Annotated in this window: 62 protein-coding genes (1 of these 62 cut by a window edge); 31 read left to right on the top strand and 31 right to left on the bottom strand. The window is 65.5% G+C overall.

Features of this window, described 5'->3' with window-relative positions:
- From tgt to E5K04_RS10750, 8 genes are all read left to right on the top strand, one after another.
- Positions 1 to 499, top strand: partial view of a tRNA guanosine(34) transglycosylase Tgt gene (gene tgt, locus E5K04_RS10785; RefSeq protein ID WP_136553902.1) — the final stretch only. 614 nt of this gene lie to the left of the window's left edge; only the last 499 of its 1,113 coding nucleotides appear in the window; the start codon falls outside the window, past its left edge; the stop codon is at positions 497 to 499.
- 131 nt (positions 500 to 630) lie between these two features.
- Complete coding sequence (gene yajC / locus E5K04_RS10780; protein ID WP_136553900.1) at positions 631 to 951, top strand: preprotein translocase subunit YajC; 321 nt, start codon at positions 631 to 633, stop codon at positions 949 to 951.
- A 54-nt stretch (positions 952 to 1,005) separates the two neighbouring features.
- Positions 1,006 to 2,856, top strand: coding sequence for a protein translocase subunit SecD (gene secD, locus E5K04_RS10775; protein WP_136553897.1), 1,851 nt, complete (start codon positions 1,006 to 1,008; stop codon positions 2,854 to 2,856).
- 9 nt (positions 2,857 to 2,865) lie between these two features.
- A complete protein-coding gene (gene secF / locus E5K04_RS10770) occupies positions 2,866 to 3,801 on the top strand; it encodes a protein translocase subunit SecF (protein WP_136553896.1) in 936 nt (311 codons plus the stop codon).
- Between the two features lie 114 nt (positions 3,802 to 3,915).
- The gene (locus tag E5K04_RS10765) at positions 3,916 to 4,569 is read left to right on the top strand and encodes a DedA family protein (protein ID WP_136553894.1); all 654 of its coding nucleotides are present in this window, start codon (positions 3,916 to 3,918) and stop codon (positions 4,567 to 4,569) included.
- Positions 4,566 to 6,446 carry a DNA mismatch repair endonuclease MutL gene (gene mutL / locus E5K04_RS10760; protein ID WP_136553892.1) on the top strand — a complete coding sequence of 627 codons (1,881 nt, stop codon included), beginning with the start codon at positions 4,566 to 4,568 and terminating at the stop codon, positions 6,444 to 6,446. Before E5K04_RS10765 ends, mutL begins: the two co-directional genes overlap by 4 nt.
- A gap of 7 nt (positions 6,447 to 6,453) precedes the next feature.
- The gene (gene trmB, locus E5K04_RS10755; RefSeq protein ID WP_136553890.1) at positions 6,454 to 7,119 is read left to right on the top strand and encodes a tRNA (guanine(46)-N(7))-methyltransferase TrmB; all 666 of its coding nucleotides are present in this window, start codon (positions 6,454 to 6,456) and stop codon (positions 7,117 to 7,119) included.
- A gap of 65 nt (positions 7,120 to 7,184) precedes the next feature.
- Positions 7,185 to 8,246, top strand: a complete 1,062-nt coding sequence (locus E5K04_RS10750; RefSeq protein WP_136553888.1) for a mechanosensitive ion channel family protein — start codon at positions 7,185 to 7,187, stop codon at positions 8,244 to 8,246.
- Between the two features lie 53 nt (positions 8,247 to 8,299).
- On the opposite strand, the gene E5K04_RS10745 is transcribed toward E5K04_RS10750, so the two are convergent.
- Both E5K04_RS10745 and dcd read right to left on the bottom strand, forming a co-directional pair.
- Positions 8,300 to 8,590 carry a glycine zipper domain-containing protein gene (locus E5K04_RS10745; RefSeq protein ID WP_136553886.1) on the bottom strand — a complete coding sequence of 97 codons (291 nt, stop codon included), beginning with the start codon at positions 8,588 to 8,590 and terminating at the stop codon, positions 8,300 to 8,302.
- 136 nt (positions 8,591 to 8,726) lie between these two features.
- Entirely contained in the window at positions 8,727 to 9,302 is a 576-nt protein-coding gene (gene dcd / locus E5K04_RS10740) for a dCTP deaminase (RefSeq protein WP_136553884.1), read from the bottom strand.
- A 161-nt stretch (positions 9,303 to 9,463) separates the two neighbouring features.
- Here dcd and E5K04_RS10735 point away from each other — a divergent pair, with 161 nt between their 5' ends.
- The 3 genes from E5K04_RS10735 to rpoS all read left to right on the top strand — a co-directional run bounded on the left by E5K04_RS10735 (position 9,464) and on the right by rpoS (position 12,567).
- Entirely contained in the window at positions 9,464 to 9,691 is a 228-nt protein-coding gene (locus E5K04_RS10735) for a FeoA family protein (protein ID WP_136553882.1), read from the top strand.
- Positions 9,688 to 11,454, top strand: coding sequence for a ferrous iron transport protein B (feoB, locus tag E5K04_RS10730; RefSeq protein WP_136553880.1), 1,767 nt, complete (start codon positions 9,688 to 9,690; stop codon positions 11,452 to 11,454). Before E5K04_RS10735 ends, feoB begins: the two co-directional genes overlap by 4 nt.
- Positions 11,455 to 11,622: 168 nt before the next feature.
- On the top strand, positions 11,623 to 12,567 hold the full coding sequence (gene rpoS, locus E5K04_RS10725) for an RNA polymerase sigma factor RpoS (protein WP_136553878.1): 945 nt from the start codon (positions 11,623 to 11,625) through the stop codon (positions 12,565 to 12,567).
- A gap of 3 nt (positions 12,568 to 12,570) precedes the next feature.
- Here the strand turns inward: rpoS and E5K04_RS10720 are convergent, their stop codons facing one another.
- Together E5K04_RS10720 and E5K04_RS10715 are read right to left on the bottom strand one after the other, a co-directional pair.
- A complete protein-coding gene (locus E5K04_RS10720) occupies positions 12,571 to 13,230 on the bottom strand; it encodes a TIGR01621 family pseudouridine synthase (RefSeq protein ID WP_136553876.1) in 660 nt (219 codons plus the stop codon).
- Complete coding sequence (locus E5K04_RS10715; RefSeq protein WP_136553874.1) at positions 13,227 to 13,712, bottom strand: acyl-CoA thioesterase; 486 nt, start codon at positions 13,710 to 13,712, stop codon at positions 13,227 to 13,229. The genes E5K04_RS10720 and E5K04_RS10715 overlap by 4 nt, the downstream gene beginning before the upstream one ends.
- 170 nt (positions 13,713 to 13,882) lie before the next feature.
- Here E5K04_RS10715 and E5K04_RS10710 point away from each other — a divergent pair, with 170 nt between their 5' ends.
- A complete protein-coding gene (locus tag E5K04_RS10710) occupies positions 13,883 to 14,539 on the top strand; it encodes an OmpA family protein (protein WP_136553872.1) in 657 nt (218 codons plus the stop codon).
- 69 nt (positions 14,540 to 14,608) lie between these two features.
- Here the strand turns inward: E5K04_RS10710 and E5K04_RS10705 are convergent, their stop codons facing one another.
- Together E5K04_RS10705 and E5K04_RS10700 are read right to left on the bottom strand one after the other, a co-directional pair.
- A complete protein-coding gene (locus tag E5K04_RS10705; protein WP_136553869.1) occupies positions 14,609 to 15,292 on the bottom strand; it encodes an LrgB family protein in 684 nt (227 codons plus the stop codon).
- A 1-nt stretch (position 15,293) separates the two neighbouring features.
- A complete protein-coding gene (locus E5K04_RS10700; RefSeq protein WP_136553867.1) occupies positions 15,294 to 15,713 on the bottom strand; it encodes a CidA/LrgA family protein in 420 nt (139 codons plus the stop codon).
- 87 nt (positions 15,714 to 15,800) lie between these two features.
- Here E5K04_RS10700 and E5K04_RS10695 point away from each other — a divergent pair, with 87 nt between their 5' ends.
- A complete protein-coding gene (locus E5K04_RS10695; RefSeq protein ID WP_235844343.1) occupies positions 15,801 to 16,721 on the top strand; it encodes a LysR family transcriptional regulator in 921 nt (306 codons plus the stop codon).
- Positions 16,722 to 16,724: 3 nt separating this feature from the next.
- Positions 16,725 to 17,171: an LEA type 2 family protein gene (locus tag E5K04_RS10690; protein ID WP_136553865.1), complete on the top strand. Its 447-nt coding sequence runs from the start codon at positions 16,725 to 16,727 to the stop codon at positions 17,169 to 17,171.
- 50 nt (positions 17,172 to 17,221) lie between these two features.
- Here E5K04_RS10690 and E5K04_RS10685 read toward each other — a convergent pair whose 3' ends face one another.
- Positions 17,222 to 17,599, bottom strand: coding sequence for a nuclear transport factor 2 family protein (locus tag E5K04_RS10685; protein WP_168929210.1), 378 nt, complete (start codon positions 17,597 to 17,599; stop codon positions 17,222 to 17,224).
- Between the two features lie 34 nt (positions 17,600 to 17,633).
- Positions 17,634 to 18,233, bottom strand: coding sequence for a short chain dehydrogenase (locus E5K04_RS10680; protein ID WP_136553861.1), 600 nt, complete (start codon positions 18,231 to 18,233; stop codon positions 17,634 to 17,636).
- 182 nt (positions 18,234 to 18,415) lie between these two features.
- Between E5K04_RS10680 and E5K04_RS10675 the strand changes: the two genes are divergently transcribed.
- Genes E5K04_RS10675 through E5K04_RS10665 form a run of 3 tightly spaced genes read left to right on the top strand, consistent with a single transcriptional unit; the run spans position 18,416 to position 20,479 of the window.
- Positions 18,416 to 19,312: an alpha/beta hydrolase gene (locus E5K04_RS10675; RefSeq protein ID WP_136553859.1), complete on the top strand. Its 897-nt coding sequence runs from the start codon at positions 18,416 to 18,418 to the stop codon at positions 19,310 to 19,312.
- Between the two features lie 9 nt (positions 19,313 to 19,321).
- Positions 19,322 to 19,762: a nuclear transport factor 2 family protein gene (locus tag E5K04_RS10670; RefSeq protein ID WP_136553856.1), complete on the top strand. Its 441-nt coding sequence runs from the start codon at positions 19,322 to 19,324 to the stop codon at positions 19,760 to 19,762.
- Between the two features lie 48 nt (positions 19,763 to 19,810).
- Entirely contained in the window at positions 19,811 to 20,479 is a 669-nt protein-coding gene (locus E5K04_RS10665; RefSeq protein WP_136553853.1) for an NAD(P)H-dependent oxidoreductase, read from the top strand.
- Positions 20,480 to 20,497: 18 nt separating this feature from the next.
- Here E5K04_RS10665 and E5K04_RS10660 read toward each other — a convergent pair whose 3' ends face one another.
- Positions 20,498 to 22,270 carry a monovalent cation:proton antiporter-2 (CPA2) family protein gene (locus E5K04_RS10660; protein ID WP_136553851.1) on the bottom strand — a complete coding sequence of 591 codons (1,773 nt, stop codon included), beginning with the start codon at positions 22,268 to 22,270 and terminating at the stop codon, positions 20,498 to 20,500.
- A gap of 135 nt (positions 22,271 to 22,405) precedes the next feature.
- On the bottom strand, positions 22,406 to 23,302 hold the full coding sequence (locus E5K04_RS10655; protein ID WP_136553849.1) for a LysR family transcriptional regulator ArgP: 897 nt from the start codon (positions 23,300 to 23,302) through the stop codon (positions 22,406 to 22,408).
- 100 nt (positions 23,303 to 23,402) lie between these two features.
- On the opposite strand from E5K04_RS10655, the gene E5K04_RS10650 reads away from it, so the two are divergent.
- From E5K04_RS10650 to E5K04_RS10635, 4 genes are all read left to right on the top strand, one after another.
- Positions 23,403 to 24,029: a LysE/ArgO family amino acid transporter gene (locus tag E5K04_RS10650; RefSeq protein WP_136553847.1), complete on the top strand. Its 627-nt coding sequence runs from the start codon at positions 23,403 to 23,405 to the stop codon at positions 24,027 to 24,029.
- Positions 24,030 to 24,043: 14 nt separating this feature from the next.
- Complete coding sequence (locus E5K04_RS10645) at positions 24,044 to 24,547, top strand: YbaK/EbsC family protein (RefSeq protein ID WP_136553845.1); 504 nt, start codon at positions 24,044 to 24,046, stop codon at positions 24,545 to 24,547.
- 110 nt (positions 24,548 to 24,657) lie between these two features.
- Positions 24,658 to 25,374, top strand: coding sequence for a pirin family protein (locus E5K04_RS10640; protein WP_136553843.1), 717 nt, complete (start codon positions 24,658 to 24,660; stop codon positions 25,372 to 25,374).
- Between the two features lie 24 nt (positions 25,375 to 25,398).
- Positions 25,399 to 26,154, top strand: coding sequence for a CDGSH iron-sulfur domain-containing protein (locus E5K04_RS10635; protein ID WP_136553841.1), 756 nt, complete (start codon positions 25,399 to 25,401; stop codon positions 26,152 to 26,154).
- A 36-nt stretch (positions 26,155 to 26,190) separates the two neighbouring features.
- Here the strand turns inward: E5K04_RS10635 and E5K04_RS10630 are convergent, their stop codons facing one another.
- The gene (locus tag E5K04_RS10630) at positions 26,191 to 26,601 is read right to left on the bottom strand and encodes a hypothetical protein (protein ID WP_136553839.1); all 411 of its coding nucleotides are present in this window, start codon (positions 26,599 to 26,601) and stop codon (positions 26,191 to 26,193) included.
- Between the two features lie 139 nt (positions 26,602 to 26,740).
- Here E5K04_RS10630 and E5K04_RS10625 point away from each other — a divergent pair, with 139 nt between their 5' ends.
- From E5K04_RS10625 to E5K04_RS10615, 3 genes are read left to right on the top strand one after another with little or no spacing between them, the layout of a single operon-like run.
- Positions 26,741 to 27,007: a hypothetical protein gene (locus tag E5K04_RS10625; protein ID WP_136553837.1), complete on the top strand. Its 267-nt coding sequence runs from the start codon at positions 26,741 to 26,743 to the stop codon at positions 27,005 to 27,007.
- Between the two features lies 1 nt (position 27,008).
- Positions 27,009 to 27,689 (top strand): response regulator transcription factor, encoded by a 681-nt coding sequence (locus E5K04_RS10620; RefSeq protein WP_136553835.1) that lies wholly within the window; start codon positions 27,009 to 27,011, stop codon positions 27,687 to 27,689.
- A gap of 4 nt (positions 27,690 to 27,693) precedes the next feature.
- Positions 27,694 to 29,064, top strand: coding sequence for a sensor histidine kinase (locus E5K04_RS10615; RefSeq protein WP_136553833.1), 1,371 nt, complete (start codon positions 27,694 to 27,696; stop codon positions 29,062 to 29,064).
- A gap of 21 nt (positions 29,065 to 29,085) precedes the next feature.
- Here the strand turns inward: E5K04_RS10615 and E5K04_RS10610 are convergent, their stop codons facing one another.
- Both E5K04_RS10610 and E5K04_RS10605 read right to left on the bottom strand, forming a co-directional pair.
- Positions 29,086 to 29,628 carry a lipocalin family protein gene (locus tag E5K04_RS10610; protein ID WP_136553831.1) on the bottom strand — a complete coding sequence of 181 codons (543 nt, stop codon included), beginning with the start codon at positions 29,626 to 29,628 and terminating at the stop codon, positions 29,086 to 29,088.
- Between the two features lie 69 nt (positions 29,629 to 29,697).
- Complete coding sequence (locus E5K04_RS10605; protein ID WP_205700347.1) at positions 29,698 to 30,747, bottom strand: MBL fold metallo-hydrolase; 1,050 nt, start codon at positions 30,745 to 30,747, stop codon at positions 29,698 to 29,700.
- A 232-nt stretch (positions 30,748 to 30,979) separates the two neighbouring features.
- Between E5K04_RS10605 and E5K04_RS10600 the strand changes: the two genes are divergently transcribed.
- From E5K04_RS10600 to E5K04_RS10585, 4 genes are all read left to right on the top strand, one after another.
- Positions 30,980 to 31,477 (top strand): lactoylglutathione lyase family protein, encoded by a 498-nt coding sequence (locus E5K04_RS10600; RefSeq protein ID WP_136553827.1) that lies wholly within the window; start codon positions 30,980 to 30,982, stop codon positions 31,475 to 31,477.
- A 133-nt stretch (positions 31,478 to 31,610) separates the two neighbouring features.
- Positions 31,611 to 32,108: a lactoylglutathione lyase family protein gene (locus E5K04_RS10595; RefSeq protein ID WP_136553825.1), complete on the top strand. Its 498-nt coding sequence runs from the start codon at positions 31,611 to 31,613 to the stop codon at positions 32,106 to 32,108.
- A 98-nt stretch (positions 32,109 to 32,206) separates the two neighbouring features.
- Positions 32,207 to 33,013 (top strand): 2,5-didehydrogluconate reductase DkgB, encoded by an 807-nt coding sequence (gene dkgB, locus E5K04_RS10590; RefSeq protein WP_136553823.1) that lies wholly within the window; start codon positions 32,207 to 32,209, stop codon positions 33,011 to 33,013.
- Between the two features lie 13 nt (positions 33,014 to 33,026).
- Entirely contained in the window at positions 33,027 to 34,037 is a 1,011-nt protein-coding gene (locus E5K04_RS10585) for a zinc-binding dehydrogenase (RefSeq protein WP_168929209.1), read from the top strand.
- A gap of 86 nt (positions 34,038 to 34,123) precedes the next feature.
- On the opposite strand, the gene E5K04_RS10580 is transcribed toward E5K04_RS10585, so the two are convergent.
- Entirely contained in the window at positions 34,124 to 34,447 is a 324-nt protein-coding gene (locus E5K04_RS10580; protein ID WP_456236620.1) for a DMT family transporter, read from the bottom strand.
- 105 nt (positions 34,448 to 34,552) lie between these two features.
- Between E5K04_RS10580 and E5K04_RS10575 the strand changes: the two genes are divergently transcribed.
- Complete coding sequence (locus E5K04_RS10575) at positions 34,553 to 35,047, top strand: hypothetical protein (protein WP_205700346.1); 495 nt, start codon at positions 34,553 to 34,555, stop codon at positions 35,045 to 35,047.
- 65 nt (positions 35,048 to 35,112) lie between these two features.
- Here E5K04_RS10575 and E5K04_RS10570 read toward each other — a convergent pair whose 3' ends face one another.
- The 6 genes from E5K04_RS10570 to E5K04_RS10545 all read right to left on the bottom strand — a co-directional run bounded on the left by E5K04_RS10570 (position 35,113) and on the right by E5K04_RS10545 (position 40,628).
- The gene (locus E5K04_RS10570; RefSeq protein WP_205700345.1) at positions 35,113 to 36,000 is read right to left on the bottom strand and encodes a LysR family transcriptional regulator; all 888 of its coding nucleotides are present in this window, start codon (positions 35,998 to 36,000) and stop codon (positions 35,113 to 35,115) included.
- Positions 36,001 to 36,031: 31 nt separating this feature from the next.
- Positions 36,032 to 36,493: a hypothetical protein gene (locus tag E5K04_RS10565; RefSeq protein ID WP_136553817.1), complete on the bottom strand. Its 462-nt coding sequence runs from the start codon at positions 36,491 to 36,493 to the stop codon at positions 36,032 to 36,034.
- Between the two features lie 196 nt (positions 36,494 to 36,689).
- Positions 36,690 to 37,223 carry a chromate transporter gene (locus tag E5K04_RS10560; RefSeq protein ID WP_136553815.1) on the bottom strand — a complete coding sequence of 178 codons (534 nt, stop codon included), beginning with the start codon at positions 37,221 to 37,223 and terminating at the stop codon, positions 36,690 to 36,692.
- Positions 37,216 to 37,758, bottom strand: a complete 543-nt coding sequence (locus E5K04_RS10555) for a chromate transporter (protein WP_136553813.1) — start codon at positions 37,756 to 37,758, stop codon at positions 37,216 to 37,218. The genes E5K04_RS10560 and E5K04_RS10555 overlap by 8 nt, the downstream gene beginning before the upstream one ends.
- 494 nt (positions 37,759 to 38,252) lie before the next feature.
- Positions 38,253 to 39,230, bottom strand: a complete 978-nt coding sequence (locus E5K04_RS10550; protein ID WP_136553811.1) for a zinc-binding dehydrogenase — start codon at positions 39,228 to 39,230, stop codon at positions 38,253 to 38,255.
- A gap of 192 nt (positions 39,231 to 39,422) precedes the next feature.
- Entirely contained in the window at positions 39,423 to 40,628 is a 1,206-nt protein-coding gene (locus E5K04_RS10545) for an MFS transporter (RefSeq protein ID WP_136553809.1), read from the bottom strand.
- A 114-nt stretch (positions 40,629 to 40,742) separates the two neighbouring features.
- Between E5K04_RS10545 and E5K04_RS10540 the strand changes: the two genes are divergently transcribed.
- Positions 40,743 to 41,651, top strand: coding sequence for a LysR family transcriptional regulator (locus E5K04_RS10540; RefSeq protein ID WP_136553806.1), 909 nt, complete (start codon positions 40,743 to 40,745; stop codon positions 41,649 to 41,651).
- Between the two features lie 73 nt (positions 41,652 to 41,724).
- Here E5K04_RS10540 and E5K04_RS10535 read toward each other — a convergent pair whose 3' ends face one another.
- The 11 genes from E5K04_RS10535 to E5K04_RS10490 form a co-directional block, all read right to left on the bottom strand.
- Positions 41,725 to 42,258, bottom strand: a complete 534-nt coding sequence (locus tag E5K04_RS10535) for a chromate transporter (protein WP_136553804.1) — start codon at positions 42,256 to 42,258, stop codon at positions 41,725 to 41,727.
- Positions 42,251 to 42,772 carry a chromate transporter gene (locus E5K04_RS10530; protein ID WP_205700344.1) on the bottom strand — a complete coding sequence of 174 codons (522 nt, stop codon included), beginning with the start codon at positions 42,770 to 42,772 and terminating at the stop codon, positions 42,251 to 42,253. Before E5K04_RS10530 ends, E5K04_RS10535 begins: the two co-directional genes overlap by 8 nt.
- Positions 42,773 to 42,904: 132 nt before the next feature.
- A complete protein-coding gene (locus tag E5K04_RS10525) occupies positions 42,905 to 43,996 on the bottom strand; it encodes a porin (RefSeq protein ID WP_136553800.1) in 1,092 nt (363 codons plus the stop codon).
- Positions 43,997 to 44,022: 26 nt separating this feature from the next.
- The gene (locus E5K04_RS10520; protein ID WP_136553798.1) at positions 44,023 to 44,955 is read right to left on the bottom strand and encodes a hypothetical protein; all 933 of its coding nucleotides are present in this window, start codon (positions 44,953 to 44,955) and stop codon (positions 44,023 to 44,025) included.
- Between the two features lie 164 nt (positions 44,956 to 45,119).
- A complete protein-coding gene (locus E5K04_RS10515) occupies positions 45,120 to 45,587 on the bottom strand; it encodes a CYTH domain-containing protein (protein ID WP_136553795.1) in 468 nt (155 codons plus the stop codon).
- A 62-nt stretch (positions 45,588 to 45,649) separates the two neighbouring features.
- Positions 45,650 to 46,294, bottom strand: coding sequence for a hypothetical protein (locus E5K04_RS10510; protein WP_136553793.1), 645 nt, complete (start codon positions 46,292 to 46,294; stop codon positions 45,650 to 45,652).
- 228 nt (positions 46,295 to 46,522) lie between these two features.
- Positions 46,523 to 48,007 (bottom strand): inorganic phosphate transporter, encoded by a 1,485-nt coding sequence (locus E5K04_RS10505; protein WP_136553791.1) that lies wholly within the window; start codon positions 48,005 to 48,007, stop codon positions 46,523 to 46,525.
- 8 nt (positions 48,008 to 48,015) lie between these two features.
- Positions 48,016 to 48,687, bottom strand: a complete 672-nt coding sequence (locus tag E5K04_RS10500) for a DUF47 domain-containing protein (protein ID WP_136553789.1) — start codon at positions 48,685 to 48,687, stop codon at positions 48,016 to 48,018.
- A complete protein-coding gene (locus E5K04_RS10495; RefSeq protein ID WP_136553787.1) occupies positions 48,684 to 50,078 on the bottom strand; it encodes a hypothetical protein in 1,395 nt (464 codons plus the stop codon). The genes E5K04_RS10500 and E5K04_RS10495 overlap by 4 nt, the downstream gene beginning before the upstream one ends.
- Complete coding sequence (locus E5K04_RS16655; protein ID WP_168929208.1) at positions 50,078 to 50,251, bottom strand: hypothetical protein; 174 nt, start codon at positions 50,249 to 50,251, stop codon at positions 50,078 to 50,080. The genes E5K04_RS10495 and E5K04_RS16655 overlap by 1 nt, the downstream gene beginning before the upstream one ends.
- A gap of 93 nt (positions 50,252 to 50,344) precedes the next feature.
- A complete protein-coding gene (locus E5K04_RS10490) occupies positions 50,345 to 51,823 on the bottom strand; it encodes an SLC13 family permease (protein ID WP_205700343.1) in 1,479 nt (492 codons plus the stop codon).
- A gap of 301 nt (positions 51,824 to 52,124) precedes the next feature.
- Between E5K04_RS10490 and E5K04_RS10485 the strand changes: the two genes are divergently transcribed.
- The gene (locus tag E5K04_RS10485; RefSeq protein ID WP_136553785.1) at positions 52,125 to 53,090 is read left to right on the top strand and encodes a LysR family transcriptional regulator; all 966 of its coding nucleotides are present in this window, start codon (positions 52,125 to 52,127) and stop codon (positions 53,088 to 53,090) included.
- Positions 53,091 to 53,698 lie beyond the last annotated feature (608 nt).

Here is a 53,698-nt window from a genome sequence, read left to right as displayed (position 1 = left end):
GATCGGTTTTGACGGCATTGCCATCGGCGGCCTGTCGGTGGGCGAACCCAAGCCCGAGATGTACCGCATGCTCGAAGAGATGCGCGACATGCTGCCGGCGGACAAGCCGCACTACCTGATGGGGGTGGGCACGCCGGAAGACCTGGTGCAGGGCGTCGCCAACGGCGTCGACATGTTCGACTGCGTGATGCCGACCCGCAACGCGCGCAACGGCTGGATCTTCACCCGCTACGGCGACATCAAGATCAAGAACGCCTTCCACAAGATGGACCACCGCCCGCTCGACGAGGAATGCGCGTGCTACGCGTGCCGCAACTTCAGCCGCGCCTACCTGCACCACCTGCACCGCACCGGCGAGATCCTCGGCGCACGCCTCAATACCATCCACAACCTGCACTACTACCAGGAACTGATGGCAGAGATGCGCGAGGCGATCGAACAGGACCGTTTCGCCGACTGGCGCGCCAGCTTCCACGAAAAACGCGCGCGCGGCGCCTGACACGGGGAACCCCGTCCGCGCCATGCGGTCGGACGGGTTCCACGGCGGGCATGGTTGGAAAAGCCACCCGCCGTCGCTACAATCACCGGTTCACCCTACCGGCCCCATTCCACCCTTAGAGGGAGTTAACGATGTTTATTGCCCCCGCCCACGCAGCAGGTACTGCTGTAGCCGGCTTCGATTTCATGCAGTTCCTGCCGATGATCGTGATCTTCGTGCTGTTCTGGTTCCTGCTGGTCCGCCCGCAACAAAAGCGCATGAAGGAACACCAGAAGATGCTGTCGGAAGTCCAGAAGGGCGACGAAGTGGCCACCCAGGGCGGCATCGTCGGCCGCGTGACCAAGGTGTCCGAGCAGTACCTGAACATCGAGATCGCCGACAAGGTCGAGATCACCATCCAGCGCTCCGCCGTCGCCGGCAAGCTGGAAAAAGGCACGCTCAAGTCCCTGTAACCCCCCAAGGACAAGCCGCCACCGGGCGGCTTGTCCTCTTTCCTGCCCATTCCCATGAACCGCTACCCGCTCTGGAAATACCTCGTCATCGTGGTGGCGCTGATCGTCTCGGCGCTGTACACGCTGCCCAACTTCTACGGCGAGACCCCGGCGGTGCAGATCTCGAGCACTCGCCAGTCGATGCCGGTCGACACCACCGTGATGGAACGCGTCGAAGGCGCGCTCAAGGCGCACCAGATCACGCCGGACGGCGTCTACCTTGACGGCGGCAGCCTCAAGGTGCGCTTCAAGGACACCGACGTGCAGATCAAGGCACGCGACGTGATCGAACAGGCGCTGGGCGACAACTACATCATCGCGCTCAACCTGCTCTCCGCGTCGCCGCAGTGGCTGGCCAAGATCCACGCCAACCCGATGTTCCTCGGCCTCGACTTGCGAGGCGGCGTGCACTTCCTGCTCGAAGTCGACATGAAGGCCGCGCTCGACAAGACGATGGAACGCTACGCCGGCGACATCCGCCGCGAGCTCAAGGACAAGAAGATCCGTTACGGCACCCTCCGCCGTGACGGCGACACGCTGACCGTACAACTGCGCGACCAGGAGACGCTCGCGGCCGCCGAGAAGGCGATCGTGCGCACCCTGCCCGGCCTCACGCTGAAGGCCGACGACGCGAACTACACGCTCAAGCTCGCGCTCAAGCCCGAAGAGATCACCCGCATCGAGTCGGACGCGGTCAAGCAGAACATCACCACGCTGCACAACCGCGTCAACGAGTTGGGCGTCGCCGAGCCGGTGATCCAGCAGGCCGGCCCGAACCGCATCGTCGTGCAGTTGCCGGGCGTGCAGGACACCGCCAAGGCCAAAGACATCCTCGGCCGCACCGCGACCTTGCAGGTACGCATGGTCGAAGACGACCCGGGCAAGGTCAACGACGCAATCGCCGGCAACGTGCCTATGGGCTACGAGCTGCTCGACGAGCTGACCCCGCGCGGCCCGTCCAAGATCCTGGTCAAGAAGGACGTCGAGCTGACCGGCGACAACATCAACGACGCGCAGCCGACCTTCGACGAGAACGGCGCACCGGCAGTCAGCATCAACCTTGACTCCACCGGCGCCGGCATCTTCCGCCAGGTCACCGCCGAGAACATCGGCCGCCGCATGGCAATGATCCTGGTGGAAAAAGGCAAGACCGAGGTGGTGACCGCGCCGGTGATCCGCTCCGAGATCGGCGGCGGCCGCGTGCAGATTTCCGGTTCGATGAACTCGGCCGAGGCCAACGACACCGCGCTGTTGCTGCGCGCAGGCTCGCTGGCCGCGCCGATGCAGATCATCGAGGAACGCACCGTCGGCCCGAGCCTGGGCAAGGAGAACATCGAGAAGGGCTTCCATTCGACGCTGTGGGGCTTTGCCGCGATCGCCGTGTTCATGGTGATCTACTACCGCGTGTTCGGCCTGATCTCGGTGCTTTCGCTCGGCGTGAACGTGCTGATGCTAGTCGCGCTGTTGTCGATGCTGCAGGCGACGCTGACGCTGCCGGGCATCGCGGCAATCGCGCTGACGCTGGGCATGGCGATCGACGCCAACGTACTGATCAACGAACGGGTCCGCGAGGAGCTGCGAAACGGCATGCCGCCGCAGTCGGCGATCCAGGCCGGTTACAGCCACGCCTGGGCGACCATTCTCGACTCGAACGTGACGACGATGATCGCCGGCCTCGCGCTGTTGATCTTCGGCTCGGGCCCGGTCCGCGGCTTCGCCGTCGTGCACTGCCTGGGCATCCTCACCTCGATGTTCTCGGCGGTGCTGGTTTCGCGCGGCTTCGTCAACCTGTGGTACGGCCGCCGCCGTCGCCTGAGCTCGATTTCGGTCGGCCAGGTGTGGAAACCGGAACAAGAGGCCAAGTAAGGGGACACCATGGAGCTTTTCCGCATCAAACGGGACATCCCGTTCATGAGCTACGGCAAGCTCACCACGACCATCTCGCTGGTGACCTTCATCCTTGCCGTGTTCTTCCTGTTCAGCAAGGGCCTGAACCTGAGCGTCGAATTCACCGGCGGCACGGTGATGGAAGTGCAGTACGCGCAGTCCGCCAACCTCGCCGACGTGCGGGGGCGGGTCGACAGACTCAAGCTAGGCGAGGCGCAGGTGCAGAGCCTGGGCACCAGTCGCGACGTGCTGATCCGCCTGCCGGTGAAGAAGGACGTCAGCGCCGCCCAGCTCTCCAACCAGGTGCTCACCGCGCTCAAGGCCGGCAACACCCAGGTCGACCTGCGCAAGGTCGAGTTCGTCGGCCCGTCGGTCGGCGCCGAACTGGTCGAGAACGGCCTGATCGCGCTGACCGTGGTGTGCCTGGGGATCATCGCCTACCTCGCGCTGCGCTTCGAATGGCGCTTCGCGGTGTCGGCGATCATCGCCAACATGCACGACGTGGTGATCATCCTGGGCTGCTTCGCGCTGTTCCAGTGGGAATTCTCGCTGACCGTGCTCGCCGGCGTGCTCGCCGTTCTCGGCTACTCGGTCAACGAGTCGGTGGTGGTGTTCGACCGGATCCGCGAGAACTTCCGCAAGCCCGGCATGAAGCACATGACCACGGCACAGGTGATCGACCACGCGATCACCTCGACGATCAGCCGCACCATGATCACTCACGGCTCGACCGAGGCGATGGTGCTGTCGATGCTGCTGTTCGGCGGTGCCGCGTTGCACGGCTTCGCGATGGCGCTGACCATCGGCATCGTGTTCGGCATCTACTCGTCGGTGCTGGTGGCAAGCCCCTTGGCGCTGGCGCTGGGCATCAAGCGCGAGCACATGATCAAGCCGCCCAAGCAGAAACAGGAAGCGGTGGTCTGACCGACCCCGTCAGTAGCAAGGGCCGGCACCGCCGGCCCTTTTTCACCTATCCACCCTGCTTGCCCGAGCCCCTGCCCCGCGCCGGGGGCTCGGGCAAGCACCGAGGACCCTGATATGGAATACCTGCAGTTCATCATCGACTTCATCCTGCACATCGACGTGCATCTGGCGGAACTGGCCGCCGCGTACGGGCCGTGGATCTACGCGATCCTGTTCCTGATCGTGTTCTGCGAGACCGGGCTAGTGGTCACCCCCTTCCTGCCGGGCGACTCGCTGCTGTTCGTCGCAGGCACCCTGGCCGCGCTGGGCGAGATGAACATCCACGCGATGGTCGCGCTGTTGATCGCCGCCGCCGTGATCGGTGATGGCGTCAACTACGCGATCGGTCGCTATTTCGGCGAGAAGCTGGCGGCCCGCTTCCCCAAGCTGATCCGCCCCGAGTACCTGGAGAAGACGCACGCCTTCTACGAGAAGCACGGCGGCAAGACCATCATCCTCGCCCGCTTCGTGCCCATCGTGCGCACCTTCGCGCCGTTTGTCGCCGGCGTCGGCAAGATGGGCTACCGCCACTTCGCCTTTTACAACGTCAGCGGCGCCGTGCTGTGGGTAGCGAGCTTCGGCTACGCCGGCTATTTCTTCGGCAACATGCCCATCGTCAAGCAGAACCTGACGCTGTTGATCCTTGGCATCATCTTCGTGTCCATCCTGCCTGGCATCATCGAATTCTGGCGCCACAAGCGCGCCGCAGCCCGGGCCGGCGCGCGATGAAACGCATCCGCAAGCTGCCCGACCACCTGGTCAACCAGATCGCCGCCGGCGAGGTGGTCGAGCGGCCGGCCTCCGCCCTCAAGGAAATGCTGGAGAACAGCCTGGATGCCGGCGCGCGGCGCATCACCGTCGATATCGCGCAAGGCGGCATCAAGCTGATCCGCGTCAACGACGACGGCAGCGGCATCGCCGCGGACGACTTGCCGCTGGCGCTCGACCGCCACGCGACCAGCAAGATCGGCTCGCTGGACGAACTGGAGCGGGTGGCGACGCTGGGCTTTCGCGGCGAGGGTCTCGCCAGCGTCGCCTCGGTGTCGCGGCTGACGCTTACGAGCCGCCCGCAGGGCGAGGCGCACGCGCACCAGATCATCGCCATCGACGGCACCCTGCACCCGGTCGAGCCGGCCGCGCACCCGGAAGGCACCACGGTCGAAATGGTCGACCTCTACTTCAACACGCCGGCGCGCCGCAAATTCCTCAAGAGCGAGGCGACCGAGTACGCGCACTGCGCAGCGGCGTTCGAGCGCGTCGCGCTGGCCCACCCCGGCGTCGAGATGATCCTGCGCCACAACGGCAAGGTCACCGCCCGTTTGCCGGTGCAAAGCCTGGCCGACCGCGTCGGCGCCATCCTCGGCCGCGACTTCGTCGACGCGTCGCTGATCGTCGACAGCGAGGCAGGCCACCTCACCCTGCGCGGCCTCGTCGCGTCGCCCACCTTCTCCAAGGCGAGCCGCGACGCGCAGTTCTTCTACGTCAACGGCCGCTTCGTGCGCGACAAGACCGCGCAGCACGCGCTGCGCCAGGCCTACCGCGACGTGCTGCACCACGAGCGCCACCCGGCGTACGCCCTGTTCCTGACCATGGACGCGGCCGGTGTCGACGTCAACGTCCACCCGACCAAGGTCGAGGTGCGCTTTCGCGAGAGCCAGGCCATCCACCAGTTCCTGTTCCACTCGGTGCACAAGGTGCTCGCGGCGGGTGCCGCCGACAGCCGCCCCGCCGTCGACGCCCAGCTCGCCGTGCCCGACGCCCAGCCTGCGGCGCCGCCCACAACCGCACCGCTGTTTGCCGCCGCTGCGGACACGGCAGCGCCCCGCGCGGGCACGCCCGGGCGCACGCCGCTGCCGCAACGCTTCGAGCAGCAGCGCATCCCGCTTGCCGTCGCCCGCGAGGCGGTCGGCGTGTACGACGCGATGTTCTCGACCATCCGCGCCGAGGAGCGCGCGTCGGACGCGGCGCCGGCCGCATCTGCGCAACTGCCCGCGCCCATGCCCGCCGCCGACGCGGACGGCGTGCCGCCGCTGGGCTTCGCGCTCGCGCAACTGCACGGCGTGTACATCCTCGCGCAGGCGGCCGACGGACTGATCCTGGTCGACATGCACGCCGCGCACGAGCGCATCGTGTACGAGCGGATGAAGCGCGCGCTCGAGACCGACGACCTGCCCCTGCAACCCCTGCTGCTTCCGGTGTCGTTCGGCGCCGACCGTTTCGAGGTCGCCACCGCCGACGAGCACGGCGACGCGCTGAAGACGCTGGGGCTGGAACTCGCGCCGCTGTCGCCGACCCAGCTGGCGGTGCGCGCGGTGCCGCTGTGGCTGGCCGACGCCGACCCGGTCGAGCTCGCGCGCGCGGTGCTCGCCGACGTGCGCGCGCACGGCGTCAGCGCCGCGCTGACCGAGCGGCGCAACGAATTGCTGGCGACCATGGCCTGCCACGGCGCGGTACGCGCCAACCGCGCGCTCAACCTCGCCGAGATGAACGCGCTGTTGCGCGACATGGAGGCGACCGAACGCTCAGGACAATGCAACCACGGCCGCCCGACCTGGACGCGGCTGACCATGAAGGACCTGGACCGCCTGTTCATGCGCGGCCAGTGAAGGACCCATGCAGGACAATTCGCGCAAGGTCGAGAGCGCGCAGGCGGGCATCCACGAGCGCCTGCCCGACGTGCTCGGGCGCCATGCCGCCCATCCCTACCGCAAACCGTACGCGGCGTTCAACGTCGACGCCTGGCAAAGCGTACGCGCGGCGTGGGGCGGCGCCTCCCCGCTGATCCTCGACACCGGCTGCGGCGTCGGCGTCTCCACGCTCAGGCTGGCCCGCGAGCACCCCGACCATTTCGTGGTCGGCGTCGACCAGTCGGCCGACCGCCTCGGCCGCGGCAAGGCCGGGCCCGTCCCCGACAATGCGCTGTTCGTGCGCGCCGACCTGGTCGACCTGTGGCGGCTGATGGCCGGGGATGGCGTGCGCCTCGCCCAGCACTGGATGCTCTACCCCAACCCCTGGCCCAAGCCGCAGCACCTGCAAAGGCGCTGGCACGGACACCCAGTGTTCCCGTTATTGCTGCGTCTGGGCGGCGTGCTGGAGTTGCGCAGCAACTGGCAGGTCTACGCCGACGAGCACGCGTACGCGCTACAGGCGCTTACCGGTGCGGCGGTACGGGCCGAGCCGTGGCTGCCTAGCGACCCGCTGACCGCGTTCGAGCGCAAATACCTGGGCTCGGGCCACCGCCTGTGGCGGGTACGCCACGACCTTGGCTGCCCGGCCTGACGCCGCTGGCGGCAAAACCCTAGTCCACCATCTTCAATGAAGGCTAACCCAATTTTCGCCACGCCATGACCGAACCGCTCTCCGCTCCCGCTTTCACGCCGCGCACCCTGTGGGAAGTCGGCCTGATCCTCTTCTTCACGCTGCTCGCCCTCGGTGGCTGGTATCTGCTGCTGCGCCGCCTCGCGCGCGGCGAAGCCTCCTTGCGCCGCGGCCTGCTCAAGGCGTTCTGGCAGCAGGCCTCGCCGGTCGCGCTCGCGGTGATCGGCATCGTCAGCGCCAGCCTGCTGCTCGACGTCGCCGCGCGCCGCCTGCTGCCCGAACTACTGGCGTGGATCGCGCCCTTGCGCGCCTGCGCGCTCGCGCTCGCCGTGCTGTGGGGCGCGTTCCGCTACATCGACGCGTCCGAGCGCATCCATGTCGAGGCCGGCCACGACGCGACCTCGGCCAACGCGGTCGCCAAGCTCACCAAGGCCAGCGTGCTGCTGGTGGTCTTCCTCGGCGTCGGCCAGCAGTTCGGCCTCAGCCTGTCCGGCCTGCTCGCCTTCGGCGGTGCCGGCGGCCTGATCATCGGCCTCGCCGGCAAGGACATCCTCAGCAACTTCTTCGGCGGGCTGATGATCTTCCTCGACCGCCCCTTCAAGGTCGGCGACTGGATCAGCTCGCCCGACCGCAATATCGAGGGCACGGTCGAACATATCGGCTGGCGGCTGACCCGCATCTTCACCTTCCAGAACCGCCCGCTGTACGTGCCCAACTCAGTGTTCTCGACCATCGCCGTCGAGAACCCGCAGCGCATGAGCAACCGGCGGATCACCACCACCGTCGGCCTGCGCTACGAGGACAGCGCGCGCGTCGCGCCGGTGGTCGCCGACATCCACGCGATGCTCGCCGCCCACCCCGAGATCGACCAGACGCAAGCGCTTCTGGTCAACTTCAACGCCTTCGGCGAGTCGTCGCTGAACATCATGGTGTACTGCTACACGCGCACCACCGACTGGGCCAAGTGGCTATCGGTGCAGCAGGAGGTGCTGCTCGCGATGGTCGACATCGTGCACCGCCACGGCGCCGACTTCGCCTTCCCCAGCCGCACGCTGTTCATTGAAACGGACGCCGCGCCCCGCGCCTGAAAACAAGACGCCCAGGCCGAGGCCTGGGCGTCTTCATGGGGCCGCTACGCAGCTCAGTCGTCGTCGTAGTGCCGCCACTTGCGGTACTTCTTCTTGTGCTTGTGGCCATGGTAATGCGGGTAGTAGGCGGATTTGCTGCGCTTGTTGACGGCGGCGACGCCGACGCCGGCGCCCAGCGCCCCGCCGATCACCGCGCCGTCGCGGCCGCCGACCGCATCGCCGATCACCGCGCCGGCCGCGCCGCCCAGCGCGCCGCCGACGATCAGTTCGGACGTGGACGCCGCGTGCGCGGCAACGGAAGAGAAGCCCAACAGGGCGATGGGCAACAACTGGCGCAACTTCATGTTCGTGTCACTCGGCTCAAAGGATGTCAGCCTACATTCTCGCCAGCGTTGCCGGCGCGGTCGAGCAGCAAACTGTTGGCAAATGTAAATGCGAACGGGCGCCTGCAGCGCCCGTTGCTGTCCAGCCCGCAGACTGTCAGGTGCGCGGCAGCGTGACGCCGACTTGGCCCTGGTACTTGCCGCCGCGGTCCTTGTACGAGACGTCGCAGACTTCGTCCGACTCGAAGAACAGCACCTGCGCGACGCCCTCGTTGGCGTAGATCTTGGCCGGCAGCGGCGTGGTGTTGGAGAACTCCAGCGTCACGTAGCCTTCCCATTCCGGCTCGAACGGGGTGACGTTGACGATGATGCCGCAGCGCGCGTAGGTCGACTTGCCCAGGCACACGGTCAGCACCGAGCGCGGGATGCGGAAGTATTCGACGGTACGCGCCAGCGCGAAGCTATTCGGCGGGATGATGCAGTAACCCTTGCCCGACACCTCGACGAAGGAATCCGGGTCGAAACTCTTCGGGTCGACGATGGTGCTGTTGATGTTGGTGAACACCTTGAACTCGTCCGCGCAGCGGATATCGTAGCCGTAGCTCGACGTGCCGTAGGAGATCACCTTCTGGCCGTCGACGTAACGCACCTGGTCGGCCTCGAACGGCGCGATCATCGGGTTCTCGGCCACTTCGCACTGCTGGCGGATCCACTTGTCGGACTTGATGCTCATCTTGCTGACCCCTTCATTTGAATCGCGCGATTTTACTGCCTGCGCCGGCCGCTGGCCAGTTTGGGACGAGCGTCCCGTCCCCGCTTGATGTAGATCATTGACACCCTGTTTGCCACAGGCATAGATTGGGAATCGTTCCCAATCAAACAGACGGCTTTTGCATGACGCTCGACAGGCTACGCGCGGGGACGCGCGGCATCGTGACCCGGCTTGACCTGGACGACGACACTCTGCGCCGGGTCGCCGCCTTCGGCCTACGCCCGGGCCAGACCGTCCACCTCGCGCGCCGCGCCGCCTTCGGCGGCCCGCTGATGCTGGAAGTCGGCACCACCCAGTTCCTGCTGCGCGGCAGCCTCGCCCGCCGTATCGAAGTCGACCAGCGCGCATGAGGCAGTTCGCGCTGGTCGGCCTGCCCAACACCGGCAAGTCCTCGCTGTTCAACCGGCTCACCGGCCTCTCCCAGCGCGTCGGCAACTGGCCCGGTCTGACCGTCGAGCTCGCCCACGCGCGCCTGCTGCTGGGCAACCAGATGGTCGAGCTGACCGACCTGCCCGGCATCCACGACCTCTCCGGCTACACCGACGACGAAGCGGTGGTGCGCGACGTGCTTGGCGCGCGCGACTTCGACGCGCTGGTGCTGGTGCTCAACGCCGCCCAACTGGACCGCCAGCTGCCGCTCGCCGTCCAGCTGAGGGCCACCGGCCTGCCCTGCCTGATCGTGCTCAACATGGCCGACGAGGCCACGCTGCTGGGCATCGACATCGACTGCGCGGCGCTCTCCGAGCGCCTGGCCGCCCCGCTCGTGCTGGTGAGCACGTCGAGCGGCCAGGGCTGGGCCGCGCTGCAAGACGCGCTCGCCACGCTCGCCCGCCAGGCCGCCACGCCGCGACGCGCGCGCCTGGCCGGGCTGCCCGACACCCACCAGGCCATCGAGCAGGCAGAGGCGCTGCTCGCGGGCGCCTGGCACTTGCCGCCGACGCTGCCCACCAGGCTGAGCCACCAGCTCGACCGGGTGCTGATGCACCCCTGGCTGGGACTTGCCGCGTTCGCGGCGATCATGGCCGCGCTCTTTAACGGCACCTACCTGATCGGCGGCCCGCTGCAGGCCATGCTGGGCAACGCGCTTGAAGGCATGCACGAGGCGTGGCTCGCGCCGCTGGCCGCAAGGCTGCCTGACTGGCTGGCCAGCCTGCTGCTGGACGGGCTGTGGCAGGGCGTGAGCACGGTCGCCACCTTCGCGCCTATCATCTTCGTGTTTTTCGTGCTGATGGCGCTGATCGAGGACAGCGGCTACCTCGCGCGCGCCGCCTACCTGACCGACGCGCTGATGGCTAGGCTGGGGCTGGACGGCCGCGGCTTCGTGCTGCAGCTGATGGGCTTCGGCTGCAACGTGCCGGCGGTGATGGGCACCCGCGTGCTGCGCGAACGCAGGCAGCGGCTGCTCGCGATGCTGATCATCCCGTTCTCCCTGTGTTCGGCGCGGCTGCAGGTGGTGCTGTTCTTCAGCGCGGCGCTGTTCTCGCCCGCGCACGCGCCCTGGGTGCTCGCCGCCTTCTACGCGGTGAGCCTCGCCGCGGCCATGCTCACCGCTGCGCTCTTCAAGCGCCGGCTGTGCGCGTCCGAAGCGTATTTGCTCGAAGTGCCGCCCTACCGGCTGCCTTCAGTGCGCCACGTGTTCACCCGCGCCTGGGGCGAGGTGGCCGCCTTCCTGCGCCTGGCGTCGACCTTCATCGTCGCCGGCGTCGTCCTCGTCTGGCTGCTGACCCGCCTGCCGGCCGGCGGCTACGGCAGCGTGGCCGACGCGATCGGCCACGCGCTCTCGCCGCTGCTGGACCCGATCGGCATCCCAGAGCCGCTGGCAGTCGTGCTGCTGTTCGGCTTCGTCGCCAAGGAAATCCTGCTGGGCTCGCTTGCCGTCGTCTACGGCGTCAGCGACGGCCAGCTGGCCACCGCGCTCGCCGCCCAGCTTGACTGGGTGTCGGCGATGAGCTTTTTGCTGTTCACGCTGATCTACGTGCCCTGCCTGTCGACCGTCGCCGCGATCCGCCGCGAATCGAAGAGCGCGCGTTTCACCCTGCTGTCGGTCGGCTGGTCCTTGCTATTGGCCTGGCTGGTCAGCTTCGTCTTCTATCAGCTCGCCAGCCGCCTGTAGGACAGCCAAGCCGCGCGTTAGCAGCCCTTCCCGGCGCATGCAAAAAAACCATTTGCGCTTCGCCAAAAACAGACTTAGCATATCAACAAATCCTAATTTAGGATTTGTTGATATGGCAGCACTTGTCTGCTGCCACGCCAATAAAAGCCCTACCCAAAGGAACATGGCATGCTTGCAAACCTGTACGTCGCGGAGAGCGCCAACAGCGCTGAAGAAGAAGAGAACGAACTGAGGGCGGACGACGCGTCGGATGAAATCTCCAGCGCCGACGCCCAGAACGACGAAACCTTCGACATCGCCCAGATCTACCTCAACGACATCGGCCGCCGCCCGCTGTTGAGCGCCGAAGAAGAACGCCAGCTCGCCCTCCGGATCAAGGAAGGTGATTTCAAAGCCCGCCAGGAAATGATCGAACGCAACCTGCGTCTGGTCATTTCGGTCGCCAAGCGCTACACGGGTCGCGGGGTCAGCTTCCTTGATCTGGTGGAAGAAGGCAACCTCGGCTTGATGCACGCGCTGGACAAGTTCGACCCGTCCCGCGGCTTCCGCTTCTCGACCTACGCGATCTGGTGGATCCGCCAGAACGTCGAGCGCGCGATCATGAACCTGTCGCGCACGGTGCGCCTGCCGGTGCACGTGGTCAAGGAACTGAACGGCTACCTGCGCACCGCGCGCGCGCTGGAGAACGCCAACGGCCACGCTCCCAGCGAAGACGAGATCGCCGCCCAGATGGACGTGCCCGCCGCACAGGTCCGCCAGATGCTGCTGCTGAACGAGCGCACCTGCTCGCTCGACGCGCCGCTGGACGACGATCCGATGCTGACGCTGGGCGACGCCATCTGCGACGAGGAGCAGGAAGCGCCCGAGCTGCAACTGCACCACGGCCGGGTCGACGCCTACGTGCAGGACTGCCTCGCCCAGCTCTCCGAGCGCCAGCGCTACGTGATCGAGCGCCGCTTCGGGCTCAACCGGCACGACACGCAGACGCTGGAATCGCTGGCTAGCGAGCTCGGCCTCAGCCGCGAGCGGGTGCGCCAGACGCAGATCGAGGCGCTCGACCACCTCAAGCGCATCCTGCGCCAGCAGGGCATCGACGCCGCGCTGCTGCTGTAAGCGTCAGCCCGCCCTCTCGCGGGCGAGCACGTCCGCCAGCGCGGGCGTGTCGAACAGCCCGCCCGAGGGCGGGCTGGTGAAGGCGAACGCCTCGCCGTCCAGCCGGAACGCCAGACGGTAGGCGTGCAGGTAGACGCGGTCGGCGGGGCTGCCGCCGTACAGCGCGTCGCCGAGGATGGGCGCGGATACGCTCTTGAGCGCGACGCGCAGCTGGTGGGTGCGCCCGGTCTGCGGGTAGAGCATGAAGAGCCGCACGCCGGGCGCGAGCGACGCGCTGTCAAAACGGGTGACGGCCGGCGCCTCCAGCGTATGCGTGAGCCGCCACGCGCCGCCGCGCGCCTTCACCATGTCGCCGCGGATCCAGCCCTGCTTCTTCTTCGGCTTGCGGTCCGACAGCGCAAGATAGGTCTTCTCCACCTCGTGCGCGGCAAACGCCGCGCCAAGCGCCGCGGCGACCGCGGCCGAGCGCGCGACGACGATCAGCCCGGAGGTGACCAGGTCCAGCCTGTGCACCGGCCACAGGGCCGTATCGGCCAGCCCCTCGCGCAGGTGGTCCATCAGCCCCGGCGTGTCGCCCTCGCGGTGGAAGCCAATGCCGGCAGCCTTGGCGACCACGTAGAAGCGCGGGTCGGCGTGCACCAGCGTGAAGGGCGGCGTGCTCATGCCTCGCCCCCCACCTCGCGCCGCATCCGCTCGGCGGCCTCGACGCGCATCTTCTTGCGGATCGCCGCCTCGCGAAAACGCTTGTGCTGGACCTCGTCGCGCAAGTCCAGCGGCGGCACCGCCGCCGGCTGGCCGTCCTCCATCGCGACCATCGTGAAGTAACAACTGTTGGTGTGGCGCACGGTGCGCGCGCGGATGTCCTCGGCGACCACCTTGATGCCGACCTCCATCGAGGTACGGCCGACATGGTTGACCGCGGCGAGGAAGGTCACCAGCTCGCCGACATGGATGGGCTGCTTGAACAGCACCTGGTCGACCGACAGCGTGACCACGTAGTGGCCGGCGTAACGGCTCGCGCACGCGTACGCGACCTGGTCAAGCAGCTTGAGCAGCACGCCGCCGTGCACGTTGCCGGAGAAATTCGCCATATCGGGCGTCATCAGTACCGACATCGTCAATTCATGCGGGTTGATCGCGTCCATCGCTATCCTTCAAAACGGGTCATGTCCGAAACACGCCATCCGGCATGAGCTGCCCGACATGGGCTGCCGGCGTTGGCAATGCAGGATGGTACTATCTAAGATTGGTTTTGCAACTTCGCACGCCTGCCCGCGGCAGGCCGTGCCTCACCCACCCCGAGGGAGCACAAGACATGCTGAACAAAAAGCAGGTACTGATCGCCGCCATCGTCGCCGGCGCGCTCGCCGTCACCGGTTGTACCACCAACCCGCTGACCGGCCAGCAGGAAATGAACAAGGCCGCAACCTACGGCTTGGGCGCCGCCGCCGCCTGCGGCATCGCCGGCGCGCTGATTTCCGGCGGCAAGGGCGCGCGCAATGCCGCGCTCGCCTGCGGCGCGATCGGTGCCGGCGTCGGCGTCTATATGGATAACCAGGAAAAAGAACTGCGCGAAAAGCTCGCCAACACCCAGGTCCAGGTCAACCGCGTCGGCGACCAGATCAAGCTGGTGATGCCGGAGAGCATCACCTTCGCGCTGAACAGCTACGCGGTCAGCGGCGCGGCGCAAGGTGCGCTGGGCAACGTCGCCAACGTGCTCAACCAGTATCCGGAGACCACCATCACCGTCAACGGCTACACCGACAGCAGCGGCGCCCTCGCCTACAACATGAAGCTGTCGCAGCAGCGCGCACAGGCCGTCGCCAACGTGCTGCGCGCCGACGGCGTCGCCGGCAGCCGCATCAGCACCCGCGGCTACGGCCCGGAAAGCCCGGTGGCCTCCAACGCGACCGCCGACGGCCGCGCCAAGAACCGCCGCGTCGAGATCCTGATCAACCCGAAACCGCAGTAACACGCAGGCAAGGGCTGACAAAAAGGCGGCGCCCCATCGGGGCGCCGCCTTTTTGTTGAGACGCAAGGTCTACAGCAAGTGGGCAAGCATAGGTGCGAGGAGCACGGTGACCACCCCGCACAGCATCATGGTCAGGCTGGCGACTACGCCCTCTTCCTGGCCGATTTCGCTGGCCTTGGCCGTGCCGGCGCCGTGCGCGGCTGCCCCGAACAGCGCGCCGCGCGCGACGCTGCCGCGCACCCGCACCAGCGCCAGCAGCGCCTCGCCAAGCACCATGCCGACCACGCCGGTAATCACCACGAAGATCGCGACCAGCTGGCCGTCGCCACCGAACGAGGGCGCGGCTGCCAGCGCGAACGGCGTGCTGATCGAGCGCGGCGCGAGCGCGTGCTGCAGCGCCGGCGGCAAATCCAGCAGGCGGGCCAGGCCGACCGAGCTGCCGACGCCAACCAGCACCCCGACCGTCACGCCGGCGGCCAGTTGCAGCCACTGGCGGGCGATCAGCGCGCGGTGGCGCCAGATCGGCAGCGCGAAGGCGACCGTCGCCGGCCCGAGTAGCCAGCTCAGCCAGTGCGTGGTCTGCCAGTACGCCGCGTACGGGATGCGGCAGGCAAGCAAGAGCAGCACCAAGAGCACCGGCACCAGAAAGATCGGCGCCGACCACCAGCGGTGTAGGCGCGCGTGCATGCGCTTGGCGCCGAAATAGGCGAGCAGGGTCACCGCGAAACTGAATACCCCGAGCATGGACACCATCTCACACCTCCAGTGCGGCCAGGCGCATGCGGCGGCGGTGCAGCCTGATAAGCCGCCCCGTCCACTCGACCGCGAACGCGGTGGACAGCATCACCAGCGCGGTCGAGAGCACGATCACCAGCACGATGCGCGCGCCGGCGTCGGCAAACAGCGCGCCGAAATTCACGATGGCGATCACCGCCGGGATGAAGAACAGCAAGAGCTCGGCGAGCAGCCAGCCCGCGCCGCGCTCGAACCAGGTAGGCGACACCTTGCCGCTGGCGAACAGGGTCAGCAGCGCGAGCATGCCCAGCACACCGCCGGGCAGTTGCGGCAGGTAGTGTACGGAGACGTATTGCGCCGCCATCCAGATCAGGGACAGCAAGGCGACCTGCCCCACGGTGAGCAGGATGGAAGAAATGCGTGAATGAGCTTCGGACATGATGGCGATGGAGAAACAACCGGGACGGCCTATCGGGACACTCGCAGTATAAGATGCGCCATTTGATGCAAAAAATGAATTAAAGTAATGGAAACGATTCCACAAAGGAATGCAATGGACCTGCGCGCGCTGCGTTACTTTACCGAGGTGGTCCGCCAGCAAAGCTTCACGCGGGCGGCCGACACCCTGTGCGTCACCCAACCGACCATCAGCAAGATGGTGCGCCAGCTCGAGGACGAACTGGGCCAGACCCTGCTCGAGCGCGACCGCCGCCAAGTGCGACCGACCGACGCCGGCCGCGTGGTGTTCGACGAGGGCGAGGCGCTGCTCGCCGGCGCGCGCCGCCTCGCCGCCCGGCTGGCCGACCTCTCCTCGCTCGCGCAGGGCGAGCTGGTGCTCGGCCTGCCGCCGATGGTCGGCGCCGCACGCTTCGCGCCCATCGTCGGCGCCTACCGCGCGCGCTACCCGAAGGTGGCGCTCAAGCTGGTCGAGGACGGTGCACGCGCGATCGAGCAGCGGGTGAAGGCGGGCGAACTGGAGATCGGCGTCGCCGTGCTGCCGGTCGACACCGGCGTGTTCGACACGCTGGAGGTGGTGTGCGACCCGCTGTGCCTGATCTCCCCCGCCGGCAGCCGCTGGCGGGGGATGGCCTCGGTGACGCTGACCATGATCGCCGCCGAGCGCTTCATCCTCTACCCGGAAGACTTCACGCTGTCGCACCGCATCGCCGCAGCGTTCGCCGCGCTGGGGCAGACGCTGGACATCGCCGGGCGCAGCGCGCACTGGGACTTCATCAGCGAGCTGGTCAGCGCCGGCCTCGGCGTCGCCCTGTTGCCGCGCTCGGTCGCGCGGCGCCTGCCGCCTGACGCGTTCGAGATCACGACGCTGGCCGAGGACACGTTAAACTGGCACCTTGCGCTGATCTGGCGGCGCGACGGCTACCTCACGCACGCCGCCCGCGCATGGCTGGACACCACGCGGGCCACCCTGGATCAGACGAAAGGATAAATAATGTTCAAGCGACTGTTCGCCGCACTGCTCGTCGTCACGCTCGCCGCGTGCTCGACCCTTGGCCTGAAAAAACCCGAAGTCAGCCTCAGCGACATCAAGCCCGCCGGCAAGTCCACCCTGTTCGAGCAGAACTTCGACGTGGCCTTGCGCGTGAGTAACCCCAACGCCTTCGCCCTGAGCGGCCGCGGCATGAATTTCACCTTGTTCGTCAACGGCGACAAGCTGGCCGACGGCGCCAGCAACCAGGCCTTCGAAGTGCCGGCAGGCGGCAGCGCGGTGGTGACCTTACGCATGCGCACCTCGCTCGCCGACTGGCTGCGCCAGGCCGGCAGCCTGCTCAGCTCGGGCGGCGGCGTGGATTACCGGCTGCAAGGCCGGATCAACGACGTCAACGGGCTGGCCGACCTGCCGATCGACCGCAGCGGCCGCTGGTCGCTGACGCGCTAGACCTTCCCCAGGCGGGGCCTTAGCTGGCCCCGCAGCCGGGTGACGCCCCCTCAGTCGGCGAACGCCGGTGCCGGGTCGATATAGATGCGGTAGTCGGCGACCTTGCCCCCGCGCAGGCGCAGGGTCGAGGTGACCGGCAGCACAACCTCGCGACCGTTCCTGAGGTAATGGGCACGCGCCTCGATGGCGACGACATCACCTTCCTCCCAGCGGCCGGTGGTCACGCCGACGATTTCGTGGCGGATAGAATCGAAGCGCTGTTGCGCGGCCGCAAAGGCGTCGATCAGCGCTTGCGGCCCCAGCGTGACCGGCAGGTTGGCCATGCAAAAGCGCAGGTCTTCGCTCAGATCGCTGGCCAGCGCGGCGGCCGGCTCGGTGTCGACCTTGTGCAGGAAGGCGTGCGCCCACTGCTCCAATGACTGTTCCATTTCTTGCTCCTTATCTGCGCGTCGCGCACTGATTTCAACGGCTGGCGACGGCAACGCTGCCGGAGGCGCCATGGGTGAGTTGTTCGATATAGATGCGCGCCACTTCGGCCGCACTCAGCCCCGGCGACGGGTCCAGCCCCATCGAGGTCAGGGTTTCGGCAATCCAGCCCGGCGACACCGCGTTGACGCGCACGCGGGGGCCCAGTTCCAGCGCCGCCGCACGCACGAAGGCCTCGATCGCGGCATTCACCGTACTGACCGCCGCGCTCCCCGGGATCGGGTGCTGGGCCAGCAGCCCGCTGGTGAGGGTGATCGCGCCGCCGTCGTTCAGATGCGCGGCGCCCAGCCTGACCAGGTTGACCTGCCCCATCAGCTTGTTGGCCAGCGTGAACGCCCAGTCGTCGGCGTCAAGTTCGGCCCACGGCTTGAAGCGGGCCATGCCGGCAACACACACCATGCCGTCGACGCGCCCGAGATTGCCGAGCAAGGCGCCCAGCGACGCCGCGTCGCTGATGTCGACCTGATAAGGCGATTTGCTCATGCCAGCCTCGATCAGCTCGACCTGCCCCGGCAACTGCCGGCAGACCTCGCGGCCGATCAGCCCGCTCGCGCCAATGATCAGAATCCTTTGCATGTGAGCCCCCCTGGAAAATGGCGGCTGCCGGCGTGGCAGCCCCTAGGGGTTTAGGCCAGGCAAGGGCGAGCCGCAAACCCGGCGCGCTCCCCAGCCCTGCCTAAGCAGACGACACCCGCCTTGCCAGGAGAGCCACGCACAGCTAAGCCGGTTGGGACGCCCCCGTCACGGAGACCTGCGCCATGCTGTTCGAACGCGATGTCGTCTTTTTCAGCCAGGGCACGCCGCTGGCTGGCCGCCTGCTGCGCAATACCGACGACGAGGCCTTGCCGCAACCGGTCGTCAACGTCAGCGGCTCCTGGCTGACAGTCAAGGAGCAGATGCCGCTCTTGTACGCCCGCCGACTGGCCGAGGCCGGCTTTACCGCCTTCGTATGGGACTTCGCCGGCTTTGGCCAGAGCGGCGGGGAGATCCGGCAGTTCGAACAGCCACAGCGAAAAATCGCCGACATCCGTGCTGCGGCCGATTTTGTCAGGGGTTTTTCGTTTACGCAGGGCCAGAAGGTCGCCCATCTGGCCGTCTGCGCCAGCGCGCAGTACACGCTCAGGGCGCTGGCAGGCGGCGCGGCGCTTGACGCCTTCGTCAGCGTGGCGGGCTGGTACCACGACGCCGCCTCGGTCGCACCGTTCTACGGCGGCGCTCAGGGCGTCGCGACCCGTTTGGCGCGGGCCGACGCCGCTGCCCGCGTCTGGGCCGAACAAAGGGAGGTCGTCGCCGTTCCTGCCTATCAGGCCGGCAACGAACAAGCCGCCATGTTCTTCGAGCTCGACTACTACGCCAACCCGGCCCGGGGCGCGATCGCCGCGTGGCAGAACGAGATGGCCGAAATGAGCTGGCGGCACTGGCTGACCTTCGACGGCCTGTCTGCCGCAGCGCAGGTGTCGACACCCACGCTGATTTTCCACTCGGACGGGGCTGTGCTGCCCGACAACGCGCGGGCGGTCTACGCCCGGCTGCGCGGCCCAAGGGATCTGGTATGGTCGCAGGGCAACCAGGTCGACTTCTACGACCTGCCCGACCACGTCGATCGCGCCATGGCAGCCTTGCAACCCTGGCTTGAACAACAGCTACGCCCATGAGGCCACGCCATGAGTCCCCTTGACTACCAGGCGATCTGCAATGTGGTGGCCGCGCTCGGCTCACTCGTCGACCATCGCGACTGGCCCGGGCTCAAGGCCCTGTTCGCCGCGGACGTGCTGGTCGACTACACCTCGCTGTTTGGCGGCGAGCCAACACGGCAGAGCGGCGCATCGCTGGTCGATGGCTGGGCCGCGTTTCTCCCCGCCAACTTCCACGCCACCGAACACCTGATCGGCGTTCCGCTGGTTGAAGTAGCGGGCGGGCACGCCACGGCGCGCGCGGCCGTCACCGCCTGGCACTGGGTGGGCGACGCGCTCGCGGGTCCGAGCGAGCGTTGGGTGGTGGGCGGGCATTACCACTTTGATCTGGTTCGCAATGACGAACGCTGGCTGATCAGCGCGATGCGCCTCGAAGCACGCTGGCAGGAAGGCCGGCCGCCGTCGGTCTGAATCCCCCGGTTAGGCAAGCCCTCCCCACACAAGAGCAAGGAGCCCCCCATGAACGCGCTGATCGTCTACTGGCACCCCGAGCCCAAAAGTTTCAACCACGCGCTGTTCGAAACGGCGCAGACAGCACTCGCTGCGGCGGGCTGGTCGGTCGAGACTTCCGACCTGAACGCGATGGGGTTCGACCCGGTGTCGAGCCGGGCCAACTTCCTAGGCGTCAAGGATCCGGACTTTCTCAAGCTGCAACTGGAAGAAATGCACGCGAGCGAGACTGGCGGCTTCTCGCCGCTGCTTGAGCAGGAGATGCAGAAGCTGGAGCGCTGCGAGCTGATGATCTGGCAGTTCCCGCTGTGGTGGTTTGGCCTGCCCGCCGCGCTGAAGGGCTGGGTCGACCGTGTCTTCGCGATGGGACGCGTGTACGGTGGCGGCCGGATCTACGAGACGGGCACCTGCCGGGGCAAGCGCGCCTTGCTGTCGCTGACCACCGGCGGGCCGGCCGAGGCGTATGCCGCGGACGGTTTCAACGGCGACATCGACGCCATCCTGAGACCCATCCAGCGCGGCATGCTCGAGTTTATCGGCTTCGACGTGCTCGCACCGCACATCGTCTACGCGCCTGCCCGCATGGGCGACGCGCCAAGGTGCGAGGCATTGGCGAACTTCGCAAGACGGTTGTCGGCCATCGCCAACGAGCCGCCGGTCACGGTCGGCCGCTACTAAGGGCAGCCCCGACTGCGCTCACCGCTTGCGCTCGCGCGCATCGCCGCCCGCCTCCTGCTCGAACAGCGACCTGAGCTCGGAGAGCGCCTGCCGGCTTGACTGCACGAGCGCCGCCTCGTCGCGCGAGAGTTCGGCCTGCTGGTGCAGCAGCGCCTCGTCGCGTTCGCGAAAACGCCCGACGTTGCGCGCCGCCCGCTCGGGGGCGACCCCGCAACGGGTCAGGGCCGCTTCCGCCATTTCCAGCGAAGACGCGAAGGTCTCGCGCCACACCTGGGCGATCCCCAACTGCCAGAGCTGGTAGACATGCTGGCGGTTGCGCGCGCGCGCGAGCACCGGCCGTCCGGGGAAGACGTCGCGGATCAGGCGGGCCACTTCCAGCGAGACGTCGACCCGGCCGATGGCCAGCACGATCAGCGTGGCGTCGGCCGCACCGGCGGTGCGCAATAGCTCTGCGTTGCGGGCGTCGCCGTAGTAGACGCGGTTGCCGAAGCGGCGGACAAACTCGATGTGGCCGGCGTCGATGTCGATCGCGGTAAACGGCAGGCCGTGCGCCTGCAACAGGCGGGCGACGATCTGGCCGACCCGGCCAAAGCCGATGATCAGCACCGGCGACGTCTCGTCGATGGTGTCGGCCTCGACCGGCGCTGCCTGCCGGCGGCCTGCCATCCTCTCGGCCAGCACCACCAGCACCGGCGAGAGCAGCATGCTGAGCGTGACCACCACCGTCAGCAATTCGGCGGCCGCCGCGTGCAACAGATGGTGGCTGCGCGCTAGAGCGAGCAAGACGAAGGCGAACTCGCCGCCGACCATCATCATCAGCGCGAAGCGCCACGGCGTCGCCCCGCGCCGGCCGCCGGCGAACGAGAGCAGCAGCAACAGCAGGTATTTGCCGGCCATCCAGGCCAAGAGCAAGGTCAACACCAGCAGCGGCGCGGCGACGATCAGGTCCAGCCGCACCCCCATCCCCACCGCCATGAAGAAGAGCCCGAGCAGCAGCCCCTTGAACGGGTTGATGTCCGCCTCCAGCGCGTGCCGGTACTCCGAACCGGACAACAGCACGCCGGCCAGGAATGCTCCCAGCGACATCGACAGCCCGGCCCATTCGGCCAGCAGCGCGGCAGCGGTGACCACCAGCAAGGCCGACGCGGTAAACACCTCGCTGCTCCTTGCCTGCGCGACGTAGCGCAGCAAGGGGCGCATCAGGTAGCGCCCGCCCAGCAACATGGCGGCCAGCAGCACCAGCAGCCGCAGCGCGTGCCAGGGGTCGAAGCCGCCCGCCTGCCCTGCCAGGGCCGGGATCAGCGACATCAGCGGGATCGCGGCCAGATCCTGCATCAACAATACGGCGAACGCGTCGCGCCCGACCTCGCTCGAGAGTTGCTTGCGCTCGGCGAGCGACTGGATGACCAGCGCGGTCGACGAGAGTGCCAGCGCGGTGCCGACCACCAGCGCGCCCTGCCACGGGATGGCCAGCCACCACGCGATCGCGCCGAACAGCAGCGCCGCGCTGAGCACCTGCGCGCCGCCCAGCCCGAACACCGCCCGGCGCATCACCCACAGCCGCGCCGGCGCAAGCTCGAGCCCGATCACGAACAAAAGCAGCACGACGCCCAGCTCGGACAAGGCCGCGATCCGCTCGACGTCGTCGACCAGCCCGAGCAGGGACGGGCCGATCAGCAAGCCGGCCAGGAGATAGCCCAGCACGGCGCCCAGCCCCAGCCGGCGAAACAGCGGCACCACGAACACCGCGGCCGCCAGCAACAGGGCAAGTTCGGTCAGCAAGGGGTGCATGGTCAGGCTCCGCCCGGCAAATACTGCCGGTATAGCCGCCTCGCCGGAAAAAGGCGTGCGCCATCCACCTGCCCCCGGGCCGTACGGCCTCCTGCGAGCCGGCTCAAGGCAGGCGCGATAGCCGCACGCGCCCGCTCACTGCCTGAGCACGCCGCGGGCATGGCGGATGCACGCGTCCGACAGGGCCGACAGCACCCCGCTCTCCAGGCTCCAGCGGTGCCAGTACAGGGCGCGGCTGACGCCCTGCCCCGGCGTCAGCTCGACCAGTTCGCCCCGCGCAAGCTCGCCGCCGACCATGGGCGCCGGAGCCAGGCAATAGGCGGCGCCCAGCACCGCGAGCTTGACGAAGGCCTCGGACGAGCGCGCGACATGGCGCGGCCAGCCGACCGGGGCCAGCGCGAAGTGCGCGGCGAGGAAACCCGCGTGCATGGCGTCGTTCCGGTCGTACACCACCGCGGGCGCGCGCGCCATCGCCGCTGCGTCCACCCCGTGCGGGAAGTGGCGGCGGGCAAAGCCGGGGCTCGCCACGCACAGGTAGTCCAGTTGCCCCAGATAGTCGCTAACGCAGCCGGCCATCGGCGCGGGCTCGCTGCTGATGGCGACCACCGCCTCGCCCGAACGCAGCCGGTTCAGGGTACGGCTCTCGTCGTCGACCATCAGGTTGAGCACCAGTTGACCGCCCTGCATCAGCGGCGCGAGCGCCGGCAGCAGCCAGGTGGCCAGGCTGTCGGCGTTGGTGGCGATGGCCACCGGCAGCGGCGCGCCGGCCCCGTCCGACGACAGGCCGGGCAGCAGTTCCTGCTCCAGCAGCAGGACCCGCCGGTAAAAGCCGAGCAGGCGGCGGCCGGCGGCGGTCGGCCGCGGCGGCGTCGCGCGCACCAGCACCGGCTGGGCGAGCCAGCGCTCCAGTTGCTTGATGCGTTGGGAGACGGCCGACTGCGTCACGCAAAGCGCCTGCGCCCCCTTGTCGAAACCGCCGCAAGACACCACCGCGTCGAGCGCCGCGAGCCACTGGTAATCGAGTCCGCGCATGCACGCACCATTAGCAACACTGATAATTCATTAAGATTATTAGATTTGCTAAAGACAAACCATTCCTTATGCTGCAAGCACCCCATAAGGAACACCCACCATGCTGACCACCCCACTCTGGCAGGGCCTGACCCTCAGCCTGGCCATGATCGTGCCAATCGGCGCGCAAAACGCCTTCGTCCTCGAACAAGGCATTCGCCGCCACCACCACCTGATGGTGGCGGCCATCTGCGTCGCCTGCGATATCGCGCTGGTCAGCCTCGGCGTGTTCGGCGCCGGCGCCGCGCTGGGCCAGTCGCCCGCCCTGCTGTCGGTGGTCACCGCCGCCGGCTGCCTGTTCCTCGCCGCTTATGGCCTGTTCGCGCTGAAAAACGCCTGGCGTCCCGCGCCGGCCGACGCGCCCGGCGCCGGCGGTGCAGCCCGCCGCGGCCGCTTCGCCGTCGCGCTCGCCACGCTGGCGGTCACCTTGCTCAACCCGCATGTCTACCTCGACACGCTGGTGATCCTGGGCGCGATCGGCGGCCAGCTGGCCGCGCACGAGCGGCCGTGGTTCGCGCTGGGCAGCGCGCTGGCGGCGCTTTGCTGGTTCAGCGGGCTCTCGCTGGGCGCCGCCCGCTACGCGGCCACGCTGAGCCGGCCGCGCGTCAAGCGCGCCGTCGACGCCGCCGTAGGCTCCCTGATGCTGATCCTCGCTATCCAGCTCGCACGCACCCTCTTGCAATCCTGACCCCGGAAGACAGCATGACCCTGCAAGCCATACACGCGCGCTGCGTCGCGCTGTTCAACGAAACCCGGGTCGGCTACCAAGCGTGGCAGCACGAGCCCATCCTCGACTACGAGACCGACGCGCGCGTCGGCCGGGCGCTTGGCTGGACCGCCGAGCCGACCAAGAGCCTGTTCCTGCGCTGCAAGGACGGCAGCCACGCGCTGCTGCTCACCCACCGCGACAGCCGGCTCGACGCGAAAAGGGTGAAGGCCCTGCTCGGCCAGCGCGTATCGGTGTGCGCGGACGAGGAGATGCAGGCCGTGACCGGCTGCCTGCCCGGCGCGCTCTGCCCGTTCGCGCTGCCCGCGCATATCCCGCTGCTGGTCGACCCGGCGCTCGTCGCGCTGCGCTCGCTGATGTTCACGCCGGGGCTGCCCGAACAGACCTTCGCGTTCGCCGCACCCGACCTGCCGGCGCTGCTCGCCGCGCTGCCCAACCCGCTTTACTGGCTGGACGAGGCCGACGCAACCCAGGGCTAGGTGCCGCTTGGTTTTTGCCCGCCCAGCGTCCATGCTGTTGGAGGTCCTGTCCCTCCACCCCACGCGGCACGCTTCTGGTTTGCCGCGCCCCGCAAACAGGTAGCTTCCCCATGATCGAACTCAGACGCGCCGGCGCGCGCGGCCTCTCGCAGCTGGGCTGGCTGCATTCGCGCCATACCTTTTCGTTCAGCCACTACTACGACCCGCGCGAGGTCGGCTTCTCCGACCTCTTGGTGATCAACGACGACATCGTCGAGCCGGGGCAAGGCTTCGGCAGCCACCCGCACCGCGACATGGAAATCTTCTCCTACGTGCTCGAAGGCGGCCTCGCGCACAAGGATTCGGCCGGCCACGAGGAAGTGTGCCGCCCGGGCGACGTGCAGATGATGAGCGCCGGCGGCGGGGTGTTCCACAGCGAGTACAACGCGTCGGCCAGCGAGCCGGTGCATTTCCTGCAGATCTGGATCGTACCGGACCGCACCGGCGGGCCGGTGCGCTACCAGCAGCGCCACTTCCCAGCGTCCGAGCGGCGCGGCCGGCTGCGGCTGATCATCTCGCCGGACGAGGCGAACGGCTCGCTGCCGGTATGGCAGGACGTGCGCGTGTACGCGGGGCTTTTCGACGACGCGGAGCAGGCCAGCCTCGCAGTCGCCGGCCGCTACGCCTACGTGCACGTCGCCCGCGGCGCGCTCTCGGTCAACGGCGAGCGCTTCGCCGCGGGCGACGGCGCGCGCGTCCGCGAGGAGACGTCGATCGCCTTCAGCGACGGCGAGCAGGCAGAGGTACTGGTTTTCGACTTGCGCCCGAACGAACACCCGGTGCGCTAAGCACCTGCCACGAGGAAACACGCCATGAGCAAGGAAAAAGTCTCCCCCGGATCGCAGGCGGCCGACGCGCGCTACCGCATTGTCGTCCTCAAGAACGGCCCCTACCTCGTGTACGGCCAGCCGCCGCTTACGCAGCAATTCATCTGCAACAACGAGGACGGCAACTCGTGGACCTACGCCGAGGGCGCCGACTACCCGCTCGCCGAGCCCGCCGCGCTGTGCCGCTGCGGCGCGTCGAAAAACAAGCCGTTCTGCGACGGCAGCCATGTACAGGCAGGCTTCGACGGCAGCGAGACGGCCAGCCGCGCGCCCATCCTGCAAGGTGCCGAGACCTTCGACGGCCCCAGGCTTGCGCTGACCGACAACCCCGATTACTGCGCGTTCGCCCGCTTCTGCGACGGCAAGGGGCGGATCTGGAACCTGGTCGGCCTGCCGCAACCGCACGCGGCCGACCACGTCAGGTACGAGGCCAACCATTGCCCGGCCGGGCGCCTGCTGGCGTGGGACAAGGCCAGCGGCACGCCGCTGGAAGACGTGCTCGAACCCGCGCTCGGGCTGATCGAGGACGCGCCCGCGCATTGCTCGGGGCCCTTGTGGGTGAAGGGCGGCATCCGCATCGAATCGGCGGACGGCACGGGCTACGAGATCCGCAACCGCGTCACCCTGTGCCGCTGCGGCGCATCCGAGAACAAGCCGTTCTGCGACGGCAGCCACGCCGGGCGCAACTGGGCGGGCAAGCGCTGGCAGGACGGCCTGCCCGGGCAAGCCGAAAACGAATAGCCCACGGCGGCCGGCCGGGCACCATCCAGATACTGCTTAACGCCGCTCGATCAGGGTGCGCCCCTTGTACTGGCGCACCTTGACCTTGTCGCCGACCTCAAATCCGCTGCGGTACGTGCGCACGAATCGGGCATGTTCGCCGTTTCGCAACTGGACGACAAACAGGTAGCTTCCTGCATAGCGCTGGCGCAAGTGCACGATACGGCCGTTATACCAACGGCTGTCTCGCGAACGCCAATCCTGAAGGCTGTCCCAGTCCGGCCGCTGCGGCGGATACGGGCGGGCCGCCTCCCCCCACTGCGGCGGATAGGGTCGGGCGGGCTCTCCCCACTGTACATCGTGCCCGGGGGACGGCAGCATCGGCATCTGCACCGGCGGCTGGAACGCGTGGGCCATAGTGGCACTGGCGGCCAGCGCCAGCGCGGCGAACAGCTGGGCTTTGTTCATGGAGTAATCCTTGATGGCAAAGAAGAAGTCCGCCCAGTCTCGGTGAAATTGTTTGGGTTTTTTCCTAGGGCATCCCGGAAAACTCCCAAACATTGCGCCCTAGACTGCAGGGCATGGTCACTTTCACAGGAGCTTTTCCATGCCCTTACTTCACCTCACCCGCCGCCTCGTTCTCATCACTGTCGCAAGCTGTGCAAGCTTCCTGCTGCTGCACCGCCTGAGCTACCCCTGGCTGGTCGACCGCCTTGAACAGATGGCCCGGCTGTCCGAAGCGCCTGTCGCCAACGCAGAAGCGCTAGTGGCGGCCATCAACGGCTACAACCTGTTCAACGGCTCGCTCGCCGTAGTGGCCTGCGCACTGGGCATCGCCGGTTTCGCACTGTTCGGCAGATGGCGGAGGGGCTGACTTGGCGCGCGTACTCATCGTCGACGACGACGCGGACATCCGCCACGCACTGGGCGCCCTGCTGCGCCGGCAGGGCCACGAGGTGGTGGGCGCCGCCGACGGCGCGGACGCGTTACAAACGCTGGCCGGCACAGACCCTTTTGACCTGATCGTGCTCGACATCAACATGCCGGGCCTGGACGGGATCGAGGTGTGCCGGCGGGTCCGCCAACGAGAAGTGTTGCCCATCCTGTTCCTGTCCGCACGGGGAGGCGAGCAGGACAAGGTTCAGGCGCTGATGGCCGGCGGCGACGACTATCTGGTCAAGCCCTTCTCGGCGGCCGAACTGGAGGCCCGGATCACGGCGCAGCTGCGCCGCTACCGCGTCTACCCGGCCGCCGCGCAGGCAACACGGCTGCGCGCAGGCAACCTGGAAGTCGACCCTGAGGCCCGGCAGGCGTGGGTCGGCGGGCAGCCGGTCGCGCTGACCGCCCGCGAGTTCGCCATTGTCGAGTTGCTGGCCAGGCGACCATCACGGGTGTTCAGCGTCGACGACATCTACCGGCACGCGTGGCAGGGGGCCGAGGCGGTCGCGGACAAGACCGTGATGGCGCATATCTCGAACATCCGGCACAAGTTTGCCGGGTTGGGCGACACCTCGCTGATCCGTACGGTCTGGGGCGCGGGCTACCGCCTGCTGTAACACGATGTCTTCACTGCTCTTCCGATTCATCCTGCTAGTCTTGGTCGCGGCGCTTGCCGCGACCGGCAGCTTCCTGCTCGCTTACGCCGCAGCCACGCCCTGGCTGGACAACCAACGCCTGGCACTGGCCGAAGCCGGCATGAACTGGCAACACCGCCTGCAAACCCTTGAGGAGCGGGTTGCCACCCGTCGTATCGGCAACGAGGAAGAAGCGTTGGCGCTCGGCAGGCAAATCGAACGTGAACTGGGCGAAGGCACCCAAGTCTGTGCCCAGCCCTTCGGCACACCACCACGCTGCACCGCCCAGACGCCTCATGGCAATAAACGCATGCGCTGGCTGCCCGCCGATCAGTGGGGGACGCTGCATGTGAGCGTGCCAGCCCAGACCGAAGCCATGGCCGGGGCGCTGGCCCGTTACAACCGCACCCTCGCCATCTTGTTCCTGTTCTCTGCCGGTGTCGGCGTCACCCTGCTGCTCTGGGTCATGCGCCGGCAAATCAGCCGGCTCGACGCGGTTCGCCACGCGCTGTCCCGCCTGCCCGCCGACTTCGAGACCCGGCTACCGGCAGGCGGACGGGACGAGGTTGCCGAGCTCGAGCGCAGCTTCAACCGGATGGCCGAACTTTCGGGCGAGTTGTTCGCCGAGCGTGCGCAGATGAGCGCGGCGCTCGCCCACGACCTCAGAAGCCCGCTGACCAGCCTGCTGCTCTATCTGGAACTGGCGGAGGGAGAGGATGAGCCGGCGTCACGCGCTGAATTCCTAGTGCTAGCGCGCAACAAGGGCGCAGAAATTGCCCGGCTGGCGACCCAGTTGCAAGACTTTGGCGCAATGACCGCCGAGAGCCACCTCACCACCCGAGTGGAAACGGTCGACGTGGCAGCCCTGTGCCGGACACTGTGGGCGCAAACAACGCAGGATGCCGCGTTGCGCGGGCTCGTCTGCGCACCTCCCGTTGGCGTCGACGCAAGCCTCGGCTGGCCGACCGACCCCTTGCTGCTCGAACGGGTACTGGCCAACCTGCTGGCCAACGCGGTGAAATACTCAACTGCGGGCGGAACCCTCCGCCTGTCGGTGTCCCACGCGCCACAGCAATTGACCATACAGGTTGGCAACCCGACGGCGCTGGAGCGCACGCCAGACCCTATCCTGGCGGCACTGGCCGAAGGGCGGCCGGTACGCAAGGAAAGCGGCGGTTACGGGCTGGGCCTAAATCTGGTCGCCAGGTTGGTCGGCCGACTGGGCGGACATTTCGATTTTTCTATCGAACACGGGCAATGTAGTGCCACAGTCCGGCTACCCCGGCTTCCGGCTGGGATGAGGGCCGGCGACGCCCCCCCTCTGCCTGAGCATCCTCGGGGGCGGGACTGTCTTTGAGAACGCCAGCAGCTATCACCCTCAGGCGTCCGGCCGCGTCTGCGTCACCCAGATCAGCTTCTCGGTCGCGTAGCCAAGCGCGGCGGCCTGCGCGAGCAAGGCCGTCTTGATGTCGGCTGGCAGCGTCTTCTCGCGCGCGAGGATCCACAGGTAGTCGCGGTTGTTGCCGGCGACCAGCGCCCATTGATAGTGCGGGTCCAGCGCAACCACGTGGTAGCCGCCGAAGAACGGGCCAAAGAAAGACACCTTGAGCGAGGCGACATCGGGCGAGGTGTTAAACAGCGCCCGGCCTTCCGCCTCCTTCCAGCGCGCACCCGCAGTGTCGTAGCCACGATTGAGCACCCGGATCGAGCCGTCCGCCTTTTGCGTGTAGTCGGCGCTCACGTCGCTCAGCCCGCGCTCGAACACGTGATCCAGCCGGGCGATCTCGTACCACTTGCCGGTGTAACGCGCCGGCTCGAAGCCCGTCACCGGGGTAATACCGGCAGGCGGCAGGGTCGAGCAGGCGGACAGCAACAGGCTGGTCGCTGCGATCAACAGCGTGTGAACAGAAGCCAAGCGCATCGGTTTCTCCTTGAGAAAAACATTAAACCCTACTGGCGCCCGCGCCTTGAAGGCTGGCGGCAGCTTGCGTCAGTTTGCCGGTTTGGCCGCCTGCAGGCCCTGCGCCGCCTCAAGCGGCGGCACCACGAACCAGCCGCCCACCTCGGGCAGCCTGAAGCGCTCGGCCGTGACGCCCTTTTCCACCATGGCGGCAGTCAGCGCCTGGCGGGGCGCCGCGTACGCTTCGTCGGCCATGGCGAACACCTCGTACTGCGTGCCCATCGCGTAGGTGCGGCCCAGATCCCGGTAGGTCTGCACCGCCTCGGCGGGCGTCATGTGCGCGTACTGCATGAACCAGCGCGGCTGGTAAGCGCCCACCGGCAACAGGCTGAACCTCGGTTTGCCGTACTTGGCCAGCACCTCGGCCGACAGGGCTTGTGCGTAGCCCGCGTCGCCCAGGAAGTAGACGGGGCCGCCCGGCGCCTCGACAACAAACGCGCCCCACAGGGCGTCGCGCCGGTCGAACAGGCCGCGCGCCGACCAGTGCTGCATCGGCTCCAGAGTAAAGCGCAGGTTTGGCCCAAACGCGACGCCCTGCCCCCAGTCCAGCGCCTGTACGCGCAAGTCGGGGACCGCCTCTTTCATGATCTTGTCGTTGCCAAGCGGTGCGAGCACCAGCGGTTTGAACGCCTGGTGCAGGCGGTCGAGCGTCGGCAGGTCCATGTGGTCGTAATGGTTGTGGCTGACCAGCACCACGTCGATCGGCGGCAGGTCTTCGAAACGCACGCCCGGGGCGGCCACACGCCTGGGGCCGGCAAAGCCGAACGGGCTGGCACGCGCCGACCAGATCGGGTCGGTCAGGATGTTCACCCCCTGCGTCTGCAACAGCACGCAGGCGTGCCCGACGTAGGTTACCCGCAACGCGTCCCCCTCCACCCTGCGCGGGGGGACGGACGTCGACACCTTGACCGACGCCGGCCAGTATCCTTGCTCGGCGGTGGCGCGCCACTTGAGAAAGTCCCAGAAGCGCTCGGGCATCGGCGCCCACGGGTTATTGAATTTCTGGCCGTCGAAGTGCGCACTGACCGGGCCGCGGTAGTAGCTGTTGCCACAGCCTGCAAGCAAGAACACAAGCGCCACGCCAGCCGCGAGCAGCGCCCGGCCAAAGCAAGGCTGTCGCCGCTCCCGGCGCAGCAAACCGTCAACAGCCATCCTCTCCCCCCTTCCGCCCGGGCCGGCGGCAGACGCCCGCCGTGCGGGTGCGCTACCGGCATTAGAAATTTTAATCAAAACCATAAGCAACAGTCTGTTCAACTTATGGATGGGGCTTCCTAGAATGGCCGCTTCCAGACACCACCAAGCAGGAAACACCATGAGCTACCCGCGCAATTTCAGCCATATCGGCATCACCGTCACCGACCTGGACGCCGCCGTCAAGTTCTACACCGAAGTGATGGGCTGGTACCTGATCATGCCGCCGACCACCATCACCGAAGACGACTCGGCCATCGGCGTGATGTGCAACGACGTGTTCGGCCCGGGCTGGGGTTCGTTCCGCATCGCCCACCTGTCGACCGGCGACAAGATCGGCGTCGAGCTGTTCGAGTTCCCCAACAGCGAGCGCCGCGAGAACAACTTCGAATTCTGGAAGAGCGGCGTGTTCCACTTCAGCGTGCAGGACCCGGACGTCGAAGGGCTGGCCGCCAAAATCGTCGCCGCCGGCGGCAAGCAGCGCATGCCGGTGCGCGAGTACTACCCGGGCGAGAAGCCGTACCGCATGGTCTACATGGAAGACCCGTTCGGCAACATCATAGAGATCTACAGCCACAGCTACGAGCTGACCTACTCTGCCGGCGCTTATCAAGGCTGAGTGTCGCGTACCTCAAGGCGCATGCCAAAGCCGAGGATGGACCGAGGCGACGGCCGCGCCTGATGGCGAACTGGAACGGATCAGCTTCTCGACTAATGTTCAGATCTCACTAACAGCATGAAATGGGAAAGCCATGACCTACCCGCGCAATTTCAGCCATATCGGCATCTCCGTCACCGACCTTGAAGCCGCCGTCAAGTTCTACACCGAAGTGATGGGCTGGTACCTGATCATGCCGCCGACCACCATCACCGAAGACGACTCGGCCATTGGCGTGATGTGCAGTGATGTGTTCGGCCCGGGCTGGGGTTCGTTCCGCATTGCCCACCTGTCGACCGGCGACAAGATCGGCGTCGAAATATTCCAGTTTCCAAATAGCGTGCGTCCCGAGAACAACTTCGAATACTGGAAGACCGGCGTGTTCCACTTCTGCGTGCAAGACCCGGACGTCGAAGGTCTGGCCGCCAAGATCGTCGCCGCCGGCGGCAAGCAGCGCATGCCGGTGCGCGAGTACTACCCGGGCGAGAAGCCGTACCGCATGGTCTACATGGAAGACCCGTTCGGCAACATCGTCGAGATCTACAGCCACAGCTACGAGCTGACCTATTCGGCCGGTGCTTATCAAAGCTAAAGCCAAACACGGCAAACACGCCAGCGGCCTGACGACTCGCGCCAAGGCCACTGGCGCTGGCCGAATTTCTTTACCAAGCAAATCTAAAAGGGATTCAGATGAACATTCCGGCCATCGGTGTCGGCACCTTCCGCCTCAAGGGGCAAACGGTCATCGATTCGGTGACGCAGGCGCTCGAGCTGGGTTACCGCGCGATCGACACCGCGCAGATCTACGGCAACGAGGCGGACATCGGGCAGGCGATCAAGGCGTCCGGGCTCTCGCCCGACGCGCTGTTCATCACCAGCAAGGTCTGGGTCGACAGCATGGCGCCGGGCAAGTTGCAGGCAAGCCTGCGCGAGAGCGCGGACAAGCTGGGGGTCGACCGGCTGGACCTCGCGCTGATCCACTGGCCGGCACCAAACGGCCCGGTCAGGCTGGAAGACAGCGTGGAAGCGCTGGCCGACGCGCAGGCGCAGGGGCTGACCCGGCTGATCGGCGTGTCCAACTTCAATATCGCCGACACCACACGCGCGCTGTCGGTAGTCGGCCCGGCGGGCCTTGCCACCAACCAGATCGAGCTGAGCCCCTACGTGCAGAGCCCGCGTCTGGTGCGCTTCTTGCAAAGCCAGAACGTGCACGTCACCTCCTACATGACTCTTGCCTACGGGCAGGTGATGCAGGATGCGGTGCTGCAGGGCATCGCTGCTAGGCGCGGGGCCACCGTCGCACAGGTCGCGCTGGCCTGGGCCATGCAGCAGGGCTTCTCGGTGATCCCTTCGTCCACCCGCGCGGCCAACCTGCAAAGCAACCTGGCCGCAAGCGAGCTTGCACTGGACGACGCGGACATGGCCGCCATCGTCCGCCTCAACCGTCAGGCAAGGCTGGCTACCCCGCCCGACATTGCTTCTGCCTGGGATGACTGAAAGGACGCCCGCCATGACTGACACCACCATGCAGGCCTTCGTACTGCCAAGCGCTCAAGCCGACTTCGCGCTGCAGGCCGCCACACTGCCGCGCCCGGCGCCGGCTGCGGGCGAAATCCGGCTGCGTATCGCCGCCGCTGCGCTCAACCCGGTCGACGCCAAGCTGTGCGTGGGCGGCCATCCGGCCTGGCGCTGGCCGCACGTGCCCGGCGTCGACGCCGCCGGGGTGGTCGACGCGGTCGGTGCAGGGGTGGATGCGGCCTGGCTGGGCCGGCGCGTCATCGCGCATACCGCGCTGGCGCCGCCCGGCACCTTTGCCCAGTGGGTGGTGACGCCGGCGCACGCCGTGAGCGTGGTACCGGACGAAATCGACCTCGTCACCGCCGCCAGCCTGCCCTGCGCGGCGCTGACCGCCTGGCAGGCGCTGTCGCGCCGGCTGCGCCTGCAATCGGGGCAGACCCTCCTGATCGAGGCGGCCGCCGGCGGCGTCGGCGGCTTCGCGGTGCAGATGGCCAAGGCGCTGGGCGCGCGCGTGATCGCCACCGCGTCATCCCGCAACGCAGACTACGTCGCGTCGCTCGGCGCCGACGCAGTGATCGACTACCAAAACGAAGACGTGGCTGCGCGGGTGCGTGAATTGACGCAAGGCGCAGGCGTCGACGCGGTGCTGGACGGCATCGGCGGCGAGGCCGCACATCGCGACCTGCAACTGATGAAGTTCGGCGGGCAGTTCGCCAGCCTGCTGGGCATGCCCGACACCACCGGCATCGACCTGTTCGCGCTCGCGCCAGGCATCCATGTGATCGCGCTGGGCGGCGCGTGGATCAGCGGCGACTTGTCTGCCCAGCGGGACCTCGCGCGGATGGGGGACGAGGTGCTGGCGATGCTGCAGCAAAACCGCATCGCCCCGCTGCCGATCAGAGTGATCCAACCGGACGCCGCGCAACTGACCGCCGCCTTGCACCGACAGTTGGCCGGACGGGTGCGCGGCAAGCAGGTGCTGGCGCTGGACAGCCTGCATTAAAACCACAAACCAGCGCAGCGACACGGCTGCGCCCAGTTGCCTGACGCCCTGCTCGCAGGATGTTGAAATCGGCCAGCTGGACGGGCTCAGTGCGCCAATTTGAGTGTCACGACCCCTGCGATGATCAGCCCGACCCCCATGAAGCGGGCAAAAGTTGCCGGGTCTCCGTAATACAGGACCCCGACGAGGAAAGTGCCTGCGCCACCGATGCCAGTCCAGACCGCGTACGCAGTACCGATCGGGATGTGCTTCTGCGATAGCCAGAGCAAGGCTCCACTTGCTGCCATGAAAAAAATCGCCGTGGCAATGCCAAGAACCCGCGTAGCAGGGTCCTGTGCCATTTTCAGGCCAACCGGCCAGCCGATTTCAAGAAGACCGGCAAGACATAGATAAATCCAACTCATGAACATCACGGACACTTTCCCGTTAAAATACGATCGTATCTTAACAAGAGAGAGGAGCAATGAAAAGTGACGAGACCTCGAACCGTAGACCGTGAACGCTTGCTGGATTCGGTGGAACAAGTCGTTTCTACCCTCGGCCCATCCGGGCTCACGTTCGGCTCCGTGGCTACGACATCCGGCCTTTCCAAGGCCACAGTGCAATCGGTGTTCTCCAGCCGGGAAGGCATGATCGAGGCATTGCTGGAACGATGGTTGCAGCAAGAGAGGGGCGCGTTCATACAGCGCGCAGGTGACTCCCTCACTTTGCGGGATCGCGTCCGCGCCCACATCCAGACCATGCTGGAGCCGGCTGAAGATGCCAACAGCCGAATGGCGGCGTCTCTCGCTGCACTGGCGAGCACTAACAGCAGGATGGATGGGGTCATGCAGTGGTACGCAGACCGCATGGGAGACTTTTCGGCAACCACCGACGAGGAAAAGCATCTGCGTATGGCTTTTTTGGCGGCGGAAGGCGCCTTTTTCGTCCGGTATCTGGCTAGAGCCCCGATCAGCGCAGAACAATGGGAAGACATTGCCCAGGACTTGCGGAACTTCGCTGAAGAATGACCCCAGCCGTAGCCGCCAAGGCTGACAGTCATCTACAAATAGCCGCGGTCTTACAATGCCCGCCCTTACATGGCCGCCAGATGCGCGCGCATCGCTTCCAGCGCGTGCGACGCGGCCGCGCTGAGCGGCCATTCGCGGCGGGTGACCAGCCATAAGGTGTCGACCACCGGCGGGTCCTGTTCGACCACATAAAGCTCGGACGGGCGGCCGAAGGCGCTGACCGCGAACTGCGGCAACACGGTAAAGCCGAGTCCGCGGGCGACCGGCTCGAGGATCAGGCTGATCTGGTTGACGAAGCCGCGCTCGGGGAGCGTCGACACCCGCTGCCCCGGGTAGCGGCGGCTAAAGAGCCTCGCCGCCATGTCGGCGCCGTCCGGGTGGCCGATCATGCCCAGACGCTGCAAAACAGCCCAGTCGGGTTGCGGGTGGCCAGCGGGCAACACCAGCCGCAGCGCCTCGTCGACGAACTCGCTCGCCTCAAGCCGCGTGTCGTCCGGCGGCCGGGTGGAGAGGCCGAACTCAATCTGCCCGTCCAGCAGCATGGCGGCGATCTGCGCGCTGGGCGCGAAGCGGTGGCTGACCTGCAAGCCCGGGTGGCGCGCCTGCAAGTCGAGTAGACAGCGGTAGAGCGCGAGCCCGATGCTGCCGGGCGTCGCCAGCGACACCGCGCCCTGCGCCGGGTCGTCGTCGGCAAGCCTGGCGCGCAGGCGGGCGGTCGCCGCCGCCACCTCTTCGGCGTATTCGAACAGCAGCCGCCCTTGCGGCGTCAGTTCGATCTGCCGCCGCTCGCGCAGCAGCAAACGCCCGTAGCCGTCCTCCAGATGGCGGATATGCTGGCTGACCGCCGCCTGCGTGATATCCAGCGCCTCGGCCGCACGGGTGAAGCTGCCGGTCGCCACCACGGCCAGCAAGGAGCGCAGCCACAGGGGGTTGATCAGCTCAAACCCGGCCACAGGCTTGCTCCGTGCGATGTCGTCAACTTGATCAGTCCTTGCGCAACACGGCACGCTTCACGCGGATGTCGACGATGATGGTGATGACAGCTGCAGCCGCGGCGACAAACAAGGCGGCCGCAAGCGGGCTGACCAGTACGGTCCCTGCCAGGCGGTGCCACAGCAAGGCAAAGATCACACTTGCGCCGAACAGCATCACCGCCTGCTCCAAGGCCAACAGCACAAGGGTGGGAAACACCGGTTTGCGCGGGGTGACGCCGGCGGACTTCTGGAACAACACGGCCGTGATCACGCCGAGGATGGCCGACAGCGAGAACGACAGGGCAACCACCTCGGACCAGACGGTCATCTCTCCTCCGTTGGAGACGTCAACCGTCAACGGGATCAGCGCGGCGCCCTTGAACCCCTGGTAGGCGATGGCCCCGTTGATCACGGCGTTGATCAAGCCGGGGATCAGGGCTGAGCGAACGCCTATCTGGCTGGCTGCATGCATGGGCGGTACTCCGATTCAGGTTCAAAAACGAAATGAAGCCGGCGAAGAACTTAAGCGCCAGGCAGATTTTTCAATGTATGTGCAGTCACGTCCGACGGATAGGCAGCAAGATGAGGTCAAACAGGATTGCCAACTTTGGCGACCCGCGGAAAGCCGGATCAGGTAGCGGTGGGCTCAAAGACAGCTTGGGACAGGTTCAAGAATATTGCACGAGCCAACCCGCCATGCCACCGCCTGCGATCAACCACAGAGGATGCGCGCGGCAGGACAACGCGACCACAGCGGTCACCAACGTCAACACCCAGCCAGACAGCCCGTGGTTGCTGGAGCGTGCCAGGATGCCACCCGACGCGAGCAACAGGCCGACCGTGGCAGGGGCCAGTGCTGCGAGCAGGGCTTTCACGACCTGTTGCTGCCGGTTACGAACCAGCGTGCAGGCACAGAGGTAGACAACCAGTGCGGCAGGCAAGAGCATGGCCAGGGTAGACACCAGCGCGCCCGCCAGGCCGGCCACCCGCCAGCCCAGCAAAGTCACCACTATCACATTGGGCCCGGGCGCCGTCTGCGCGAGGGCAAAGAGTTCAGCAAACTCGGCCGCGCCCAGCCACTGCTGCTCGACGACAAAAAAGCGCTGCATGCTCCCCAAGGCCACATTGACGCCGCCGAAAGCCTGCAGGGAGAGGCGGCCGAAAAAGACCGCCAGCGTCCATAGCACCTGGGGGTCAGCCATCGCGCCGTCCTGTGTACGCGTGCAGGGCCAGCGCGGCGGGCACCTGCACGGCGAGCACCTGCCAAAGCGACCAGCCAAACAGGCCCAGCGCGGTACACGCGGCCATTGCGAGCAACACGTCGACCCGCCGCCGGGATATGCCTCTGAACAGGCTCAGCGCGCTGGCAAGCAGCAAGCCTGCACCGACCGAAGCCATCCCCGAGAGCGCGGCGTGCACCTGAGGCTGGTGGCCAAAATGCGCGTAGGCCGCGCCCAGTGCCAATACGATCAGGCAAGGCGCAAACAGCAAGCCCCCCAGGGCAGCAGCGGCGCCCCGCCAACCGGCAAACTGGGTACCGACAATCAGCGCCAGATTGCAGACGTTGGGGCCGGGCAGCACCTGCGCGATGCCCAGCAACTCCGTGAATGTTTTCTGGTCAATCCAGCGTAACTGGTCAACCAGCGCGCGTTGGGCCCATGGCAGGCAGCCACCAAAGCCTGAGAGACCCACCTTGGCGAACTGCACGAAAAGCTTGCCGGCATCCGGTGCGGCCATCGCCTCTTCCCCCTATCCAGAACAATCCAACTAAGAACCGCACGCGCAGGCTCCTCAAGACAAACAGGGCGGCGCCAGCAGGCGCCGCCCTGTACCGACAGCGTATCCCAGTCAGAACTGTGGAAAATCCCGAAGCCTACACCGTTGGCCTTGTCCAGATGGTCTGGTGTCGAAGACCACTGACCGGCAGCCAGCTCAAGATTGGTGCGCTTGGGGAGATCGTAACGCACCGCCGCCACACATTGAAGTCATTCACTATCCTTTATGATTTCCCGATCCGTCTTCAGGTTCCATCCCTTGGAGACATAGGCCTTCAGCCGCACTTGCTTGCCCAACTAGTACTCGCTGGCTACCTACATCTACGGTACTTGGCGGGAATGCCCATTTTGTAGTTCTGGCTGAGGATTTTTAGAACGCCCTTGAAGTTATCATCTTCGTAAAAAGCCATGCTAGCGCAGCCCATACAGCACCACTCACACTCGGCCTTGCATGCGTCAGCCTAGAGCATCCGGTACCAGCACGGGCCGTGCGGTGGCCACGCCTTCCTTCATCGCCAGCAAGGCCTCGGGCAGCGCGTCGAAGGGGAAGGTTTCCAGCGGCACCGCCTGCAGGCGCTGCCTGGCGACGTCCGCGAGCAAGGCCGCGCCAGTTGCCATCAGTGCGGCGCGGCCGGCGGCGTCCGCGTATTCGTGCACGCTGTTGAGGGCCACTTCGTGCAGCGAGAGCGCGGTGGTAAACGCGGGCAGCGGCGGCACTTCCTGCCGGTCCTGGATGCAGACCAGGTGTCCGTTGTAGGCGAGCAGCGGCGCGAGCCCGGCCGCCGCGGCGCCGCTTGCGCTGTCGATCACCGCGTAAAACGGTGTGCCCAAGCGTTGCAGCCGCTCAACCCAGTCGGCCGAGCGCTCGTCCACGCAGTGGCGGGCGCCGAGGCCTGCCAGACGCGGGTGGTGGCGGCTGCCGGCGGCCGCCCACACGTCAAAACCGGCCCGCGCCAGCAACTGGACGACAAAGGTACCGACCGCCCCGCCGGCGCGGGTGACCAGCACGGCTGCGCCTTTGGCCGGCGGCAACTTGGCGACGGCCTGGCTTGCGGTCAGCGCCGGGCAAGGCAGGCTGGCCGCCGTGGCGAAATCTAGCCCGTCTGGCACGCGCATCACCACGTCGGCGGCAAGCACGGTATGGCTGGCAAAGCTGCCGTCGCGGAACAGGTCCTGGTGGTAGGCGACGCGGCAGCCCACCGGCAGCGTGACGCCCTCGCCTGCGGCGACCACCACCCCCGCGCCGTCGACGCCCGGGATATGGCCGGCCTGCCAGCGCGGGTGGCCCCAGCCGACGAACTTCCAGTCGACCGGGTTGAGGCCGACCGCATGGTTCTCGATCAGCACCTCGCCCGCCTGCGGCTGCGGCCGCTCAAGGTGGCGCAGGATCAGGTCGGTCGGCTCGCCCGGTTCAGTCCAGGTCCAGGCTTGCATGCAGTTTTTCATGAGGGGTCTCCCGAGTCAGTGCAGCGCAGCGGCGATCTGCCGCAGCGGATGGATGGATGGATTGTCCCCGCCCGGGCGCGGCAGAAAAAGCCGGCGCCGGGCAACAGGCCATTGCTGCGGCAGCAACAATGGCCGGGCACGAACCAGCCTTCACCGGGGCGGAAAGCGCCGGGTCTTTGCTCAGTGCGCGGCGACGGCGTGGGCCGGTTTGGCCAGCGGGCCGGAGCCGGCCCTGCGGTCGAGGCGGCCTGCCCAGGTGGTCAGGCCCAGCGCAGCGACCACGATCAGCGCACCGATCCACGGGGTGGCCAGCAGGCCCAGGGTGCTGACGATCACGCCGCCGATCCATGCGCCCAGTGCGATGCCGACATTGAAGGCCGCGATATTGAGGCCGGAGGCGACGTCAACGGCTTGCGGCGCCTCACGCTCGGCCTGCTGCACCACGTAGACCTGCAGGCCGGCCACGTTGCCGAAGGCAACCGCGCCCCAGGCCAGCACGGTGGCCACCACCAGCGGGGTCGATGGTGCGGTAAAGGTCAGCGCCAGCAGCACCAGCGCGAGCAGGGTGAAAATGATCTGCAGGGCGCGGATCGGGCCTTTCCTGTCGGCCAGCTTGCCGCCCCAGATATTGCCGAAGGCCACCGACACGCCGTACACCAGCATCACCAGGCCGACGCTCGACGCGCCCATGCCGGTCACCTGCTCGAGGATGGGCGCAAGGTAGGTGAAGGCGGTGAACGAACCGCCGTAGCCCAGCGCGGTCATCGCGTAGACCAGCAGCAGGCGCGGCTTCTTCAGCACGGCCATCTGGGTGAGCAGCGACGCGGGCTTGGGCTGCGCGATGTTGTTCGGGATCAGCAGCAGGCTGCCGACGAAGGCCACCACGCCCAGCATGGACACGGCAAGGAAGGTCGCCTGCCAGCCGAAATGCTGGCCGACCCAGGTCCCCAGCGGCACACCGGTCACCAGCGCGACGGTCAGGCCGCTGAACATGACGGCGATGGCACTGGCCGCCTTCTCCTTGGGCACCAGGCTGGTGGCGATGGTCGAGCCGATCGAGAAGAACACGCCGTGCGCGAGGCCGGTCAGCACGCGGGCCGCCATCAGCGCCTCGTAGCCCGGCGCCATCCAGGCCAGCAAGTTGCCGGCGGTAAACAGCGCCATCAGCGCGAGCAGCAACTGCTTGCGCGGCACGCGCCCGGTCAAGGCGGTGAGCACCGGTGCGCCGACGGCGACACCCAGCGCGTACAGGCTGACCAGAAGGCCGGCCGACGGCACGGAAACGCCCAGGCTCTGGGCAATGGTCGGGATCAGCCCGACGATCACGAATTCGGTGGTACCAATGGCGAAGGCGCTGAGCGTCAGCGCCCACAAGGCGAGCGGCATGATGGATTCCTTTGCGGAGGCGGGGATCTCCCCGGACAGGCTGCGCATTGTGGGCACTTGCAGCCGACCGATAAATCGGCTGTACTGGCAAACACTTGTGCTCTGGAGTCAACAATGCTGAACGTCGACGCGTTGATCGCGTTTTGTGCCGTCATCGATGCCGGTTCTTTCTCGGCCGCCGCCGAGCGCCTGGGGCAGACGCCGTCCGGGGTCAGCCGCACCATCTCGCGGCTGGAAAAACAGCTCGGCGTCAGCCTGATCGTCCGCACCACCCGCCGCCTCGACCTGACCGCAGAGGGGTGCTGGCTGCTGGAGCGCGCCCGCGCCATCCTCGCGGAACTCTCAGAAACCGAGGCCCAACTGGCGAATAGCCGTGCCCAGCCCTCAGGCCTCGTGCGCGTCAACGCGGCGACGCCGGTGCTGGTCCACCTGCTCGCGCCGCTGGTGGCCGGCTTTCTGGACGCCTACCCGCAAGTGCAGCTGGAGCTCAACCACGGCGAAACCTTCGTCGACCTGATCGAGGAACGCGCCGACATGGCGATCCGGCTGGGCACGCTGGCCGACTCGACCCTCAACGCGCGCAGGCTAGGCGAAACCGCCTTGCGGCTGGTCGCCACCCCCGGCTATCTGGCACGGCACGGTACGCCCGCCAGCGCCGACGCGCTCGCCGCGCACCGCCTGCTGGGCTTCACCCAGCCTGCCTCGCTCAACCTGTGGCCGCTCAAGCACGCCGGCGGCGACGGGCTCGCCATCCGGCCGTCGCTGGCCGCCTCCAGCGGGGAGACGCTGTACCGGCTGGCGCTGGAAGGCGCCGGCATCGCCTGCCTGTCCGAATTTCTGGTCGCCGACGCGCTCGCCAGCGGCACCCTGTGCGAAGTGCTGCCGCAGGCCAACCTTGGCTGGCGCCTGCCGGTGTGGGCAGTGTTCTACCGGCAAGGCGCGCTGGCCCCACGGCTCACCGCCCTGGTCGACTATCTGGCAGCGCATCTGCCCGCACGGCTGGGCGCCGGCAAGGGAAGGTAAACGGGGAAAGGCAGGCGCGACGTCCCGGCTAAAGCGCGGGCAAGCGTCAGGACGCGTGCGGCCGACACGGCATTCAGGCATGCCCGGCAAGCAGGCCTGCCAGCCCTCCAGCTGCGATCAACCACAGTGGATGCGCGCGGCAGGACAACGCGACCACAGCGGTCACCAGCGTCAATACCCAGCCAGACAGCCCGTGGTTGCTGGAGCGGGCCAGGATGGCCCCCGACGCGAGCAACAGGCCGACCGTGGCAGGGGTCAGCGCTGCAAGCAGGGCTTTCACGAGCTGTTGCTGCCTGCCGCGGACCAGCGTGCAGGCGCACAGGTAAACGAGCAGTGCCGCTGGCAAAAGCATGGCCAGGGTAGACACCAGCGCACCCGCCAGGCCGGCCACCCGCCAGCCCAGCAAGGTCACCACGATCACGTTGGGCCCGGGCGCCGTCTGCGCGAGGGCAAACAGTTCGGCAAACTCGGCCGCGCCCAGCCACTGCTGCTCGACGACAAAAAAGCGCTGCATGCTTCCCAGGGCCACATTGACGCCGCCGAAAGCCTGCAGGGAAAGACGGCCGAAAAAGACCGCCAGCGTCCATAGCACCTGGGGGTCAGCCATCGCGCCGTCCTGTGTACGCGTGAAGGGCCAGCGCGGCGGGCACCAGCACGGCGAGCACCAGCCAAAGCGACCAGCCCAACACGCCCAGCGCGCTACACGCGGCCATTGCGAGCAGCACGTCGGCCCACCGCCCGGATAAGCCTCTTAACAGGCTCAGCGCGCTGGCAAGCAGCAGGCCCGCACCGACCGACGCCATGCCCGAGAGTGCGGCGTGCACCTGAGGCTGGTGGCCGAAATGCGCATAGGCCGCGCCCAAGGCCAGGACGATCAGGCAAGGCGCAAACAGCAAGCCGCCCAGGGCTGCGGCGGCGCCCCGCCAACCGGCAAACTGCGTGCCGACAATCAGCGCCAGGTTGCAGACGTTGGGGCCGGGCAGCACCTGCGCGATGCCCAGCAACTCCGTGAATGTTTTCTGGTCAAGCCAGCGTAACTGCTCGACCAGTGCGCGTTGGGCCCATGGCAGGCAGCCGCCAAAGCCGGAGAGGCCCACCTTGGCGAACTGCACGAAAAGCATGCCGGCATCCGGTGCGGCCATCCCCTCTTCCCCCTATCCAGAACAATTCAACCAAGAACAGTACGCGCGGGCACCTCAAGACAAACAGGGCGGCGCCTGCTGGCGCCGCCCTGTGCCGACAGCGTGTCCCGGTCAGAACTTGTGGAAAATCCCGAAGCCTACACCGTTGGCCTTGTCCAGATGGTCGGTATCGAAAGACCACTGGCCGGCAGCCAGCTCAAGATTGGTACGTTTGGAGAGATCGTAACGCACTGCCGCCGCGTATTGAAGGTATCCGCTATCACTTATGGTTCCCTGATCTGTCTTCAGGTCCCAACCCTTGGTGACATAGGCCTTCAGCCGCATTTTCTTGCCCAGCTTGTACTCGGAGGCCACCGACATTTCACGGTACTTGGCCGGACCGCCCTTTTTGTAGTCCCAGCCGAGCATTTTTAGAGCGTCCTTGAAGTCGCCATCCTCGTAAAGCGCCGTACTGACACCTTCGCCTTGCTGGTAAGCCACCGTCCAGAAAGCTGCATCACCGTCATAACCGAACTGCACGCGGTGATTGTGCGCGTTCACCGGCAGCGCTGCTTTCTTGTGCCGGTTCTGTCCCTCGAACTTGGTGTACTCGTAGGCCGCCAGATAGGGGCCGTACTGATAGCTGATACCCACGTCGTAGGTATGCTGGGCATTGTCCGGGTGCTTGAGCCCTGCGTCTTCCATCTGCTTGTGGTCGAGTTCGCTGGTGCCGTAGGTCAGTGCGAGTTCCCAGCCATACCAGTTGGGCGAGTAGTAGCTGACAGCATTCTTGACCCGCTCGCCGGTGACCCGTACGAAGTTGTTCTCGAACGCCTTGACCTTGATCGGGTCAATGTCGTCCATCCAGCTTTCCTTGCCAAAGTTGTCCAGGTAGCCCAGCTTGAACACCCCGTAGCCGGCGGTCTCCAGACCGATAAACGACTGGCGCGAAGCCCATGCCCGCTCCTTGGAACCATCTATCTCGATCCGGCTTTCCACCTGCCAGATGGCCGCCAGGCCATTACCCAGATTTTCCTTGCCTCGAAATCCGATCCGGGAGGTGTTGTCGTTGACCCCGTTGATGCGTTGCCCCTGTCCCTTGAGCGCGATTTCCTTGACCGAATCAAACCCCGCGTTGATCCGGCCGTAGATTTCCACCTCTGCCTGTGCAAACGCCGGCAGCATGCAGAACGGTACCACGAGACTCCACTGCTTGGCTTTCATTTGACCCCCTTGAAGAAAGTTAGGAATTAAAGCGGTTGGCTCCGTAGAAGGCGGGTCTTCGAGCCACCAAACTTCTCAAACCCGGGCAACTGCATCTCGCGGACAACCGGTGACAATACGACCTTGCGGTAAAACGCGTCTCCGGCCTCTACAAGCTCAGGGGTTTTGAAGTAATCGACGTCCTCGTAGCCGTACGAGAATTCGCAAAGCATGGGTGCGCCATCGGCCGTACGAGACCAGGCCTCCAGCTTGGCTTCGGCCTCCCCCATTCCCAGCGTGATCTTGCCGACGGTGGCCGAGCGGTAGTACGCCCGGGTCGCTTCAAGCTTGGTGTTGCCAGGCAGCCCGGACTTTTTGAGGTCAGGTACGTAGCGCGCAAACTCACCCAAGGTCATCCCCTCAAACTGCGAAGGTGCCAGCTTGAGGTCGACGCCCTTTTCGACGTTGCTGACCATCACGCCGTCCTGGCCGAGGCTGGGGTTGTCCTCGGCAGAGATTTTCCCCTTGGTGCCCAGCGTGAACAGCGACGTTCCCAGCACGAAGGCTGCATCCTTACCGCTGGTCTTTACCGATACCCGCAGCGGATTTTCAGCAATACCGTCTTCGTAGCGGGTATTCACACGGATAATAAACCCCGCATGCTTCAACGCGTCTGCAGGTGTATCCAGATAGTCTTTCGTGCCTTGCCTGAGTTTTAACTTCTTGACGTCGCCAGCCGGAAAACCGGCTTTCTCCGCCTCGCCCCGGATGACGGCCCATACTTTCTTGAAGTCCTGCGCGGGGTCGGCGCAATATTTTCCGTCCAACTGGAATTTGTACTCTGCCCCGGAAACTTCTCCGTGCGGTTTCCACAACTGGCTATTTGCAGTATGGCGCTGTTGCGCCCCGGCCAACGCGGACGAACTAGCCAGCACGAACACACCAGCCACGGCAAACGGGATGGCAACTATTTTCCTCATGTGTACCCCCTCAACAAAAGATTCACGACCAATATAATGGAATTAAAATTTTTCGGCATTGCAAATAGAAAGACGAGCCATAACAAAAAGAAATACACAAAAACCAAAAAAAAGAGGGGGCCGTAGCCCCCTGCAAATCGCAACTCGCAACCTGAATCAAATCATTACCAAGTCTTGAAGGGCTGCTTCATCAGCATCGAGTTGTAGTAGCGGGTTTCACCCGTCACTTCCTCACCCAGCCATTCGGGCTTGTCGAAGGCTTCGTCTTCGCTGGAGAGTTCGACTTCGGCCACGATCAGCCCCTCGTTGTCGCCGAAGAACTCGTCGACTTCGTAGGTGTGGGCGCCGGCCTGTACCAGGTGACGGATCTTGTCGATCACGCCCGGCTCGCAGATTTTCAGCAGTTCTTCAACTTCGGCAACCGGAATTTCCTTTTCCCACTCGTAGCGGGAGGCGCCCGACGCGCTGCCGATGCCCTTGATCGTGATGAAGCCCTTGTCGCCCTTGATGCGCACGCGCACGGTGCGCTCGGGAACCGAAGACAGGTAGCCTTGGGTAATGCGCTGTTCCTTGAGGACGGAAGCGCGGAAGTCACCTTTTACCAGAAATTTGCGTTCGATTTCGTTAGCCATCTACTTGATTCCTTTGTGAATACTTGCAAAAACAGGCGGGACCATCGCCCCGCCGGGCGGCATCAGTTTGCCAGCGGCTTGTTGATCATGCCGATCACGCGCTTGATCGCCTGCAGGTAGTTGATGTTCTCCACGCCGGACAGGCGCACATCGTCGACCGTCTTCAGGATGTCGGCCACTTCGGTCGATTCGGAGTTGATCGACACCAGCTTGGCGCCGTTGATCAGCACATTGGCCACTTCGCAGATGGTGTTGTTTACCATGTAGCCGAAACGCTGCTTGTGGACGCGAACCGCCTGCAGGTCCGGGTGTGCGTCGATCAGGGCCAGGAACTCGTCCAGCGTCAGTTCATCTTGCGTCAGTTGCGGCATCTCGACCTGGAAGGCCGGGAACACTTCTGCTTCGAGTTGGGCACGCGACATCGGGAATTCGCCTTTCATCAGCGGATTCCACTGCTCAAGCCCATCCACGGTCTGTACATAGGTCTTGATGTCCATCTTGCCGTCGCGGATCTTGGTGTTGTTGACGTCGTTGGTGCGGGACATGATGTAAATCTCGGCCGACTGGCGCTCCCACACTTTTTCCAGCACCGGCTGGGACAGGCGGGCCATCCGCTTGGATGCTTCGCTAAAATCCTGGCCAAAAGTGCGGAATTCAAAACGCGGCTTGGAGATTTCGCCAATAACGAGTGCAGTCTTTTCGGTCATGATAGTTCCTTTTGATTTGGTCTGGATGGGTTTGTTTATTTATTTGTTTTCGCTAATTAGCGAACACTTGATGTCTAAATTAGACATTATTTCTTAAATCAAGGCAAGCCGTTTTGTTAATTTTTTACCGGCAAATAACACTGTAAATACCGAGCAAGGAAAGCCTACGACGCCTTCTCGCCGCCCTTTTAATAAAACGTTTGAGATAAATCGCAAGTCGCCCCTTGCTCATAAATTCTCTCCGTTACGGTTTTTAACCTTGAACTCCACATATAACTTTGAAAATAATGTTTCAAGGTATTTATTGTGTTCGGCATTGAGCGGAGTCGCTTCACGCAGACGCCAATGTTCACTGCGCGCCTCGAGCGCCTGCCGCAGTTGCCAGAGGTGGTTGAATGCCGCCCCGTGCAGCGCCCGGATGTCCTGCAACTGCAGCGCGGACAGCATCGGAAGGGTCTTCTCAGGATGGCTGACTACCATCGGCGTGGCATACGAGAGCGAGACCAGCGTGTTAAGCCCGTCTTCATCCGGCAAGCCTTGCTGCGCCAGATAACGGCCCAGTTTGTCGGCGCGCTCGAAGGTGCGTCCCGCTTGCAGCGCCCCCACCTCGACACCTTGCCGGCGGGCCTCGTGCAACACCTCTTCGCTCAGCTCGTAGCGTTGTGCCTCATGCACAGGCAAGCGCATCACGTTCTGTACGACCAGCAGGCAGGCCAGACAGATCGCCGCGGAGATGAATGGGGTCAGCACCCAACCGCCGGTGATCCTTCCTGCCATGCGCCAGTTGATGCTCTGCCCGCCCTTGAGCAGGCCGATGCCGATCACGGCGCCCACGATGGCTTGCGAGCTGGAAACCGGTACCAGCGGAATCGTCGGCAGGTTGTGGCTGGCGAGAAAGGTCTGCAGGTCTTGCGAGGCGAACAGGAAGAGCACCACGGAGTGCGACATCACCACCACCCAGGCCGCGACCGGCGACAAGGGCATCAGCCCCTGGCCTACGGTCAGCATCACCCGTTTCGAGTAGGTATACACCCCGACCGCGATGGCGACGCCGCCAACCAGGAACAGGGTCTGCACGGGGCTCAGCGTGTAGAGGCCCAGCGACAGCAACGGCAGCTGCACGCTGTTCATGAACACGCCCATCACGTTGGCGATATTGTTGGCGCCCAGGCTGTACGAGCCAAATGCACCGGCGACAATCAGCGCCCAGCGAGCGCCCGCGTCCAGTGTCAGCACATGCGGCTTGACGCGCCTGAGCGTCCAGTCGGTCCCCCGGTACAGGGCAACCGCGACGATGGCCGACAGGATCGGGCAGAGCACCCAGGTCATCAGGATCTTGGAGAGCACACTGGTGTCGATCTGGGTGCCGGAAAACAGGTTCCAGCCGATGATGGCACCGATGATGGCCTGCCCGGTCGACACCGGCAGCCCGTAGTGGGTCATCATCATCACCGCAGCCGCCGCAGCAAGCGCGGCGGCGAAGGCGCCACCCAACTCGCTGATGGCTCCCAGTTGGGACAGGGTATGCGCGGCGCCGGCACCGCTGATGGTGGCGCCAAGGATGACGAAGACCGAGCAGATCAGCGCTGCAGTGCCAAAGCGCACCATGCGGCTGCCGACAGCGGTACCGAACACGTTGGCCGCGTCGTTGGCGCCGAGCGACCAGCCAAGGAACAGGCCGCTTGAAAGGAGGAACAGGGCAATCGGATCCATGGCCGGCCTCACATGCTGCGCTTGAGGGCGAAGATCACCAGTTGGTCGGCGAGATCCTCAGCCCGGTTGGCCACCATGTCGATGCGCTCGATGAAGTAGCGCATATGCAGTTTCCAGGACAGTTCTTCTTCGCTGCTGAAGACCGCACGCTTGAGGTCGGTACACAGCCGGTCGGCCTCGCTCTCGCAAAAAATCACCTTGTGGCAGTGATCGCGCACGGCCGCGGTGTCGCGGAAGAAGGCCCGCGAGGCGAGTACCACGTGTTCAAGACACTTTTGCACGCTTTGCTGCAACGCGATGAAGTCGGGTGCGAACTGTTCCGGAATGGCTGGCTGCTCGACTTCCAGACTGATGGCCAACGCCTTTTGCGCGTTGATCAGCGTGTCGAGTTGCTCGATCATTTTCAGCACGTCGCTACGCAGGTCCGGAATCAGGGTCTTCTCGTAAACGTAGGTTTCGATACCGCGGCGCAGCGCGTCGGCGGCAAGTTCGATCTCGTTCAGCCGCTGCAGGCTCGCGTAAAAGGGCGGGTTGGCCGAAGAAGTACTCATGTACTGGCCGAGCAGGCAGGCAAATACTTCACCCGCGTCGCCGACCAAATCGAAATAGCTGTCCAGGTCATTGCGCAGACGCTGGCTGTCGACCAATAAGGTGTTCTTGATCTTGTCGAAAATCATCATGCTCTCCCCAATTTTTCAAAAAATGACCTGGCCCGCGGATACTTCCCTTCCGACCGCGTTTCCAGTGCCTGGATGCCCTTGTACGTCACGTCCAGGTCGTAACGTTGGTAGCGCACACATTCCCCGCGCTGGTAGCGCAACAGCAGGCCGATCCGGTAACGGGGCCTGACGGCCTTGTGCCGGATGCGCTCGCCCTCAAGGAACCAGATCTCCCGCTCGTCACGCGCCGCGTTGCGTAGCAGCTTCTGCAGGTTGATTACCTGCACGTCCTCGCAAGTGGTCTCGGACAAGGCTGCGGCTGCCTGCGGCGCCACCAGCCGGGTGTAGGCCAGCAAGCTGGAGCCTTGCGGGTGGTAGCGCTTGCGGTAGCGCCGGCTCATCGCCCGCAACTGGCGGTCTGTCGCTTCGATGGGCGAGCCCAGCCAGAACCTTTCATCGATGCTGGCAATCACCCCCCGCGCCGTGCGGCACTCAAGCGAGGTCCGGTAATCAAACAGGCGCCTGCCAAGCCGCCGGATGGTTTCCAGACGGCTGACTTCCTTGACCCGGTCCTTGAGGATGTACCCCACGACCATCGCGGCAAGAAAAGGCGTGGTGAAATTGCCGTACTTCATCTGCGACCAGAACGCGATCAACATCGCGATGGTCATCGCCAGTGCCGCGGCCATGCCGCTAATCGCGTGCTGCACCCAAACACCAGACTCCACGCGTCTGGCCAGCGGTAGCAGCGGGGTCAGGCAGAAATGCTGCAAAGTGGTGAAGTGCTGCAATTCGGCGCCTTTATGTGCACCACTGGGCAAGCCAGGCAGCCCCCGCTCCCGCCGCCAGTCCCGTTCCTGTTGCAACACTTCGACCAGCTGGCTGCTCGCCGCGCCGCTGCTTTGGCGGGCAAAATGCTGCAGGTACAACTGCTGCAACTGCTGGCCCAGATAGTCGTTGACCATCAGGTAGGCCGCCCTGAGCGTAACCGGCTCGATACTCCTGAAACGGGCCAGGGCATGCCGCACCTGCTCGCCCACCTGACACAGCGCAATTTCGTCTGCCGCCCGTCCGAGCGCCTCGTCCAACGCCTTGGAGAATTGCCGCGCCCAGCGGGCGGCCGCCTCGTGGTAGCGTGCCGGCCCGCTCCTTGCCGCTTCGGTCAAGCGGGAAATGCAGGCCGGCTCGGCCAGTTCGGCCAGTGTTTTGCACTCGGGCAGCAGCACAAAACGGTTCTTCAGGTACCGGTAAAACAGCTCCCGTGAAAAATTGGCCGGCTGGATATCTAGTTGCGCCGGCACCAGCATGAAAACGTCCAGTTGGCTGCGGGCGGCAAGCAGCTTTCCCTGCGCCGTAATCCTCAGCTGCATCGCGTCGTGCACGCAGGCCGCCAACTCGACCCTATCCGCCATCAGCGGCCGCCCTCTGCTTGCCGGGCTTTGCGCGCGAGTTCCTGCTGCATTTGCCAGGCGATCACGACGGGAGCCAGCCGGAACAGCCGGTGAGCCCTGACATCGTGCGCGTTGGGGTCGTCAACGATCTCGTAGCGGGTGATCTCGCCGGTTTCAAAATCACTGACTTCCATGTATTCCGTGCAAATCGAAGACATAGCTTCCCCCTTGCTCCGGCCGGCATGGCGGCCGGAGCATCAGACAGGATGTAAATGGGGAGGACTTGCTTAGAAGAAGCCGGGGGTGATGCCCAGCCAGTGCAGCCAGGTGCCGCCAGCGACCAGCATCAGCAACCAGGCAACCACCGACATGGTCGCGCCGTACTTCCAGGCTTCACCCATGGTGTACTTGTTGCAGCCGTACAGCATCGCGTTGGGCTTGGCGTTGAACGGCAGCGTCCAGCACATGTTGATGCACAGCGCGACGGGCAGGGCGAGCGACATCACATCCAGTTGCAGCGTCTCGGCCACCCCGATCACGATCGGCAGGAAGATCAGCGTGCGCATGTTCTTGGACTGGAAGATCCAGTGCGAAGCGATGAACAGGCCGGTCAGCACCGCGTACAGCTCGAAGTAGCCCATGCTGTTCATGCCGAGGGAGTCCATCAGCTGCGTGGTCAGCACGGTCATCAGCTTGGTCTCGTTGAGCCCAGCGCCCAGCGCGTACGCCCCTGCCGAGAACAACATCAGGTGCCACGGGACGTCGACCTTGTTCCAGTCGATCAGCTTGGTCTGCGGCATCAGCATCACCGTTGCGCCCAGCATCGCCACCACGGTGGCGTTGAGCCCGTGCAGCTTGTCGGTCGCCCAGATGGCCAGCACGGCAAAGAAGATCAACGCGGCCTTCACCTCCCCCAACTTGAACTTGCCAAGCTTGTCCAGTTCGCGCTGCAGCGCTTCGCGGCCACCTTCCAGCTTTGGCTCCTTGTCTTCCTTGGTCAGCGGGAAGATGAAACGCACGCCGATCACGTAGGTCAGGATCCCCAGCGCGATGGTGATCGGCAGGCCTGCGGCCAGCCAGTCGATGTAGTAGACGGTCACACCGGCGCCGGCCAGCAGCGCCACGCCCATCAGGTTGGCACCGGAGCCGGTCATGAAGGCGTTGGAGCCCGCGTTGATCATCAGCAGGTTATGCAACACCAGGTTGCGTGCAAAGTTGTTGGTCGTATCCGTACCCGGTGCGCCGTAAACGGCGGACACCACCATGAACAGCGGCATCATCAGCGCTGCCTTGGCGGCCGTCGCGTTGATGAAGGCACTCAGGATGATGTTGATCGCCATGAAGCTCAGGAACAGCGCCCCCGCGTTCTTGCCGAACTTGAGGACAAAAGCCAGCGCCGCGCGTTTGGCCAGGTCGGTACTGACCATCGCCGAAGCCATGATGAAAGCGGAAACGTTCAACCAGATGGTGGGGTCGCCGAGGGTGGCCATTGCAGCCTTGGCTTTGAGGGTCTTGGTGAGGATGAGGCCGCAGATCAGCAGCATCGAGGTGAGGTAGTTGGGGACGGCTTCGGAAATCCACAGGAACAGCGCCGTGGTAAAGAGACCGAACATGACTTGCTGTTTGGCGTCCAGTCCGGGCATCGGCAGCAGATACGCTGTCAGGACAAAAACGATGCCGGCTAGCAACAAGCCCCACTGCTGGAAAAACACCCCGACTTGGGTCGGCGCCCGCTTGGGCAACTTGGACAAGGAATACTGGCTCATGTCCAGCGGATCGAACCCGCCATCCGCCCTCGTATCGGGCTTGCGTGCTTCTGGCTGTCGCCCGCCCATGCCGGCAACGCCTGGCAATGTCGTGCTTCCCATAACTACCCCCTTTGAAATGGCATTTCAGGATGCTTGCGGTTGCCGGTCGAGCCGGCAATCCGAATGCCGACAGTATTCCAGATTGCGCCTGCTCTCTCGATAGTGTTTAATTATGCCAAACATAACTTTATGTAATGCCAAGTCGTGCATACATTCTATTTATGGAATACACACCTGAAGCCTTGACCGGAAATGCTTTATGGATTTGAAACGTTTGCGTTATTTCTGCACGATTGTCGAACAGGGGCAGATCAGCCGTGCCGCAGAAGTGCTGTGCATCACCCAGCCGGCACTCAGCCAGCGCCTGCATGAACTGGAAGAAGAACTGGGGGTGCCGCTGATCCTGCGCAAAGGCAGGCAGTGGAAGGTGACCGAGGCGGGCAAACTGCTCTATCAGCGCGCCCGCCGCATCCTGATGCTGGTCGAGGAGACCTCTTCGGATGTGCAGGAACTGACCGAAGGCAGCAATACCCGCATCGCCATCGGCATCTCGACCATGTGTCTGAGCGCACTGCTGGATGTTCTGCCGCTACTCTACGAAGTCATGCCCGGCATCAAGTTCAGGCTCATCCACGGCAACTTCACCAACCTGGAAGCGCTGGTCAACAAGCACCAGATCGACTTCGCGATTACCCAGCCGCCGCATGACGCCAGCGCGTACCAGGTGTATCCGCTACCGCCCAGGGCATTTTGCGTGCTGGTGGCCGGACGCTATCGGAGCGAGCTGACGGGTAGTTCCATACATCTGTCCGAGTTGGCTTCCACGCCGCTGGTGGTCACCCGCAGGACCTTCGGCGCCGAGATCGACGACTTCCTGCTGGACAGCATACGCAAGGTCATTCCCCGCCCCAACATCCTGATCGACTGCCACGATATCCGTACGCTGATGGACGTGATCGATACCGGGATCGACGCCGTTGCCGTGGTACCGGAATCCGAACTCGCACGCCGGACGCTGCACCGCAGTGAAGCCAGAAAACTCGTCGGACTGCCCGACTCCTTCAATGCGGCGATCATCCATCAGCAAGACCACTTCCTGTCTTCTGCGGCCCGCTTCGTGATCCAGAAGATCATCGAGCATGCAGCCAGCCAGAACGCCCCGACGGCGGATGATGGCAACCGCCAGGCAAGCGCCCTCCCCCAACCCGACGCTTCAATCGCCTGACCGTGGCCTGCCGCACGAAAAAGTAGTGCCCCTGAAGACGGTGATGCGCGCTCGGACATCGGCCGCCATTCGCCCCTCGAAAGGGCTGGTGGGTCGAGAGAGCCCGGCTGGAGAAGGATAGCCTCAAGCGGGCCAGGGCTCCGTCGGGTAATGCTGACCTTACCGATCTTCCTGTTAAGGGAGATGCGTATGGCGAAGCTGCGGTGAGACAGGGAATGGCATTTTGCTGCATGCGGCGGCGAGTGCAGCAAGGATGCAGCAAGAAAGGACGGCAGAAAGCAAAAAGCCCAGCGTGTGCTGGGCTTTTTGCTGTTTTTGGCTCCCCGAGCAGGGCTCGAACCTGCGACCTGCGGATTAACAGTCCTTCCCAGGTGCCTTATTTGGCGGGAAAGAACCGCTGAAAGCCCATAGAAATCAGGCATTTAACCTACTGCCGATTCCCGCGATTTACCGCTGTTTACCGCACTGAGTGCAGCAAAATTGCAGCAACGCTGACGTCATTATGGTCGCGCCTTAGCGCATACGCAATGCTGCACAAAATAAGGTTGAATCGCCCCGGCTTCTCTAGACACTCTTGAGCCGTTGGAAATATTGCTTCTCAAACTCTA

Source organism: Crenobacter intestini (assembly GCF_004919095.1).
Classification (GTDB): Bacteria; Pseudomonadota; Gammaproteobacteria; order Burkholderiales; family Chromobacteriaceae; genus Craterilacuibacter; species Craterilacuibacter intestini.
This window is presented reverse-complemented; position numbering and strand designations above follow the sequence as displayed.

Bases quoted from the DNA above. Each gene is read 5' to 3' on its own strand.
- yajC (WP_136553900.1), top strand. From the start codon at position 631: ATGTTTATTGCCCCCGCCCACGCAGCAGGTACTGCTGTAGCCGGCTTC.
- secD (WP_136553897.1), top strand. From the start codon at position 1,006: ATGAACCGCTACCCGCTCTGGAAATACCTCGTCATCGTGGTGGCGCTG.
- secF (WP_136553896.1), top strand. From the start codon at position 2,866: ATGGAGCTTTTCCGCATCAAACGGGACATCCCGTTCATGAGCTACGGC.
- E5K04_RS10765 (WP_136553894.1), top strand. From the start codon at position 3,916: ATGGAATACCTGCAGTTCATCATCGACTTCATCCTGCACATCGACGTG.
- mutL (WP_136553892.1), top strand. From the start codon at position 4,566: ATGAAACGCATCCGCAAGCTGCCCGACCACCTGGTCAACCAGATCGCC.
- trmB (WP_136553890.1), top strand. From the start codon at position 6,454: ATGCAGGACAATTCGCGCAAGGTCGAGAGCGCGCAGGCGGGCATCCAC.
- E5K04_RS10750 (WP_136553888.1), top strand. From the start codon at position 7,185: ATGACCGAACCGCTCTCCGCTCCCGCTTTCACGCCGCGCACCCTGTGG.
- E5K04_RS10745 (WP_136553886.1), bottom strand. From the start codon at position 8,590: ATGAAGTTGCGCCAGTTGTTGCCCATCGCCCTGTTGGGCTTCTCTTCC.
- dcd (WP_136553884.1), bottom strand. From the start codon at position 9,302: ATGAGCATCAAGTCCGACAAGTGGATCCGCCAGCAGTGCGAAGTGGCC.
- E5K04_RS10735 (WP_136553882.1), top strand. From the start codon at position 9,464: ATGACGCTCGACAGGCTACGCGCGGGGACGCGCGGCATCGTGACCCGG.
- feoB (WP_136553880.1), top strand. From the start codon at position 9,688: ATGAGGCAGTTCGCGCTGGTCGGCCTGCCCAACACCGGCAAGTCCTCG.
- rpoS (WP_136553878.1), top strand. From the start codon at position 11,623: ATGCTTGCAAACCTGTACGTCGCGGAGAGCGCCAACAGCGCTGAAGAA.
- E5K04_RS10720 (WP_136553876.1), bottom strand. From the start codon at position 13,230: ATGAGCACGCCGCCCTTCACGCTGGTGCACGCCGACCCGCGCTTCTAC.
- E5K04_RS10715 (WP_136553874.1), bottom strand. From the start codon at position 13,712: ATGGACGCGATCAACCCGCATGAATTGACGATGTCGGTACTGATGACG.
- E5K04_RS10710 (WP_136553872.1), top strand. From the start codon at position 13,883: ATGCTGAACAAAAAGCAGGTACTGATCGCCGCCATCGTCGCCGGCGCG.
- E5K04_RS10705 (WP_136553869.1), bottom strand. From the start codon at position 15,292: ATGGTGTCCATGCTCGGGGTATTCAGTTTCGCGGTGACCCTGCTCGCC.
- E5K04_RS10700 (WP_136553867.1), bottom strand. From the start codon at position 15,713: ATGTCCGAAGCTCATTCACGCATTTCTTCCATCCTGCTCACCGTGGGG.
- E5K04_RS10695 (WP_235844343.1), top strand. From the start codon at position 15,801: ATGGAAACGATTCCACAAAGGAATGCAATGGACCTGCGCGCGCTGCGT.
- E5K04_RS10690 (WP_136553865.1), top strand. From the start codon at position 16,725: ATGTTCAAGCGACTGTTCGCCGCACTGCTCGTCGTCACGCTCGCCGCG.
- E5K04_RS10685 (WP_168929210.1), bottom strand. From the start codon at position 17,599: ATGGAACAGTCATTGGAGCAGTGGGCGCACGCCTTCCTGCACAAGGTC.
- E5K04_RS10680 (WP_136553861.1), bottom strand. From the start codon at position 18,233: ATGCAAAGGATTCTGATCATTGGCGCGAGCGGGCTGATCGGCCGCGAG.
- E5K04_RS10675 (WP_136553859.1), top strand. From the start codon at position 18,416: ATGCTGTTCGAACGCGATGTCGTCTTTTTCAGCCAGGGCACGCCGCTG.
- E5K04_RS10670 (WP_136553856.1), top strand. From the start codon at position 19,322: ATGAGTCCCCTTGACTACCAGGCGATCTGCAATGTGGTGGCCGCGCTC.
- E5K04_RS10665 (WP_136553853.1), top strand. From the start codon at position 19,811: ATGAACGCGCTGATCGTCTACTGGCACCCCGAGCCCAAAAGTTTCAAC.
- E5K04_RS10660 (WP_136553851.1), bottom strand. From the start codon at position 22,270: ATGCACCCCTTGCTGACCGAACTTGCCCTGTTGCTGGCGGCCGCGGTG.
- E5K04_RS10655 (WP_136553849.1), bottom strand. From the start codon at position 23,302: ATGCGCGGACTCGATTACCAGTGGCTCGCGGCGCTCGACGCGGTGGTG.
- E5K04_RS10650 (WP_136553847.1), top strand. From the start codon at position 23,403: ATGCTGACCACCCCACTCTGGCAGGGCCTGACCCTCAGCCTGGCCATG.
- E5K04_RS10645 (WP_136553845.1), top strand. From the start codon at position 24,044: ATGACCCTGCAAGCCATACACGCGCGCTGCGTCGCGCTGTTCAACGAA.
- E5K04_RS10640 (WP_136553843.1), top strand. From the start codon at position 24,658: ATGATCGAACTCAGACGCGCCGGCGCGCGCGGCCTCTCGCAGCTGGGC.
- E5K04_RS10635 (WP_136553841.1), top strand. From the start codon at position 25,399: ATGAGCAAGGAAAAAGTCTCCCCCGGATCGCAGGCGGCCGACGCGCGC.
- E5K04_RS10630 (WP_136553839.1), bottom strand. From the start codon at position 26,601: ATGAACAAAGCCCAGCTGTTCGCCGCGCTGGCGCTGGCCGCCAGTGCC.
- E5K04_RS10625 (WP_136553837.1), top strand. From the start codon at position 26,741: ATGCCCTTACTTCACCTCACCCGCCGCCTCGTTCTCATCACTGTCGCA.
- E5K04_RS10615 (WP_136553833.1), top strand. From the start codon at position 27,694: ATGTCTTCACTGCTCTTCCGATTCATCCTGCTAGTCTTGGTCGCGGCG.
- E5K04_RS10610 (WP_136553831.1), bottom strand. From the start codon at position 29,628: ATGCGCTTGGCTTCTGTTCACACGCTGTTGATCGCAGCGACCAGCCTG.
- E5K04_RS10600 (WP_136553827.1), top strand. From the start codon at position 30,980: ATGAGCTACCCGCGCAATTTCAGCCATATCGGCATCACCGTCACCGAC.
- E5K04_RS10595 (WP_136553825.1), top strand. From the start codon at position 31,611: ATGACCTACCCGCGCAATTTCAGCCATATCGGCATCTCCGTCACCGAC.
- dkgB (WP_136553823.1), top strand. From the start codon at position 32,207: ATGAACATTCCGGCCATCGGTGTCGGCACCTTCCGCCTCAAGGGGCAA.
- E5K04_RS10585 (WP_168929209.1), top strand. From the start codon at position 33,027: ATGACTGACACCACCATGCAGGCCTTCGTACTGCCAAGCGCTCAAGCC.
- E5K04_RS10580 (WP_456236620.1), bottom strand. From the start codon at position 34,447: ATGTTCATGAGTTGGATTTATCTATGTCTTGCCGGTCTTCTTGAAATC.
- E5K04_RS10565 (WP_136553817.1), bottom strand. From the start codon at position 36,493: ATGCATGCAGCCAGCCAGATAGGCGTTCGCTCAGCCCTGATCCCCGGC.
- E5K04_RS10560 (WP_136553815.1), bottom strand. From the start codon at position 37,223: ATGGCTGACCCCCAGGTGCTATGGACGCTGGCGGTCTTTTTCGGCCGC.
- E5K04_RS10555 (WP_136553813.1), bottom strand. From the start codon at position 37,758: ATGGCCGCACCGGATGCCGGCAAGCTTTTCGTGCAGTTCGCCAAGGTG.
- E5K04_RS10550 (WP_136553811.1), bottom strand. From the start codon at position 39,230: ATGCAAGCCTGGACCTGGACTGAACCGGGCGAGCCGACCGACCTGATC.
- E5K04_RS10545 (WP_136553809.1), bottom strand. From the start codon at position 40,628: ATGCCGCTCGCCTTGTGGGCGCTGACGCTCAGCGCCTTCGCCATTGGT.
- E5K04_RS10540 (WP_136553806.1), top strand. From the start codon at position 40,743: ATGCTGAACGTCGACGCGTTGATCGCGTTTTGTGCCGTCATCGATGCC.
- E5K04_RS10535 (WP_136553804.1), bottom strand. From the start codon at position 42,258: ATGGCTGACCCCCAGGTGCTATGGACGCTGGCGGTCTTTTTCGGCCGT.
- E5K04_RS10530 (WP_205700344.1), bottom strand. From the start codon at position 42,772: ATGCTTTTCGTGCAGTTCGCCAAGGTGGGCCTCTCCGGCTTTGGCGGC.
- E5K04_RS10525 (WP_136553800.1), bottom strand. From the start codon at position 43,996: ATGAAAGCCAAGCAGTGGAGTCTCGTGGTACCGTTCTGCATGCTGCCG.
- E5K04_RS10520 (WP_136553798.1), bottom strand. From the start codon at position 44,955: ATGAGGAAAATAGTTGCCATCCCGTTTGCCGTGGCTGGTGTGTTCGTG.
- E5K04_RS10515 (WP_136553795.1), bottom strand. From the start codon at position 45,587: ATGGCTAACGAAATCGAACGCAAATTTCTGGTAAAAGGTGACTTCCGC.
- E5K04_RS10510 (WP_136553793.1), bottom strand. From the start codon at position 46,294: ATGACCGAAAAGACTGCACTCGTTATTGGCGAAATCTCCAAGCCGCGT.
- E5K04_RS10505 (WP_136553791.1), bottom strand. From the start codon at position 48,007: ATGGATCCGATTGCCCTGTTCCTCCTTTCAAGCGGCCTGTTCCTTGGC.
- E5K04_RS10500 (WP_136553789.1), bottom strand. From the start codon at position 48,687: ATGATGATTTTCGACAAGATCAAGAACACCTTATTGGTCGACAGCCAG.
- E5K04_RS10495 (WP_136553787.1), bottom strand. From the start codon at position 50,078: ATGGCGGATAGGGTCGAGTTGGCGGCCTGCGTGCACGACGCGATGCAG.
- E5K04_RS16655 (WP_168929208.1), bottom strand. From the start codon at position 50,251: ATGGAAGTCAGTGATTTTGAAACCGGCGAGATCACCCGCTACGAGATC.
- E5K04_RS10490 (WP_205700343.1), bottom strand. From the start codon at position 51,823: ATGAGCCAGTATTCCTTGTCCAAGTTGCCCAAGCGGGCGCCGACCCAA.
- E5K04_RS10485 (WP_136553785.1), top strand. From the start codon at position 52,125: ATGGATTTGAAACGTTTGCGTTATTTCTGCACGATTGTCGAACAGGGG.